This is a genomic window from Parapedobacter luteus (assembly GCF_900168055.1).
Classification (GTDB): Bacteria; Bacteroidota; Bacteroidia; order Sphingobacteriales; family Sphingobacteriaceae; genus Parapedobacter; species Parapedobacter luteus.
The window spans coordinates 1-48,365 of sequence record NZ_FUYS01000016.1; the positions used below are offsets into that span (position 1 = coordinate 1).

Here is a 48,365-nt window from a genome sequence, read left to right on the forward strand (position 1 = left end):
AACGAGACGGTGCTGAACGAGCTGATCGAGCAGTTGACCAATACCACCGTCGGCGGCAACGTGTACTACGACGGAAACCAGTTCACTTACGTTGACGGGAACGGTGATACACAGACCATCAACTTCGAGGAACTGGTGCAGGCCAACGAAACGGTTACCGCATTGGTGGACAACGGTGACGGCACTTACACCTATACGAGCGAAGACGGCACCGAAACCATCGTAGACGTGCCTGCAAGTGTTGTAAACCGGTTCGAGGAAGTGGTCAACGGCGGCCCGGTCACCATCAACGGGGAGACCTACAACACGGTAGAGGAATACATCCGGCATTTGGTTGAGGCCAACGAGACGGTAACGGCATTGGTGAATAACAACGACGGCACGTACACATATACCAACGAAGCGGGTGATGCGGTGACGATCGACGTACCGGCGGATGTGATCAGCAATTTCGAGGAGATCATCAGCAACGAGACGGTGCTGAACGAGCTGATCGAGCAGTTGACCAATACCACCGTCGGCGGCAATGTGTACTACGACGGAAACCAGTTCACCTACGTTGACGGCGACGGCAACACGCAGACCATCAACTTCGAGGAGCTGGTACAGGCGAACGAAACGGTAACGACATTGGTGAATAACAACGATGGCACATACACCTACACGAGTGAAGACGGCACCGAAACCATCGTAGACGTGCCTGCAAGTGTTGTAAACCAGTTCGAGGAAGTGGTCAACGGCGGCCCGGTCACCATCAACGGGGAGACTTACAACACGATAGAGGAATACATCCAGCATTTGGTTGAGGCCAACGAAACGGTAACGACATTGGTGAATAACAACGACGGCACGTACACATATACCAACGAAGCGGGTGATGCGGTGACGATCGACGTACCGGCGGACGTGATCAGCAATTTCGAGGAGATCATCAATAACGAGACGGTGCTGAACGAGCTGATCGAGCAGTTGACCAATACCACTGTCGGCGGCAACGTGTACTACGACGGAAACCAGTTCACTTACGTTGACGGGAACGGTGATACACAGACCATTGATCTGAGTGAAATCGCCATAGAGCCCTGGCTAAACCAGGCCGATGGCACGAAAGCAACCGAAAACACCCAGGATATTTATCAAATGGGCAAGGTCGCCATCAACACGGCCATCACAGACAAGCAATTGGAAGTGAAGGGCGATATGACAGCTACCTATAGTGGCGCCGGTATTTACAATATTATCGATAATAATTATACTCCTTTTGGAGGAGGTAATGTGGTATTGAGCGCTAATGCCGAAAATCCTGTCGATGCTTCACAGTATACTTCGTTTTATACACGTTTAGAAGCCGCAGGCCTTACGAGTCTGGATGGGGATAAAGTCGCCAGCGTAGTAGCGTATTCAGGGGAGATTGACCACAGGTTTAGACATCCGGGGGGAATGATGACGAATTATACCTTCCCGAGGGATAACGGTTCGGTTAATCACGTGTTGACGACAGATGGCCACCCGACTTCTGCCCAACTTTCCTGGAAAAGCATCAGCGACCTATTGGAAGTGACCGCCTCCAACGGGGTAAACATCGATGCCACCTCCGGTGATATAAAGCTGGGAGGTAATCTTACGGAGGCCACCACCATCACCAATGACGGATATCCGCTGACCATCGCTACCGGGGGAACGGCCACATCGATTACCGGGCTTCCGCAGACGGAACAGGCAGACTATAATGCCATCACCGGCGCTACAGGTGATCAATTGGTATCCGTGGATGCCGATGGCCTGCTTAAACAACTGAAAGCAGCCATGCCAAAGTTCTTTTATATGCCCTCGGTGATTATCCCCATAGCCAGCGACCAACTGGAAGATCCATTGACCGGGGAGAGTTTCAATGACGGTACAAGGCAGGGGACGATTGATCTATACGGCCGGTATGCAGCGCAGTTCGGCAGCCCCATGGCTTCCAATGCAGGTGCCACGACAATCCTGCCGGTACTGCCCGCAAATGAACTGGACTATCATATCGCCTGGTACAACAGCAGCGTTTTCGAAAATGTATCGGTGAGCGACGCAGGTATATTGACCTATACAGTCAAAGCTGATGCTGACGTCACCGTAGGTTCATTCATGAACGTCGTATTTGCCATTAAGCCATAATAAAGGAAGTTGAAATGCGGAATTTATCAAAATACTTTATTTCACTGGTAGGGTTATGGGCTCTCCTTTATGTGCAAAGCAGCGTCGCCCAGCCCTGTTACCCCGATCAGGTGGTGACCGCAGCATACGCAACCGGAGGAACCAGCCCATATAAAGATCAGGTGCTGTGGCTGACCTGGGGATCTTCCAACCAGACAACGGACCCTTACGGTAAACGTGATGTAACCTTGTCGGTAGGCGACAAATCATATGCATCCATTCCGTTGGGTGGCGACAAATATTTATGCGTTGAAGCGGAGATTATTGCTATAGCGGGAGATCCGGTCACCAGTTATGCTCCAGGAGACTATTTTGGAGATACGTTTGATGATTGGTACAACATAGGAGGGGAGAGCTATACGTATTGGGATGAGGCTATTAACGATTGGGTGGATGTTAACCCTAATCAATTGGTTGCCGGCATCATCAACCGAGACCAGGGAGGGAGTGCCGAATTGACGCTTCGGTGCAAGGCAACCATAGACGGTGAGCCAATCCGCATTGCGGGAATGGTCGTTGCAGACGCCGAATCTTTATCGTGGTTAGAGCATATTTACGCAACGGCTGATGGCAATTGGACTTTGGTGGAAGTACAGAAAAACCCGAATCCTTACGAGCCATCGCATACAAACTACCGGGTCAGAAAGGAAAATGTAACGGGGACAACCGAACAAGCAATGAAATTCCTGTATGGAAACGATGATAATACCGCTGCGGTAGCTTTTCTTTCCTTTAATGAATCGGCGTATAACACGGCCGGCCCCAATCCCGATTTTTCAGTCGAATTCACCGCGGAGCTTCAGGGGGGAGGCAAGACAGCTTTGGCATTGGGATTACTGACGCCGAATGCCGATCTGGGTGATGCCCCGGAGTCATATGGCAGCCCGGTTCACTTGTTGCAGAATCTTACGCTAACCGACGATGGGATCGCTCCGGTTCCCCAAGGGAATACATCCTATACGAATGTTAATACTCCCAGTTATGAGGCGGGCGCCTTGGTAAGTACCGACGGCAGTTACTTGGGGAGCACTGCTCCCGATGCGGATAACGGGCCGATGTTTTCAAAGGATGCCCTGGGCGATGACCTGTCCGGCGATGCGGGTCCGGATGAAGAGGACGCTTGGCCAGAAGCGTACAGGCGGTTTTCTTATAAGGCACATTACATGCCGGGGAATGCGATCGTTGCAGAGATTCCCTATCGTGGGGCAAAAGCAGGTGCGCGGATATCGGGATGGATTGACTTTGATCTTAATGGCGTATTTGACGAAGACGAAAGGCAAACTGCAACGATTCCCGCTGACGGGGATGGGAGTGTTTCCCTGACGTGGACGGTGCCTGCGTATAGAAGACCTTACAGTACCTACGTACGGCTGCGCTATTTCGATCCGATAGAGCCGGATGCGACAAGCCCGGATAGCAATGTAAATTTCGGAGAAGTGGAAGACCATAGAATACATATTCTTGGGCCAGCAATCACCAACCCCATGTTGCCGAGCAAAGCTAGGAACCGGGAATAATCCATTCAGGAATGAAGAAGAGAATACACTACATATTGTTTGCGGCCGGGTTGGTATTTTTTGTGGCGTTTGATGGCCACGCCCAGCGGGGCGCTGGCAGTTCCACGCTGGATAACTCGACAGTCCGCGTGGGGGCGGGAACGGCCGAACTGATTTTTTCCGAGAGCCTGTACCTCGGGCCGGATGCGGACTGGGAGGTGCACGGCACGCTGGAGGTGTGGAGCCGGAACATCTGGATCGCGCCCACCGCGCGCCTGCACGGTACGGGAAAACTGATCATCCATAACCCCGGAGACAACATTTATTACGAGGAATGGGCGGACTCACCCACGCGGATTGATGGCAACGGCGGATTGCCCATCGGGCTGGATATCGAGCTGCGCAATGCCCATAACCTGGTGTTTGACGATATCGCCGACCCGGGTTTCGGCACGGAAAACGGAACGGGTTCCCGCGCGGCGGCACTGCACATCGACGGGGGCTTCACGTTCGGCGTGGATGGGGGCGACGTACTGCTCAACGGGCATGACCTCATCCTGTCGGCCCGAGCCAGCTTCACCGGGTACAACAGCAGCCGGATGGTGGTGACGGGCAACAGCGTGACGGGCCATGTCATCAAAACATTCGCGAATACGCAGCCATTCGTGTTTCCGGTGGGTATCGACGAGGGCGATTACACCCCGGCCACGCTGGCTCCTGCGAGCATGACCACGCTATACGTGAGTGTGCAGGACTACGGTGCAGCGGGCATTGAACTGCCCGATGCGGAACGCGGCATGGACCGGATCTGGCACATCTTCGCGGACGCCGGGGTGCAGGCGGCCTACACCCTGCAGCACAACACCGTGACCAACGGCAATGCTTATGTGGATGCCCAGGCGCAGATCGTGCAGTATGCGGGCGGGACCAACTGGCTGGGCGATGTGACCGTGCTGGAAGCGGAGGGCATCCACACCCGGGCGGATATCCTGACGGCGACGGGTACCGCGGCCGACGGCAGCTGGTTCACCAAATACGCCTTTGCGGAAGACGTAGGGCCTACGGTAAGGAACGATGCCGCAGCGGTTGAGTCGGGCGCATCCGTGCAGATCGACGTGCTCCGCAACGACGAACCGGGCAGCAGCCCGATCCTGGTGGGCAGCATCCGCATCACGCAACAGCCACGCAACGGCACTGTAACGGTAAATCCGGATGGCAGCATTACCTACACACCCGATAAAGGCTTTGTTGGTGAAGATACGTTCGTGTACGAAGTGGCCGACGAGAACGGGCTGGTTAACCGGGCTACGGTGTCGGTGACAGTGGCGCCGCGCAAACTCCGGATACCCAACGTCTTCACACCGAATGGCGACGGCCGGAACGATGTGTTCGAAATCGAAGGATCGGAAGGCTTTGACCGCATCGAGGTGACCGTGGTGAACCGCTGGGGTAACGAGGTGTACCGCAACGTGGATTACCGCAATGACTGGAACGGCGGCGACCTGAATGAGGGCACGTACTATTACAGTATCGTCACGCATCAGGGTACTGTGCAGGAGCGTTACACGGGCTGGGTATTGATCAAAAGGCTATAGATAAATGAAAAGGACAATCATAAAGGCGATGATATGGGTAATGGCGCTGGGCGGGTGGACCTCCGCCCGCGGCCAGCAGAACATCCAGTTCACCCAATACATCTTCAACTCGATGAGCGTGAACCCGGCCTATGCCGGTTACAAGGAGGAATGGTTCCTGCAGTTGGGACTGCGGAGCCAATGGGTAGGCCTAGACGGGGCACCACAAACGGGCCTGCTGTCCGTCGATGGTATCGTTGACCCCGTCAATAAACGGCACGGGCTGGGGCTGCAGGTTACCGCGGACCGGCTCGGCCCGCAGTCGGCCACCTCGGCCTATGCCAACTATGCTTTCCGGCTGCGGCTAAATACGGAGGACACGCACCGGCTGAGCTTCGGCGTCGGTGCCGGCGTAACGCAGTACAGCCTGGACGGCACCAAGCTGGATCCCTACAGTTCGGGTGATCACATACTGCCACCCAGCAGGGTCAGCAATTACGTGCCCGATGTGCGCTTCGGCATCTATTATTACGCCCCGCGCTGGTATGCGGGGGCATCGGTGATGGACCTGCTGTCGGGCGACCAGAGCAATAACATCTTCCGGTGGGACAACACCACAACCGATAACATCCGCCGGAGACGGCACATCTATTTTATCGGCGGGGCACTGGTGGACTTTGACAGCGGACTGAAGCTGCGGCCGAGTGTGCTGGTGAAAGAGGATTTCAGGGGGCCGACGAGCCTGGACGTGAACATGATGTTCATTTTTGCCGACAGGTTCTGGATCGGAGGCGGCTGGCGCACGGGGGTGACGGTGTTCGAACGCGATTACCAACGAGTGACGGGAAATAGCCTGAGCAACCGGAATTCGTTTTCGGCGGTGGTGCAGCTTTATGCCACGGAACGGCTGCGGATCGGGTATTCCTACGACCACATCGTAAGCCGGCTGGGCAGCGTGCAGAACGGCTCGCACGAGGTGACGCTCGGCCTGACGTTCGGCCAGCGGTATAACCGGTTGCTCAGCCCGAGGTTTTTTTAATAATCAAGTGTTTCATCCAATCGTCATGCTATTGAAGAAAATCGCGGAATACCTGGATGATAAAAGGATTGATTTTTCCTACATCAAGGACGGCCCCCGTATGGAAATCTGGGTAGCTGGAAAGGAATGGTTGCCGATACTGGTTTTCAAAGGGAACAACGACGGGTATTTCATATCATGGTGTGGGATTGAATACCGAATTGCGGATGAGATAAAGGCCTATGTGTACGTGTTGCGGATTTTCACCGCCATCAATGAACTGAGAATCCAGGAAAAACAAACGAATAGAATCTCGTAGCCAAAAATAATATACCGATGAAAGAGAATTTACCAGCGAAGCCGTGCGGTTCCATTGCTTTCAAATTGCTTGGCGGCGTGGCGTGCCTGCTGTCGGCGATCTTGCCTGCCGTTGCTCAGGAACAACCAAGTCTTCGCGACCGTGCAGATGAATTATACCACCGATACGAGTATGCCAACGCTGCCGCGGTGTATGTAAAGCTTGCCGACAGCCGTAAGCCGCGGCTGCATGACCTGGAGCGGCTGGCCGAATGCTACCGGCTGATGAACGACTACGAATCGGCCGAAAACTGGTATGCGCGAGTCATCCAGCACGCGGAAAGCGGTGCCGGAAACCTGCTGGCATACGGAGAAGTGCTGAAGGCGAACGGGAAATACGCAGAAGCCAAGCACCAGCTGGAAATGTATGCCGACCGGACGGGTGACAAAGACGCCGTAGCCCTGCAACTGGCCGGGTGTGACTCGGCCATGCGCTGGATGGCGCACCCGACCTCACATAAACTCCGCAACGAGCGGAGCGTGAACACGCAATATGCGGAGTTTTCCGTGTTCCCAGTCGGAGATAAGGTCGCCTATGCGGGTGAACCGGACCCCTTGATGGACGGGCAGTCCCGCTCCGGCCGGACCGGCAACGCGTACCTGCGGGTGTATACGGCCGACCGCGGGTCGGACAACGGGTTGAAAAACGGCGTTGTCGCCGAAGGGCATATTAACAGTGGGGACTACCACGTGGGCCCGGTGGCTTCGCCCGATGGCGGACGGACACTGTATGTGACCCGCACCCATTCGGGCAAGCCGGGCGGAAACGAGAAAGAGGGGAAATACCGGTTCCGCACACACCGGCTGGAACTGTACATCCTTACGCACACAGACGGGGAATGGCAGTCCGAACCCTTTGCGTACAACAATGTCGAAGCGTATTCGGTCGGCCATGCCGCGTTCAGCCCAGGCGGGGATACGTTGTACTTCGCCAGTGACATGCCGGGCGGCCACGGCAAAACGGATATCTGGTACTGTGTGCAACAGGCCGATGGCAGCTGGGGGGCGCCCGCCAACTGCGGCCCGGTTATCAACAGCGCGGGCGACGAGCTGTTCCCGAACGTAGGACCGGACGGCAGCCTGTACTATTCGAGCGACGGTTTTGCGGGGATGGGCGGTCTGGACGTCTTCAAAGCCACGGGAAGCGGCCGGGCGTGGGACGTGCCGCGCAACATGCGTTATCCGGTCAATTCGGCGGGCGATGATTTCGCCTATGTGGTGAATTTCGATAGCGAAGCGGGCATCGCGGGTTACCTCTCGTCCAACCGCAAAGGCGGTGTGGGCAACGACGATATCTATTCCTTCACGTTCGAAAAGCCGAAAATCATCATCATCCTGAAAGGCACCACCTCTGACAAGGCTACGGGCGAGCGCCTGCCTGTTACCGCAGTGACCCTATATGACGGTAGCCGCGAGATTGTGGCGAAAAAATCCAGTGATGGGAGCGGCCGGTTTGAGTTTACACTGCATCCAGGCCAACGCTATACGGTACTGGGGCAGAAGGAGGGCTACCATGCCGACTCGGCTAAGGTAACTACCGAAGGCGTCACCAAATCCGACACCCTGGAAGTGGCCCTGTTGCTGGCACCGGTGTTCAAGCCGGGTGACACGTTTGAGCTGGAAGACATTTATTACGATTTCGATAAACACGACATCCGTCCGGATGCTGCGGTAATCCTTGATGAGCTGGTGCGTACGATGCGCGACAATCCGACGCTGAAGATCGAGCTTTCCAGCCATACGGACAGCCGTGGCAGCGCTGCATACAATATGGCGTTATCGCAGCGCCGGGCGCAGTCGGCCGTGGATTACCTCGTGGGGCGGGGCATCGCGCGCGACCGGATGGTGGCCAAGGGCTACGGCGAGACGCGGCTGGTAAACCGTTGCGCGGACGGCGTGCCCTGCTCGGTGGCCGAACATCAGGCCAACCGGCGTACGGAAGTGACGGTAATGGCTTATTAAACTGCTGGAGAGATGCACCGCTATGAAAATGAACTTGATTATTAAAGATGAATATCCGGTTATACGAGTTGGGTTGAGCCGTTTGATTAAAAATCATGGCTGTCGCAAAGTCTTGAGCTGCGCCAGCATTACTGAAACAAGGGATGCCGTGCTTGGGGCGCCAGCACCCGTTGATTTACTGATTTTCGGTATGCACCAAGACGAAGTGCGAGACATCGGAAAACTCATAACAACCGCCAACATACATTGGAAGGGCAATGGGTTGCGGGTGTTGGTTCTCTCTGAACTGTATGAGTTTCTATATGCCCCGCTTTGTATTTCAGCTGGCGCAAAAGGATTCGTATCGATGCATGAAAATCACAGAATGATTCTTTCTGCTGTGAAGGCAGTTTCCCTGAATGGCATATTTGTAAATCCCCTGCTGGAAAGTCATCCCATCATACAGTGTGCGGCAGGGAAAAGTGGATTGGACGGCTAAATTGGTTACGCGGGTTGGATGCGACATTAAAGCGTGGTTGCTCAAGCAGTGAATCGTAATATTTTCGTATTTTCGCAGCCATGGACAACCAATTGGTGCTGTATAACACGTTAACAAGGAAGAAAGAAAAATTTGAGCCCCTGCATTCGCCCTTTGTGGGCATGTATGTCTGCGGGCCGACTGTATATAGCGATGTGCACTTGGGCAACTGCCGCACATTCGTCTCATTTGACCTGATCTTTCGCTACTTGCAACACCTGGGGTATAAAGTCCGGTATGTGCGCAATATTACCGACGCAGGGCATCTTGAGGGCGACAACGATGAGGGGGAGGATAAGTTTGCCAAGAAGGCCAAGCTGGAAAAGCTGGAGCCTATGGAAATCGTGCAGAAATATACCTTGGGCTTCCATGAGGTGCTGCGGCTTTTCAATACCTTGCCGCCGAGCATCGAACCCACCGCCACCGGCCATATCTCGGAGCAGATAGCGATGGTCCAACGGATCATCGAACAGGGATATGCCTATGTGGTAAATGGTACGGTGTACTTTGATGTAGAAAAATACGTCAAGGAATACGATTACACCATCTTGACCAACCGCAAGTTGGAGGACATGCTCAACAATACGCGCGAGCTGAACGGGCAGGATGAAAAGCGTGGCCGGCTTGATTTTGCATTGTGGATCAAGGCAAAGCCCGAACACATCATGCGCTGGCCCTCGCCCTGGGGGGTGGGGTTTCCGGGGTGGCACATCGAATGTTCGGCCATGAGCAGCAAATACCTGGGCGATCAGTTTGATATCCACGGCGGCGGCATGGATCTGGCTGCCACGCACCATACCAATGAGATTGCCCAATCGCAGGCCTGCAACCATACCCAGCCTGCTAAATACTGGATGCATACCAATATGCTGACCGTCAATGGCGCGCGCATGTCGAAATCTGCCGGCAACGGCTTCCTCCCGCACGAATTGTTCAGCGGAAACCATCCGCTCCTCAGTCGCGGCTATTCGCCGATGGCGGTGCGGTTTTTCATGTTGCAGGCACACTACCGCAGTACGCTGGACTTTTCAAACGAGGCGCTTGATGCTGCCGACAAAGGGTTCAAGCGGCTTATGAACGCCATGGCGCTGTTGCCGAAGTTGAAGGCAACAGCCAAAAAGGCCGCATTCAAGGTCGATGAGTTGCGGCAACGCTGCTATGCAGCCATGAACGATGATTTCAATAGCCCGGTACTTATTGCCGAATTGTTTGAAGCTGTGCGTATCATAAATAGTATCCACGACGGTAAATTGGCTGTAGATGAACAATCGCTTGCCGATCTGAAAACATTGATGCAGCATTTCGTGCATGATATACTGGGGCTCATTGATGACAACACCGGTTCGGATGATTTTGAGAGACTGATGGAGATGATCATCGCGCTGCGGAACGAAGCCAAGCTGCAGAAAGATTACGCGACGTCGGATCGTATCCGGGAAGGGCTCAGTGCTATCGGTATCCAACTCAAGGATAGCAAAGAAGGCACACTTTGGAATAAGGTTTGATAGCAACCCACATTGATGAACTACACGATTCGATTAAGTATACTGTTTTTTTTCCTGGCCGTTTCCTCGAACACCTTTGCGCAAATTTTAGGCAAGGTGGGAAGCTTGTTGTCCGCAGACCGCACGGCGGCGCGGCTGTCAGCGACGGAGGGGCCGCATGCGGCGTTGCTGTCTATAGTAGACCGCAATTCCACCTTTTTTACGCCGGCACCGACACCGGCCCTGGAATACCTGAATAACCGCCCCAACATTCCGGACGTACTGACGTGGAAGCCTACCTTTGCTGCCGTAGCGAAGAGCATGGAGTGGGGCGTCACGGCGGGGTCACTGTCGTTTCAGCGGGTTGGGGCAATACAACGGTACGGCGAGTACTTAGCGGTATGGCGGCGCGATCGGAAGGGAGTCTGGAAGATTGATCTCCGCGCGCAGGTGGAGCATCATGGCGGAAGTAGCGAGCCGGAGCTGCAATACATCGAACCCGATGATAAGGATTACACCAAGTTCCGGACCAAGGAGCGGATACAGCAGCGGAAGGAGATTGTGAGCAGCAATGACCAATTGCTTTCTGCCGTGCTGAAATCAAATGCGGCTATTGCCTACGAAGAGTTTTTGGCAGAAGACGCTCGTTTTTATTTTCCCTGGAAGACTCCTATTGTTGGAAAAAAAGCCATCCTTGCCTTTGCGAAAGAGCAAGATTTGGCGATACAGGCCGAATCGTTGGTGTCTAACCGTTCGTACAGCGGCGAGTTGGCCTATTCGTATGGCACCGCTACGGTAGCAGCCGGTGAGGAGCGCCTTAAGTGCAACTACGTACGGATTTGGCAATTACAGCCCGACTTTCAATGGCGTGTCGTTATCGAGATGTTGTTTGAGCGGTGATTACCGCTGCGCTACGGCATCCTCCCCGCTGTCTTTCAGCCATATTTTCAGATCATCGCAGTCGTAATACGCGTCGTTGATATCGATAAACGTCACTTTCCGGCGGCCTTCAAACCACTCGCTGAGCTTGCGGTTGATTTTGTCTTCCAGGGCAGCTTCCTTGATTTTGGCAAAATCCTGTTCGAGGTTTGCCTGATGCGGTGGCGTCCGTGACTTGAGGTAAGTAAACCGGTATCCGGTTTTTCCCATTTGATCGGTAAAGGGGGCCGGCCGCGAATACTGGCCAGGTTGCAGCGTATCAATGGCTGTAAAAATGGATGCGTCAAGCTTGTCCGCAGGAATCAACGTGGTCCGGCTTTGCTGGTTTTCCAGGTTCAGCAACATGCCTCCGTTGTATTTGGTTTCTTTGTTGTCCGAATATAGGGTAGCGGCTGTATAAAAATCGACCTTTTTCGCCACCACGTTTTCATAGATGCTATCGATGTGTTTTTTCGCCCGTTCGAGGCTCGCTTGCGTCGGCTTTATCTGGATGAGGATGTGCCGTACCCGGGCTTCTTCGCCGCGCCGCTCGAGGACTTCCAGGAAGTGGAAGCCATGTTCAGACTCGAATACCTGTGAAAGTTCGCCCGGTTTAAGCCGGAAGGCAACGGCTGAAAATTCCTTGACATAGCGGTCGCGCGTGCTGAATCCCAAATCACCGCCGTACGGAGCCGAACCGCCGTCTTGCGAATAAAGACGCGCCACGGTGGCAAAGTCAGCACCATCAACAATCTGCTTGCGCAGTTCCTCGGCACGGTCGCGGTACTGTTGCTTCTCCTCCCGGGTAAGCTGGGGGTATACCACCAATTCACCTACCTCTACTTCGGTATTGAAATAGGGGAGGCTGTCCTTATCCAGCGACTCATAATAACGCCTTACCTCCAGTGGAGTCACGTCTATGCCCGAGACGATGTTCTGCTGCATTTTATTGGCCTTGAGTTGCTCATATACGCTGGGACGCATTTCCTCCTTGTATTGGAGCAGCGAACGGTTGAGGAAGCGTTCAAGCCGTTCCTGGCCTCCGGCTTGGCTTGACATGTACCGCAGGCGGGCGTTGATGTTGTCATCCACCTCGCCCTCGCCGACATCAATCGAGTCAATGGCTGCTTGCTGCGCCAGCAGCTTCTGCGTAAGCTGCTGTTGGAGGATATAGCACTTGAAGTCCTCATCGGCCTTATTGCCCTGGGCAAGGTATTGGGCGTATTGCATTTCGATTTCAGATTGCAGGATAATATTGGACCCTACCACTGCTGCGACCTTATCGATGACCTGGGCTTGCTGGGCTACGGATAAGTTGAAGGCGCCCGCTATAATCAAAACAAGAAAAATGCCGCTATGTCTACTCATTTAGTTATATATTTCGATGTTATTTTTTTTGTGCGCATCATCCAGGATACGCTTCTGCATTTGATCAATCAGATCAATTTTGCGTTTGTTCAAAATCAGGTTACGGATATTGGAGTGCACCAATGACAATGGCGAACGAGTATCCCTGAATTTAGAATCATGCAAAATTATCAGATATAATTCATTATTTTCAATTATTTCGAAAATTCGCCCGGTTTGGCTGTAATGGTCTTCGTTGATTTTCGAAATCGGGATTTTCCTGGCCAACTCATCGGCATAATACCACGCTGTATCGCGCAATGCATAGTGCAGCGCATACACGGCGCAGTATCTTTCAAGGAGATCCTGTTCTTCGAAATTTGTCGATCGGAACAGCCGCTTTACCCGTTCTATTTCGGGTGCATCCTGCTTCAACCGGATAAAGGACGCTTTGAGGATGGGCTGCTTAAGCAGGAACAGCTCCTCCCGCGAATCATAATACGCCTTGATTTCGTCATCGGTGACGACCGTGTCCAGCTTCCGGCTGACCAATGCTTGCTCATATTCGTACACAATAAGGCCGTTTTTATATTCCTCCACTTGTTTGGCGAGGTGTTCCGTATTGATATTGACGTTTCGCTGTGCATGATGCAGCAGGGCCTGTTGGCGCGTCCACTGTTCGATATAAGCACGCACAAGCTGGATGCTGTCATCACCGGAAACACCCGGAGGGACCACCCCTTGCAGATCGTCCGGATAAAGGTATTGGTCAAACGACCGCGCAACCGGCGTCGGCTTTCCCTGTTGACAAGACATAAATAACGACGTAAGGACGGCGATAGCCAGTATATATACCCTAATCATTAGTTTTTTTATGCTTACCCAATACCTACTCGGTTGTTTCAATGGGCTAAAATACGTATTTGGGGCCAATGAGGCATGGATTTAACCATTTTTAACACATTGGTGCCATGCCGGAAGCAGCCGGAAAACAACAACACTGTCCATAGGTTGGAATATTAAATTTAATGACTACCTTTGACATAACCAATTGTAAAACCATGTCGATGAAACCAGCGGAACTAAAGGCTTTGGTTGACGAAATGGCTGCGTCAAATTCAGAAAGTGCTTACAGGCAGGTGTTTGATCAGTTATTTCTTCCGATACGGAAATTCTCCTATAGCATTGTCAAATCATGGGAGGTGGCCGAAGAGGTAGCAAGTGATGTGCTTTTTATGCTCTGGCAACAGCGCAGGCGGCTTGCCGACGTGACAAATATCAGGTACTATGCCTTCGTGGCGGCCCGCAACCATGCGCTAAACGCGCTGAAGAAGCAGGCGGGCAAAGAAATCATCTCGCTGAATGACATCGAAGTGGATATACAGTTGGCAACCCTATCGCCGGAAGCGATTTTTTTGCAGGGCGAGCTGCAGGCCAAGCTGGAGCATGCCATAGCCTTGCTACCCAAGCAATGCAAGCTGGTGTTCAAACTGATAAAAGAAGACGGACTTTCCTATAAGGAAGTGGCCGACCTGCTGGGCCTTTCCCCGAAAACGGTGGATGCTCACCTGGTCAATGCCATGAAAAAACTGGCCGCCATTCTAAAGGCCGAGTTTAAGCTGGTGTAATCCCTGGCCGGTTGTGGCCTGTGCTGATGATTTGCGCAAAAATAATTGCGGCAATCCCATGAATTTTGTCACATTAATAATATTTTTGCGAAGCGGGCATCTTGCGGGTGCCAACGATAGCATTTCCATAGAAACTTATAAAATCAACTATTATGAGCAACAACAGCATCAATCGTAAACTCAGGATGGGTATGGTAGGCGGTGGGCACGGTGCCTTCATCGGCGAAGTACACCGGATAGCAGCGCAATTGGACAACCGGATTGAACTGGTCTGCGGAGCTTTCAGCTCGGATGCCACCAAATCGAAAGAGAGCGGGCGTTCCCTGTTCCTTCCTTCCGACCGGGTTTATGGGAGTTTTCAGGAGATGATCGAGCGGGAGCGGGCGCTTCCTGAAGGCGAGCGGATGGATTTTGTCAGCATCGTGACGCCCAACCACGTGCATTTCGCACCGGCCATGCTGGCCTTGGAAAATGGCTTTCACGTGGTGCTGGACAAGCCCATGACCTTTGATTTGGAGGAGGCCAAGCAGCTGAAACAAAAGGTGGATGAAACCGGCCTGCTGTTTTTGCTGACGCATACCTATGCGGGCTACCCGATGGTACGGCAGGCTCGGCAGCTGGTGCGCGACGGCGCATTGGGGGCCATCCGCAAGATTTATGTGGAGTACCCGCAGGGCTGGCTGAGTAAGTTTTCGGAGCAGGATGGCAACAAACAGGCTTCCTGGCGCACGGACCCGACGAAATCGGGCAAGGCCGGTTGCATGGGCGATATCGGCACGCACGCATTGCACCTGGCCGAGTTTATCTCGGGATTGCGTACGACGCACCTTTGTGCTTCGCTGCACACGTACGTGGAGGGCAGGAAGCTGGATGACGATGGCAATGTGCTGCTGCGTTTCGAAAACGGGGCGAGTGGCGTACTCATTGCGTCGCAGGTCGCCGCTGGGGAAGAAAACGCCCTGAAAATCCGTGTCTATGGAGAAAACGGCGGTTTGGAATGGCATCAGCAGGAACCCAACAGCCTGGTGGTAAAATGGCTTGACCAGCCCACGCAGATTTACCGGTCGAACAACGGCGGGTGGATCGCCGCGGAAGCCGCGTCGCTTTGCCGCACCCCGGCGGGGCATCCGGAAGGCTACCTGGAAGCGTTCGCCAATCTGTACAAGCTGTTTGCAGGCGCGCTGGCCGCCAAGGTTGCCGGCGTACCGCAGGATGCTGATGCGTACGATTACCCATCGGTGGATGACGGCGTGCGTGGCATGGCGTTCCTCGACAACGTTGTCCGCAGCAACGAAAGCAATGAAAAATGGACACCCTTCACGGTGTAACAATAGAAAACGATTGTTTTATTTTAAAAAAATAAATAACGATGCAAACCATAAAAGGGCCGGGTATCTTCCTGGCACAGTTTCTGGGCGAGCAACCGCCGTTTGACACGTTTGAGTCCATCTGCCGGTGGGCTAAGGAATTGGGATTCAAGGGTATCCAGATACCCACTTGGGCGACCTCCTATTTCGATTTGAAGCAGGCAGCGGAGAGCAAGACGTATGCCGACGAAATCAAGGGAAAAGTGAACGAACTGGGGCTCGAAATTACCGAATTGTCTACCCACCTCCAGGGGCAACTGGTGGCAGTACATCCGGCATATGACCAGCTATTCGACAGCTTCGCGCCTGCGGAATACCACAACAATCCCAAGGCCCGCACCGAGTGGGCCGTGCAGCAGCTGAAATATGCGGCACAGGCCTCGCGCAACCTCGGGCTGGATGCCCATGCCACGTTCAGTGGCGCCCTGTTGTGGCATACCGTCTATCCCTGGCCGCAGCGGCCGCAGGGCCTGGTCGACACCGGATTCACTGAATTGGCCAAGCGCTGGCGTCCGATACTGGATGTGTTTGATGAAAACGGTGTGGACGTGTGTTATGAAATCCATCCCGGCGAGGACCTGCACGACGGGGTTAGCTACGAGCGTTTCCTGGAAAAGGTAGATAACCACCCGAGGGCGTGTTTGCTGTACGACCCGTCGCACTTTGTGTTGCAATGCCTGGATTACCTGGCTTACATCGATCATTACCACGAGCGCATCCGGATGTTTCATGTGAAAGACGCCGAGTTCAACCCGACGGGCAAGCAAGGCGTATACGGCGGCTATTCCGGCTGGGTAGAGCGGGCTGGCCGTTTCCGTTCGCTGGGCGATGGCCAGGTCGACTTCGGGGCGGTATTCAGCAAGCTTACGGCCTACGATTTCAAGGGCTGGGCGGTGATGGAGTGGGAGTGCGCACTGAAGCACCCCGAAGACGGTGCCCGTGAAGGGGCCGCATTCATCAACGATCATATCATCCGCGTCACGGAAAAAACCTTTGACGACTTTGCCGGCGGGCAGGCAGACGAAGCCAGCAACCGGCGGCTGTTGGGGCTTGATTAACCACGATAATAAGCGGCAGTGGTACGAGCGAACCGAGCGTCGTACCACTGCCTTTCATTACCCACCAGCGACCACCAACCACCCACCATCCCCAAAAAATGTCACATTCCATTAGGGAGATCCGTTAAAACTGTTGTCTATTCTATCAAAGACTACAGTTATAAATCAATAAAGTCTTTACGGTTTTTATGGATGATAAGCGAATCATCGTGTTGTTGACACGTAGGGCAGCTGGTGAAATCAGTGCCAGTGAGTCAGAAGAATTGGATAATTTATTGGCAAATCATCCGGATGCCGTATATTATGAAGAGTTTGTCGGTGAGCTATGGAAAAGCTCGCCGGAGGAAAACCACGGCGCACACTTTTTCGATTGGCATAAACGCCGGCACGGCAAAGCCCTGGCCTTTGAGGGAGAGGCGACAGCAACGCCATTTTTGGATAGACCTACGCAAAAGCTGTGGGGGCGTCCGGGAAAAAAACGACTGGCCGTTTATGCATTGACGCTGGCCGTGTGCCTGACGGCGCTGTGGCTGATTTTCCCCCGTACGGCGGTGCAGCCCGATATGGTCGAAATCGTCGCCGAAAAAGGTGTGCGTAAGCAGTTTGTTTTACCGGATGGCACGAAGGTGTGGCTCAATGCAGACAGCAGGCTGTGGTACGATAGTAAGATGAAAACTCATGCCACGAGGGCCGTGGAGCTGCAAGGGGAAGCGTTTTTTGATGTGACGGAAGACAGCAAGCGGCCATTTACCATCGCTACGGACAAAATCTCCATACGCGTGTTGGGCACAGCGTTCAACGTACAGGCTTATCCGGATGATAGCAAGACAGAAACAACACTCATCAGGGGGTCGATCGAGCTGTCCGTCAATGACCGGCCAAATGAAAAAATCCTGATGAAGCCCAATGAAAAAGTCGCCATCACCAATCATCCTGCCGCGGCCCCGGACGAAGGGGATGGCAAAACAAATGCGCTTACATTGACCATCGGGAGCCTCTCCAAGGTACAGGTAGCCAATGAGGAGTACATCCAGGAAACTTCCTGGGTGGATGACAAGCTGGTATTCCGAAACGAAACGCTGAAAGAGCTGATACCCAAAATAGAAAGGTGGTACAATGTCAACATCAGGGTAACCAATCCAAAGGTCATGGCTTACCGGTATACGTCCACCATTACCGAGGAAGACGATATTCACCAATTATTGGAAGCCTTGCAATTTATTCATTCGTTTAACTATAAAATCGAAAACCATGACGTGACGATCTATTAAAAAAAATGAGAAGTGCGCCAACACTTCTTCATCCAAAACCTTTAGTGAGCAGCAGCCGCTGCCCGGGTCAAAATGATCTTTTCCATTAGGGAATCTGGCGTAAAATATTGTCTATTATTAGGAACGATCAGTATAAACCATCGGTGACTTTCATTTAGGTTGAACATATTAAACTGAAAACTATGACGTGACGATCTATAAAAAAAATGAGAAGTGCGCCAACACTTCTCATCCAAAACCTTTAGTGAGCAGCAGCCACTGCTCGGGTCAGATTTTTTAACGATAAAAGCCAAAATTATGAAAAAAAAGGAACTAAGCAAAAGAGTTCTTTATCATCATTTCTTTGTCCAATTAAAACCAATTTTCTTTCTCTTGAACTACACGGTCATTTTAACGCTGATTTTGACGTTGAACGTAACCGCCAGAACCTACTCCCAGGGCGAGAAGATCGATTTGGTCGTACAGGATGCCAGATTGAAGACCGTGTTCCCAATCTTGGAACAAAAGGGGAAAATCCGGTTGATGTACAGCGAAGATAACGGCGCATTGGACAAACTCGTGAGCATCAAAGTACGGAACACGCCCGTGCTGAAGGTGCTGGAAATGCTGCTTGCCAACACCAGTTTGGAGTATAAGGCGCTTGACAACAACTTGATTGTCGTCAGGAAAAAAGTGGTGCAGCAAGACATCACCGTCAGCGGTACTGTCACCAGCGCAGGTGGGCAGCCGTTGAGCGGCGTCAGTGTGTCTGTAAAAGGATCATCCACGGGCGGTACAACGGACGATGCGGGCAAGTTCGTCATTGAAGCACCGCCCAACGCCGTGCTGGTATTTTCTTATGTCGGATATCTGCCCCTGGAAATCCCTGTCAACTCGCGTAGTACGGTCAACGCCGAGTTGCAGGAAGATACCAAAGAACTGGGGGAGGTGATTGTAACCGCCCTGGGTATACGGCGCGAAAACCGGAAGCTGGGCTATTCGGCGTCCGCCGTGGATACGGATCAGCTGACCGAGAGCCGCACCACCAACGTGGGCAATAGCCTGGTGGGTAAGGTTGCCGGACTGAACGTCTCGGGCATCCCCAGCGGGCCCGGCGGGTCTTCCAAAATCAGGCTGCGCGGACAGTCATCCTTCGGCGGCAACAATTCGCCCCTGATTGTCGTCAACGGGATTCCCATCAACAACGCCCCCCAGGGTGGGGCAAATGCCTCGGGGCAGGGCAATACAGGCGAGATCAATACGGACCTGGGGGATGGCCTCCAGAGCATCAACCCCGACGATATCGAGTCCCTGACCGTGTTGAAGGGGGCCGCCGCAGCGGCGCTGTATGGGTTCCGGGCAAAGGACGGCGCCATCATCATCACAACCAAATCGGGGAGCAAGCAAGACCGGGGCATTGGCATCAGCTATGGGCTGAGCTACCAGGGCGACCAGCCCCTGGATTATACAGATTTCCAATATGAATATGGGCAGGGTGAGTACGGCATCCGCAACGAGACGCTGGCCGATGTGCGGCGCACGGGCGTCTGGAGCTTCGGCCCCCGGTTTGACGGCCAGCCCATTATGCAGCACGACGGCGTGGAGCGCCCTTACCTGCCCAACGAAGACCGCGTGAAAAACTTCTACCGCGTGGGCAACACGTTTACCCATATGTTGGCCGTATCAGGTGCCAACGAAAAAGGAAACTTCCGGGTATCGTTTGCCAATACCGATGCCAACAGCATCGTGCCCAATTCGGATTTTGATAAGAAAATCCTCAACATGGGCCTCAATTACATGCTCACCGAAGGGCTCTCTGTGCAGGTCAATGCCAACTATTCGAATGAGTTTAATGACAATCCCCCAGCGCTGAACCAACAGGCTTATAACGTTAATCAAACGGTATACACCATGGCCAACAGCGTAGACATCCGCTGGCTGGAAAACGCTTATAAAGATCCCGTGACGGGCAACGAAATCAATCCGGCCCGCTTTACCGACAGGACCAATCCGTACTGGACAATCAACGAGCGGTTTGAAACCCAGAAACGCGATCGCCTGTTCGGCAATGTCACCCTGCGGTATGATATCGCGCCCTGGTTGTGGGTACAGGGGCGCGTGGGCCAGGATTTCTTCACCAATGTGCGGCATGCCAACAGGCCTACCGGCACGGCTATGCTGCCCGTGGCGCCCAGCGGATTCAATGGCAATTATTTCCAAAATACGGGGACATTCCGCGAACGCAACGTCGATTTCCTGCTCGGGCTCAACCACACCTTTGGCGTTTGGGGCGTAGATGCCACCTTCGGTGCCAACTCCATGGATCAGAAGTCCGAACGCATGGGTACGTCGGTGACGAATTTCTTTATCCGCGACCTGTATACCGTGGACAATGGCCAGATCAAAAACCCCAACTATGCGTTTTGGCACAAACGTGTCAATTCGGTGTTCGGTACGGTTGATTTCTCCTTTGGCGAATACCTGTACTTGAACCTGACCGGCAGGAACGACTGGTTCTCCACGCTGAATCCGCAGTCCAACAGTGCGTTCTATCCGTCGGTGAGTACAAGCTTTGTGTTCAGCCAGCTCTTCCAGTCCCTGCCGGAGTGGTTCGGGTTTGGCAAGCTGCGGGCTTCGTACGCCGAAGTGGGGGGCGATACCGACCCATATACCAACACGCTGTACTACAATATTGAAAACAACCAATTCAACGGTGTGCCACTGGGTATCATCACGTCCTCCATCAGCCCGAATGCCAACCTGAGGCCACTGACGGTCAAGGAGACGGAAATAGGGATTGATTTCAAGCTGTTTGACAACCGGCTGTCGGTGGATGCAGCGGTGTACAACAAGTTGACGGAAGACGAAATACTCAATGTCGATATTTCCAACGCCTCCGGCTACAGCCAGACGCTCGTCAATGTGGGCAGGCTGCGCAACCGCGGGGTCGAAGTGCTGTTGAACATCGTCCCGGTACGCAATGAACATTTCCAATGGGAAACCGCCTTTAACTACGCACTGAACCAGAGCAAGGTGCTGCAGTTGGCCGACAATCAGCAGCGATTTGACGTGGGTACCGGCGAATACATCGGCATCGTATCACACGAAGTGGGGCAGCCGATGGCATCGCTTCGGGGAGTAGATTACCTGCGCAACGAACAAGGGCAGATCATCACGTCCAACGGCTTGTTCCTTCCGGGCAGTTTGGTCACTTATGGGAGTGCCATACCGCCCCATACCGGGGGGTGGCTCAATACGGTGACCTACAAGGGCATCAAGTTTTTTGCCCAGATCGATTTCAAGGCGGGACATAAGATGATTTCCAACTCCAACTTCAACTGGACAAGACACGGCCTGCACAAAAACAGCCTTGTAGGCAGGGAAAGCGGCGTGGTCTTCCCGGGCGTCAACACCGATGGTACGCCAAACAGCACGCCAGTGGAGGCCGAGCTGTTTTACAGCCAGTACCGTTCGGCGAACGTGGCCACCCCATTTGTGTATGATGCTGGTTTCATCCGGTGCCGGACACTCTCGGTGGGATACGACTTTTCGAGATTCTTCGGGCGGACGTTTGTCAAGGGAGTCAATGCCAACCTCTTTGTCAATAATCCATTCATCATCCGGAAATCCATCGACAACCTCGATCCCGAAGTGCAGTATTCCGCATCGGACCTCCGATCGGGCCTCGAAACACACGCCCTGCCAACGACCCGGACATATGGCTTGAACTTAAATGTTAATTTTTAGCAGCAAACCAGACATGAAACGAAATCTATTAATCGCCACAATGATGCTACTGGTGTTTGCAATGAGTAGTTGTGACAAAAACTTTGAGACCATAAACATCAACCCATCGTTGGCCAATGACCTGAATCCGGTGTATTTGTTTTCGAACGCCCAGCGGCTTTCGGCCATTCCGTCGTACCATTACCAGGGGGAGATTGTCCAGCAAATCAATACCCCGTACGGTGGCCAGCTCGCCGCCGGCAACCGCAATATCATCAATGACCAGCATGCCAATGCCGCGTTTAATTCGTTGTTTACCGAATCCATCCGGTACCTCATTGAGGTCATCAACAAGACGCAGGATGACCCCGACGCCAGCAACCTCCATAACATGGCGCGGATATGGAAAGCCTACTGCTTCCAGCTATTGGTCGACACATATGGTGATGTGCCATACAGCGAAGCCGGCCAGGGGTACTTAAGCGGTAATTTTCTGCCCAAGTATGACCCGTCTGAGGCCATATACGAATCCATCATCCAGGAGTATGTCCAGGCGACCGATGCATTGGATGCCAGCAAAGGCTCCATCGGTACCGGCGATCTTTTCTACGGCGGCGATATTGCCAAATGGAAGCGCCTGGGCAATGCCCTGCTGCTGCGTACCGGCATGCGCTACACCAAGATAGACGAGAGCAGGGCACGGTCGTTGGTCGCGCAGGCGGTCGATCCCGCCCGTGGCGGGGTGATGCTCTCCAATGACGACAATGCGCTCATCCAGTTCAACGCCACCTACACCAATGCCACATCGAATGCATTACTCGGTGGCGAGCGTGCAAACTATTACATCGGCGAAGCGTTCGTCGACTTCCTGAAGGCCCACAACGACCCGCGGCTACGGTACATCGCGGTTTTATATGAGAATCCTTCCAATCCGCTGGCCACGGCAGGCCATGCCAATACCGATCCGGACGACCAGCAGGGGATGCCCTATGGCTATGACGAAAGTTCCATCGAAGATGCACCCGGCTTCCCTGGCAAGATAGGCTCAGCCTTCCGCTACTCCCAGTTCAACCGGGCGACGGTGATGCGCATCGATGCCCCCGAATACCTGGTCAGCTATTCGCAGACCCAGCTGCTGCTGGCCGAAGCACGGTATCGGGGGTTCATTACCGCCGGTACTGCCGCGGAATATTACGAGCGTGCCATCATTGCGCACATGGAGCAGGCCAACCTCTACGGGAGCATGCCCGATATCTCCGCTGCGGAAAAGACCGCCTACCTGAGCAGTGCCGGAGTGGCATTTGATGAGGCGAATGCCCTGCAGCAGATCAATGAGCAATACTGGGTAAGTTCCTTCCGCAACTGGTCGGAGGGCTGGGCAAATTTCCGCCGGAGCGGTTATCCGCAGTTGTCGCCGATAAACTTTCCCTCGCAGGATCCGTCGGTCGTTGCCGGCGGTGGGTTTATCCGCCGGCTGGTCTATCCCCTGCGTGAGGTGTCGGTCAACAGCGCTAACGTGAGCGAGGCCGCCAACCGCATGGGGGGCGACAATCTGGGCGTGCCGGTATTTTGGGACCGGTGAGTGTACGTTGTTGATGCCACAAACGAACAGATAATAAAACCACTAATTTTTTGCTAATGAAAACGACTATCATTTATTTGCTGTTTCTCTTTTCAGCCGTCCGAGTTGCCGGCCAGGAGGTAGCGCCATCCCGCGAAACGATCATCGGCCTCACCCCATTGTGGAAGGGCGATCGGTTTCCCGACGGCCGCCCCAAAGTACCCGACGAACTGTTGGAACGACTCAAAAAAGTATCCATCGAAGAAGCATGGGGCGGGCTGCGTGCCAAAGGCTACCACAACCAGTTCGAGGCCGACTGGATGATCGTCAACCCCGATGAAGTCATGACCGGAAGGGCGGTGACGGCCCAATACATGCCATCGCGGCCCGATGTAGACAGTACCCTCCGGGCTATCGGCATCAAGGAAGGCCGGAACAGCGCCGGCGGTACCAATTCGTGGCCTATCGATGTGCTGCAAGACGGCGATATTTATGTAGCCGATGGTTATGGAAAAATTGTAGACGGCACCCTCATTGGCGATATCCTGGCCAACGCCATCTATACCAACTCCAAGCGTGGCGTGATATTCTACGGGAGCGTGCGCGATTTGAAGGGGATCCGTGAGGTCGAAGGCTTCAACGGCTGGGTCAAGGGGTATGACCCCTCGTTTATTCAGCAGATGATGCTCACATCCATCAATACCCCCATCCGCATCGGCCGGGCAACGGTCATGCCCGGAGATGCGGTGCTTGCCAACCAATATGGCACCGTTTTTATCCCCGCGCATTTGCTTCATGAGATTGTCCTGAACGCTGAGTTCATCATGCTGCGCGATGAGTTCGGCAAGCAGCGCATCAAGGAAAAGAAGTATACCGCCGGTGACGTCGACAGCCGGTGGACAGCCCCCATCCGTGAAGATTTCCTGGGCTGGCTGCGGGAGAAAAAAGACCTGCCCATGAGCCGGGAAGAACTGGACAATTACATGAAACAACGCAATTGGTAACGAACCTCATTATTAAACAGATTACTTGACAGCAATGAAAACCATCATACAACAACTGAAAGCACAAACCCGAAAAGCAGAACAACAACAGCGTGCCGCGATGCAGGCCGAGCTGGCCAATCCGGCCACGACCTCCGCGCGCCGTGAATTTTTGAAAAAGGCGGCATTTGGCGGTTTAGCCTTAGGCGGTTTCATGAATATGTCTATCGAAGACACCTTAGCGCACACCACTTCGAAGGTCAACCGGCGGTCTGCCCCGTCGGACCTCCGGATTACGGACATGCGCTATTGCGTGACCCGCGTCCTGGGGCGCACAGCCATCATCCGCATTGATACCAACCAAGGGATCTACGGTCTGGGGGAAGTACGCGATGGAGCCGATGAGCGCTATGCCCTCTTTTTGAAAAGCCGCATCATCGGTGAAAACCCCTGCAATGTCGAGAAAATATTCAAGATGATTCGGCAGTTCGGCGGCCCGGCCCGTCAGGCCGGTGGCGTATGCGCCGTAGAAATGGCCCTGTGGGATATCTGTGGCAAAGCGTACGGTGTGCCCGCCTGGCAACTGCTCGGGGGCTTGTACCGCGATAAGGTCAGGCTCTATGCCGACACGCCGGAAGGCGGCTCGCCCGAAGAGCAGAAGAAACGAATCGAATACCGGGTGAACGAACAGGGGTATACCTGGCTGAAGATGGACGTATCCATCGGCGAGGTGCTTGACGTGCCTGACGCGGTGGTGAATGCCGAGTTTTGGAAAAACGAACAAGGACGCCTGGCCCAGTGGGGCAACTACGGCTACATGTCTTACGCCAACCGGATGCACCCGTTTACCCAAATACAGATCACCGATAAGGGGCTGGATCACCTCGAGCAGGTTGTCGCCAACATCCGGAGCCTGACGGGGTATGAGATTCCGATTTCGACCGACCATTACGGCCATTTCGACCTGAATAACGGTATACGCCTGGGCAGGGCATTGGAAAAATACCGGCTGGCATGGCTCGAAGACATGGTGCCCTGGCAATATACCGAGCAGTGGAAAACCATCACCGAAGCACTCGAAACGCCTACCATCACCGGCGAAGATATTTACCTGCTGAAAGATTTCAAACCGCTTATCCATGAGCGGGCGGTAGATATCATCCATCCAGACTTAGCCTCATCCGGCGGATTGCTTGAAACCAAACGTATCGGCGATTACGCCGAGGAATTTGGCATTGCCATGGCCATGCACCAGGCAGGCACGCCCGTATCCTTCATGGCCAACGTACATTGCGCTGCAGCCACCGAAAACTTCCTTGCCCTGGAGCACCATTCGGTAGACCTGCCCTGGTGGGAAGATCTGGTCGTGACCACCGATGGACGCAAGCTTATCGAAAAAGGATACGCCAATGTGCCACTTACCGCGCCGGGACTGGGTATCGAACTGAATGACGAGGTGGTGAAGAAATACCTGATTGACAAAGACAAGAGCTATTTCGAGCCCACCCCGCAATGGGACGACAGGCGCTCACACGACCGTACATGGAGTTAATCACACAAAAAATTAGGATATCAGATGCGTAATCTATTCTTGCTTACTATAAGTATAATGATGATGACTGGATGCAATGAAAGCGAAAATGAATCAACGGCAGTGGCTGAAGTAGAAGCCGTTGTCGAATTATTCCGGCAGACAATGGTCGAGCCGGATGAATCGGTTTTCTACAAACTGACGTCGCCGAAGCTCACCTACGGGCATTCCAGCGGGCTGGTTGAAGACCGCGACGCCTGCGTGGCTGCCATTGTATCCGGCAAAAACAAATTCCTGAGCCTGGAGTTGTCTGACCAGACGGTAGACCTTTCCGGCAATACGGCGATTGTGCGGCACCGTTTTTTTGCCCACACGCATGACGAAGGAAAAGAACCCGGTACCGTCACCCTGCATGTGCTGCAGGTGTGGCAGAAAAGCAGCGAGGGCTGGCAATTGCTTGCCCGCCAAGCCGTAAGGATATAACAGGGAGCAATTATGGAAAGACAATTAGCAAGGTCGCGGTGGTACCGCATTATTCCCGTTGTTTTCATCACGTATAGCCTCGCTTACCTCGATCGGGCCAACTTCGGCTTTGCCGCCGCGGGCGGCATGGCCGAAGACTTGGGTATCACGCCCGGCATGTCGTCGCTATTGGGATCGCTTTTCTTTCTGGGGTATTTCTTTTTCCAGATTCCCGGTGCCCACTACGCTGCGCATAAAAGTGCCAAGCGGCTCATATTCTGGTCGCTGATTCTATGGGGTGCATTTGCCACGGCCACCGGTATGGTGAGCAATGCCGGGTGGCTCGTCGTCATCCGGTTCATGCTGGGCGTCGTGGAAAGCGCGGTGATGCCGGCCATGCTCATCCTGCTCAGCCAATGGTTTACCAAAGCAGAGCGCTCGCGGGCCAACACGTTTTTGATATTAGGCAATCCGGCCACGGTGCTCTGGATGTCCGTGCTTTCGGGATACCTCATCGATGCCCTGGGCTGGCGTTGGATGTTTATCATCCAGGGTGCGCCGGCCATCCTATGGGCCTTCGTGTGGTGGCGGATGGTGGATGAACGGCCCAGGGAAGCAAGCTGGCTGAGCGTGCCGGAGAAATCAGCCTTGGAGGCCACGCTGGAGGAGGAACAGCGGGAAATCAAGCCGGTGAAAAACTATGCGCAGGCCTTCCGCTCACGGGCCGTCATCCTGTTGTGCCTGCAATACCTCTTGTGGAGCCTCGGCCTGTACGGTTTTGTGATGTGGCTGCCATCCATCATCAACGCAGCACCCAATATGGATATCGTGACCACCGGATGGCTGGCCGCCGTACCGTACCTGCTGGCGATCATCGCCATGCTCGGCGCCTCCTATCTTTCAGACAAAACGCTCAACCGGAAGATCTTCATCTGGCCCTTCCTGCTGCTGGGGGCACTTGCACTGTATGGGTCGTATCTGGTGGGCTCCAGCAATTTCTGGCTGTCATTTATCCTGCTGGTATTGGCCGGCGGCGCCATGTATGCACCGTATGGGCCGTTTTTCGCGGTCATCACCGAGATCCTGCCCAAGAATGTAGCGGGGGGTGCCCTGGGCCTTATCAACAGCATGGGAGCGCTCGGTTCGTTCGTAGGCGCATATATCGTCGGCTACCTCAATGGTGCCACCGGAGGGTTCGGTGCTTCGTACCTGTTGATGGCCTTCGCGCTGTTGTCTTCCGCCATCCTGACGATCATCGTGGTGAAATCGCCCCGGCAGCGGAAAACCAGCCCGGTACTACCCTTATCGGCACCGTAATGAAGCATTCATTCCGTAGCAGGGCACTGGTTGTTGCGGCCGCAATAGTCCTTGGCTGTTCGTCTTCGCATGACGAGCGTAATGACCATACGGGAGACGACTGGCCGGTTTATGGTGGTAATAATGCGGGGAACCGGTATTCACCGTTGGATCAGATTAACGTAGCCAACGTGAGCCAGCTGAAGGTGGCATGGCAATACCACACCGGCGAAAACAGCGATCCCAATGAACGCGGTTATGAGATCCAATGCCAGCCCATTATCGTGGATGGCGTGCTGTATGCAACATCACCGAAGTTAAAGGTATTTGCTTTGGATGCCGCAACCGGCAAGGAAGTGTGGCGGTTCGATCCATTCGAGTACATCGAACCCCGGTATCACCAGAACCGGGGCGTGGTATATTGGCGTGAAAACGGCGATGAGCGTATTTTCTTTACCGCCGGTTCCAGCCTCTTTGCGTTGAACGCCAAAACGGGCGAGCTGAAAGCAGATTTTGGCGAGGGCGGTATCGTGAGCCTATATACCGGATTGGACGAAGGGCTGGATCATGACGTCAGTAAGCTGATGGTGATAGCCACTACCCCCGGCGTGGTGTATAAGGACATCCTCATTATGGGTTCCCGAGTCTCCGAGTTCGGTGACGCCGCACCCGGCCATATCCGCGGCTTCAACACGCGGACGGGCAAACTCGAATGGCTATTCCATACCATTCCCCGCCCCGGCGAATTTGGATACGACACCTGGCCGCCCGAGGCCTACAACTATATGGGCGGCGCCAATAACTGGGCCGGAATGACGCTGGATACCAAGCGGGGCGTTGTCTACCTGGGCACCGGCTCGCCGTCCACCGACTTTTACGGCGGTGGCAGGCATGGCCAAAACCTATTCGGCAACTGCATCCTCGCTCTGGATGCGCTCACCGGCAAGCGCAAGTGGCATTTCCAAACCATCCACCATGACCTGTGGGATCGCGATATCCCCAATCCGCCCAACCTCATCCAGGTGCGGCACGGAGGCAGGATGATCGACGCTGTAGCACAAGCCACCAAAGACGGGCTCATTTATGTGCTCGACCGCGATACCGGAGAGCCGCTTTTTCCCGTAGAGGAGCGCCCCGTACCGGTGGAAGGCGCCGTGCCGGGCGAAGCGCCCTGGCCTACGCAGCCCTATCCGCTGAAGCCTGAACCATTCGCCCGCCAGTACTTTACTGAAGCAGATATCAACGACCTCGACCCCGAATCCTACGAATTCGTGAAAAAAAGGTTCCTGCAAACGCGCTCGGGCAACAAGTTTATTCCCCCAAGCGTAGAAGGCACATTGGTCTTCCACATCGGTGGAGGTGCCGAATGGGGTGGTACGGCAGCCGATCCGGACGGCATTTTTTACGTCAATTCCAACGAGATGCCGTGGGATCTCCGGATGCTGGATCTCGAAACCAGTATGAAAGAACGCCGTAACGCACAATTGTCGCGAGGTGAAGCACTGTACGCGACCCATTGCGCGGTCTGCCACGGTGCGGATCTCCAAGGCGGCGGCAGCAACAACCCGTCGCTGGTGGATGTCGGAAAGCGCTTGCAGCGCAAGGATATCGCCGCCGTCATCCAGTCGGGCAAGGGGATGATGCCTTCGTTCCAGCATATGGATGAGTTCCGCAGGGAAGCCATCATCAACTTCCTGCTCAAAACTGACGAACCGGAAGATATGCACAACCGTTCAGCAGCCGGCGTTGAAGAAGACACCACAAGCCGGTTTCCTTATGTCGCGCCGTGGGTAAACAATGGGCAGGTGCAGTTCCGTACCCCAGCAGGGTATCCCGGGGTGAAGCCGCCCTGGGGCACCTTGAATGCGGTCGACCTGAATACGGGCGAATACCTCTGGAAGGTTCCTCTCGGCGAATTTCCCGCGCTCACAGCAAAAGGTATACCCCCCACAGGTACCGAAAACCATGGTGGACCTATCGTGACGGCCGGCGGGCTGCTGTTCATCGGTGCCACGCAAGACGAGCTGTTCAGGGCGTTTGACAAGAAAACCGGTGCGATCCTGTGGACGTATCAGCTTCCCGCGGGGGCGTTCGCCACGCCGGCGACCTATTCCGTCAATGGAAAGCAATACGTCGTCGTAGCGGCAGGAGGCACCAAGTATGGGCTCAAGCCAGGCGGATCATATATCGCATTTGCGCTTGAGTAAAAACGATAGTTATAAACTTACAAAACATGAAAGCCAACAGAAGAGCGTTTATCAAAAACACCGCCGCGCTGGCAGCCATGACGGTAGGAGGGAGCGGGGCGAGCGGCGGGTAGCCCTGGCCAAGCAAGGTGTGGTCAAATCCGCAGCACAAGGAGGTTAGGCAATCTCCTTAATTTTATTTATTATTGAACATTATTATAAACTACGTTGTTTTGATGAAGACATTAGCCACATTGTTAATCATATTGCCCGCCATGATTTTTGCCCAGCACCAACCGATTGATTTATTCATCGGTACGTACACAAACAATGGAAAGAGCAAAGGCATCTACGTCTACGCCTTTGATCCCGCCACCGGTAGCGCTACGCTGAGAAGTACGGCGGCCGCCAACAATCCGTCATTTCTCGCTATCAGTGCCGATAGGAAATATATCTATGCGGCCAATGAAAATGGAGACGGCGAAGGGGCGGTCAGCGCCTATGCATATGACGAGGCTACAGGGAGGCTGAGCCTGTTGAGCCAGCAGCTTACACAAGGAGATGCACCGTGCCATGTCGCCGTCGACCGGGGAGGTACGCACGTTGTTGTATCCAATTACGGTGGGGGCAGCATCAGTGTATTCCCCATCGAGCCCGACGGAAGCCTTGGCGCAATCAGCCAGCTTATCCAGCATACCGGCAGTGGCCCCGACCAAAGCAGGCAGCAAGCCCCGCATGTGCATTCCGCTTTTTTTACGCCCGATGAAAGACGCATCTATGTGCAGGACTTGGGGACAGATAATGTACACATTTACGACTTCCGGCCCGCCAGCGCAGACGGGCCGCTTATCCCTGCGGCGCAACCCGTTGCCAAGAGCTCACCGGGCGGTGGTCCCAGGCATTTGACCCAATCCGCCGACGGAAAATTTGTCTACCTCATTGAGGAAATGATTGCCAACGTGCTGGTCTACCGGCAGCAAAACGGCCGGTTGGAAGCCATCCAAGAAGTGGAGATAAACGAAGCGGGCTTCGCCGGCAAAAACGGTGCGGCAGACATCAAGCTGTCGCCCGACGGCCAATTCCTGTACGCATCAAACCGGGGCGATGCCAACACCTTGGCCATCTACCGGGTGAACGCAACGGACGGCACGCTCACCAAGGTCGGCAATCAGTCCGTGCTGGGCCGTGGTCCCCGCAATTTCAACATCTCGCCGGACGGCAAGTACCTCCTGGTGGCCAACCAGAATACCGATGAGGTGGTGGTCTTCAGCAGGGATGCAGCTACGGGGTTACTGCAAGATACCAGGCACCGCATCGCTGTGGGATCGCCGGTGTGTTTGGTTTTTTAATCCCCCAGTTTTACTTTCTTCTGGAATCCGGGTCCGGAAGATGTAACCTTATTTATTGCTTTTTTTGCCTATTAAATACGTATTTATCGAGTATGTACGGCGTTACCGGCTTTAGCCTTTTATTGGTATCCAATGGATAAAAGCCGGGAGCTGTATAAAACTCGATGCTGTCCACCGTAACCTTTACATACCAAACTTTTCCGAGGGCGTCTTTGGTCAATGTATCTGGCTGCATGATTTTGCGGAAGTTTTTGGCCAGTTGCTTATTCAGGGGGATAATTTTCGCGTCTTCGATTTTTGTATGGCAAGCGATCGGTACATAGCGGTCGGTGCGCCAATACATACATTCCCGATCAAAGCTGTCGGCGAGTCGGTACGCACCGATTGTCGCCAAAAATGCAACCATTCCATACAATGCCGGTTTTTTGATTGTCGACCAAACTCCGGATTTGGCCTGTCCTTTACCCGAGCCTTCCTTGCCCGCATTTTCCGATGCCGAAGTCGATACCTCATTTTTTTGCCCCTTGGGCACATCTTCGTTCTCTTTTATGGCCATATCCGCCTGGCATTCTTCCGCCTGATCAGCGGGCGGATCCGCGGCTGTTTCTTCTTGGTCTTCCTTTTGGTTTTCCTTTGAGTCGCTACGTTGTGCTTCCCGCCATTTATCAAAGGGGCGGGGCTGGAAGTCGATTAATATCGCCAGCAGCTTCACGATATTTTCACGAGGCTTGCTTGTCTTGCCGATTATAAAATTTTTTAGTGGTTTAAATCCATCCGTTCCAAACTTTCGAATAGCGGTCTCCAGATCGGCATGCTTATTATCAGCGTTAAAAATTTTTAATAGGGTGGGAATATCTTGCTTTATGTCGCCCCTACGTAAAAGTACCAGGCAATACCTCATGAGCTGCGCCGGAGAAGGGCGTTCCAGTTCACTGGGCAGGGCATGCTTTTCTTTCTTTTCCCGATAGGTGTTTATCACCTCTTCCTTAAATTTATCAAATTCTGACATTGCAACAAAATTAGCTCAACCGACCAATCGGAATTTACGGAATCCCGTAATCTTTTAACGGAATCCCGTATTCTTTTATAAGTAAAAACACCATCGCCCAACACCGGAATTTCAAGACGTCCATCCGGAAAATCAGGAATAAGATGTTGAATAACGGAATCATCAGAATTTGCTGATGGTTAGGTATTTGCGCTCCATATTTTTGCTTCAGAAATCAGTTCAAGCATTGATTCACAATGGAGGTAAATGTACGAAACAGGTTTCAAAATGAGAAGAAATCGCGGTGGCTTATAGCCGGTTTGGGAAGCAGTTATTAGCTCCCGCGATAGACGCTCGCACTTCCCAACAAATTCAGAAGGCCTTCTGAAAACCAACGTAGCAACCCCCGCGAACAGGTCGCGGGGACCTACCAAGTTTTCATGTTAAAATTTTTGAATTATGTTGTATTACATTTTTGCAATACTAATGGGTTTGGTGTGTCCTTCAGGCAGTAATTCCGGTCAGGGCCAGCCCACCGTACAGACTACGAACGGCGGTGGTGGAGACGGTGGCGGTTCAAGTAACGGAAACGGTGGAGAAACCGGACAGGTGCCTCCCAGGCCGCCCCAAAGTACGTAAATACATATCCAATCGTAAAAGGCAGCAAAGCGCTGCCTTTTTTTATTTGTATAAAATTTTATTCTGTTTTTTAGTTTTGCTAATTTCGAATAAAATTTGAATCCTATTGAAACACCTAAGCATTCCGTTGTCATTCCTTATTTTTCTTTCGTGTTCGCGGGAGGAAACTCACGAGCCCCAGCCCATTGACAATCCGTACTACGATCAGGCATTTACATACTTGGACAGCGGCCCGGTAGACAGTGCTTTTTTCTATCTCAACCTGGCTAAAGACGTTTTTCTGGAAGCCAATGACAGCCTCAATGCGGCGTACTGTCTCACGCAGATGGCTATCATTTTGACCAATCAAGGTGATCATTTCGGCGGTCAGGAGACCTCGCTCCAAGCTGTTGCATACTTAAACCAGCAGAACCGGGCACACCACCATTACCTGGGCTCCAATTACAACAACCTCGGAATAGCCTCACGTAACCTAAAAGATTATAAGCGGTCGTTGGATTTCTACGACTTGGCAATTAAATTTTCGGACGATTCGCTGGATACCCGTATTTACCTTAATAACAAAGCTGTCACCTACAAAGAGATGGAAAACTACAGCGAAGCCTACAACATATACCAGCAAGTTGTAGAAGAAACCAGTAAGGACCCTCGAGAATATGCCCGGGTCCTTTCAAATATGACCATCCTGAAATGGCTTCAAGATCCCACATACAACGCAATACCGGAATTTTTACGTGCACTCCGTATCCGGAAGGAAGAAAATGACCTTTGGGGCCTAAACGCCAGCTATGCACATCTTACCGATTATTATCAAAAAAAGCGGCTGGATTCGGCCTGGTATTACGCCCGTAAGAGGTATGAAGTGGCCAAGCAAATCGAAAGTGCCGACGACCAAATTCTGGCCCTGCGACGAATGATTAGGTTGGGGCCGTCCGATTCGACCAAATTGTACTTTGCGACGTATCAACGGCTTAGCGACAGCGTCCAATCAGCCCGCAATGCTGCCAAAAACCAATTTGCCGTTATCCGGTACGAGGCGGAGAAGAACAAAGCAGACAACCTAAGGCTACAGAAAGAAAATGCCGAAAACGCCTACCAGATCAGCCGGCAGCGAATATTGACTACGGTCATTGCCATCATCGCTATCCTGTTGTTAGCCGGCAGTGTGTATTGGCACCGGAAGCGAAAACAGCGGCTGGAGCTCGAAGCCCAAAACCGGATAAAAGCGCATCAGCTCAAAACGTCCAAAAAAGTGCACGATGTGGTGGCCAACGGACTTTATCGCGTGATGACCGAAATCGAAAACAAACCCGATATCGATAGGGAAGGGATCTTGGACCGGCTGGAAGTCATGTATGAGAAGTCGCGCGATATATCCTACGATACCGAGGTCGATGTGCCGTCGGCCGATCCGCCGGACTTCAACGATAAGCTGGCGGGCCTGCTCACCTCATTCGCTTCAGACGAAACGAAAGTAGTCATCGTGGGAAACGACTTCGACCTATGGGAAACCGTATCGTTGGCAGTGAAGCATGAGATCGAGCACATCCTGCAAGAACTCATGGTCAACATGAAGAAGCACAGCTGGGCGAGCCACGTTGCCGTGCGTTTTGAACGAATCGGCCATGAGCTCCATATCCACTACAGCGATAACGGTGTCGGCCTGCCTAAAACGTTTACTTATCGCAATGGCCTTACCAATACGGGAAACCGTATAAAAAATCTTCGCGGCCTCATTACCTTTGACACCGAGGTCGAAAAGGGATTAAAAATACACCTCTCTTTTCCCGTCTTTTAAACTGTTAGCGGATGTTCAAAAAAGTATTGATTGCCGAAGACCACGAGATAGCGAATATTTCTGTACAAAAGACATTGGACGAACTTGGCATAGCTGACGCCAGGTATGTCTATTATTGTGATGATGCGTTTGCCTGGATACGGAATGCGTTGAAGGCCGGCGAGCCCTATGACTTACTCATTACGGACCTATATTTTGAAGAAGACCATTGCAAGCAAACGCTCGTGGACGGGAAAGCGCTTATCCGGGCAGCGCGGGAAGCACAGCCAGACCTGAAGGTGATCGTCTTCTCGGCAGAAAACAGGGCACCCATCGTGGACAATCTGTTTAAATCGCTCTCGATTGACGGCTATGTCCGTAAAGCGCGGCGTGATGCCCAAAATCTCAAGCAAGCCATCCACGCCGTTTACCAGCACAGCACCTATCTATCGCCGGATTTGAAGCAAACCATCCAAGGGGAAAATTCCTATGAGTTTACCACTTTTGATGTGACCATCATCAAGCTCCTCTCGCAAGGCGTACTGCAAAAGGATATCCCGTATTACCTGCAGAAACAACATATCAAGCCTTCCGGGCTAAGCAGCGTGGAGAAACGGCTTAGCCTGATGAAGGAAGTGTTGGGGTTTTCCAACAACGCGCAGCTTATCGCTTACTGTAAGGATATTGAAATTATTTAGTGCCATGTCGTAATCTTCGTTAATTTTGGCACGATGCACGATTGCTTTAAGCAAATTCAATCCTATTTGATTAAGAAAGCTCCCATCTTCGTAGCCTTGCTCCTCGTTGTCTGCGCTGCGTTTGAAATCGCTGAACCGGCAGGCCAAAAACAAATATCGGCGCCGAAAGAAAAGTATGTCTATGTGACCAAGGTGATAGACGGGGATACCTTTTGGGTGAGGGACGGGGCGGACGAGGTTAAAGTTCGCTTCATCGGGATAGATGCGCCCGAAACGCGCAACGCAGGCCGGAAGAAGAAAGGGCACTTCGGCGAAGAGGCCAAGGCGTACGTGACAAAATTGACGCTGCACAAACGAGTCCGGCTGGAACTGGACGTGCAGGAAAAAGATCGGTATCAACGGCTATTGGCCTATGTCTACCTCGAAGACGGCACATTTCTAAACGCCCATCTGGTCGCCCAAGGCTACGCGGTGATGGCTACTTACCCTCCCAATATCAAATATGTAGACTTATTTGCTGACTTACAGCAGCAGGCCCGGCAGGCGGAGCGGGGGCTATGGGCTGAAATTTTTTGAAGTAATTGCGGCTTTACGGTTTCCCGTAAGGAGCGGACACCTATGCCTTGTATTTTTGACATCGTAAGCAAATGGCAGCATACATGAATAAGATTTGCAACACGATGAAAGCCTCCGTCACGATCTTGTTTCTTTTTTCAGCGTTGACGGCAATGCTGTTGCGTGGGTGGGAAGATTAATTCAAAACTAAAAACCTAAAGATGAACACCATGGATTTCAAAGAAGAAATTCGCCAATTCGGCAAACGTGTAGACCGGCTGTTGCCGCAGATAAACACAGAGGAGGCTACCAAGACATCCCTTATCATGCCATTCCTGAAAATCTTGGGCTACGATGTGTTTGATCCCTTCGAAGTACATCCTGAGTTTATTGCAGATATCGGCATTAAGAAAGGAGAGAAGGTGGATTATGCCATTCTGCGTGAAGAAAAACCTGTCATCCTTATCGAATGCAAGCACTATGCCGATGGGTTGGATCCGCACAATTCGCAACTCTTCCGGTACTTCCATACCACATCGGCCAAATTCAGTTTATTGACCAACGGGCTGGAATATCGGTTTTATACCGATTTGGTTACGCCCAATAAGATGGACGAAAAGCCTTTTTTTGAATTCAAGATTACCGATATCAAGGATAATGAAATTGCCGAGTTGCGGAAATTCCATAAATCAGTCTTCGACTTAGACAATATATCTTCAACGGCAAGCGAGTTGAAGTATTTCAATGAACTGAAGATATTGGTCACTAGTGAAATCCAGAATCCCTCTGAAGAGTTTGTCCGTTATTTCGCAAAGCAGGCCTATCCGAGTTTGGTTACCGTCAAGGTCCTGGAGCAGTTTACGCCCTTAGTTAAGCGGGTTTTCAGCCAGATTATAAACGACCAAATCAGTGAGCGGCTAAAGAGCGCGTTGAAGAAGGAAACCGAAGAAAGCGAATCCCCAGCACCGGCGCAAGAGCCAGAATCATTGGTAGTGACAACACAGGATGAAATTGACGGATATTTGATCGTCAAATCCATACTCCGTAAGGAGATTGAAGTCGGCCGTGTTTTCATGCGTGACAATCAATCCTATTGTGGTATCCTGCTTGATGATAATAACCGCAAACCGATATGCCGCTTCTATTTCACGCCCAATAGAATGCGGATTGGGCTGTTCGACAAGGAAAAGAAAGAAACCAAGCACGATATCGAACGGCTGGATGATATCTATAGCTATTCAGAGGCGATTTTGCAGACGGTGAATAACTATTTGTCCTGAACCAATTAAAGTGGCAAAGAATCCCATACTGCAGCTGCTTGATCAGGAGAACCATGGAGCCTACAGAGCAGCGTTATTTGATGAACGATGGAAGAAAAAACGGCAAGAGATTTTGGCGAGGGATCACCACCGTTGTGTTAACTGCAAATCCCAGGAAAATTTGCAGGTGCATCATCGCCAATATCATTTTCAGATAAAGCTCAGAAAATTCAAAGAGCCTTGGGATTACCCCAATACGTTGATGATTACATTATGTGAAAAATGCCATCAGCGTGGCCACCAGTTGTATAAAGTGCCTTCAATTGTTGTTTAATGGACCGAAATATGGCAAGTATATTTAAAAGTATTTTCAGTAAAAACGGAAGCGCAAACTCCACTTTGGCAGTTAAGCATACCGAAGAGGTTGATAGAAAAGACGTAACCGAAGAATTATTCGTCGAAAAAAAACCTGTAATGGAGGACGGCTTCATGTCCAGCAACAAGGGGATACTCGCTATCTATCATTACTTGGAAGGTGACTTTGAAAGTAAGGGTTTCAACGATGCTATGATCAGTCCGGATGAGAGTTATAAGCAAGAGAACATCCGCTTAATCAGGTATGATCTCGAAATAATTATTCAAAAAGTCCGCATTTATCATGATTCCCTGCTAAAGGAGATGGATTTCCATATAGCGTCCAGATCGCGTGCGGGCTTAGTAGATTTAGTTGAAGAGTTGAAAAGCCGGAAAACCGATCTGATGGAGCATATTCAGAAAGTCAACGCGATAGAAAGTTCGTTAATGTCGAATAGTGGCTATTGCGAGAGAGCCATGTTGTCTTATCAACGCGGGTTTATGAAAGGCATGGCTTCCATCACCCAAGCAAGCCTATTGTCTAAAGCACTTTGACCATGGACAAAAAGAGCGCATATCTCAGGTTTTGTTGTTTTCTGACAGGGTTAAGCTATCCCCTAATCAGGAATTCCAGCGAACAAAGTGTTAAGAATGCCAAGAAGTATACAGGAGCTTTGTTAATCATCATGCTGGTGTGGTTTTTTATTGGCTATTGTTTTGCGACAAGATACCTGCATATGGGGATTGGGGGAGGGGTAATAGGAGGTGTGCTCATGTCTTTTGTCATCCTGCAAATCGAGCGGATTATCATCCTTTCGCATCACATCAGTTGGGGAGGTAAGCTATTCCGAGTCATATTGGGTTTGGTGATGGCTATCCTTGGGGCTTTGATTATGGATCAATTTACTTTTCAGGATGATATCGAGCTTAGGAAAGTTCAGGTGTTGGACATTCGGGTTAAGGAAGCGATTAAGACCAGTGAGAATGACATACGCATGCAAGTAGAAGAACTTGATTCTGTTCTTGAAATTTCAAACACCCGTTTATTTGCATTAAGCGAAGAATTGCAGAAGCGCCCGGTTATTATAACCAACTACACCACAAGCAGCGTAACTAAAGACAGCTCAGGTAATAACGTCAATTCGACCACACAGCGAAACACTGCTATCGTAGATAACCCGCTGAAGGTTGAGTTTGATTTTTTGCAAGCGCAGATAACCGAGCTAAATGGCAAAAAATTTGAGCTTTTAAATTCCTTGACAGATTTAAAACGGAAAAAAGAGGAGGAGTTAAAGTCGGCGACCGGCTTCCTGGACGAACTGACCCTTTTAAAGGAAGTTATCGCATCAAACTGGGTGGGCATGTTTGTGTATGCATTGTTCCTTTTCTTCTTTCTTGCATTAGAATTATTTATCCTAATTATGAAACTAAGCGACAAGGAGTCCGATTATGACAAGCTAGTAGACCATCAAATGGATATCCGTATCGAAATGCTTCAACGGTTGAAAGCCTAAGACAAAACGATGTTAGGCTGGAAGGCGTTGGTTTCCAATTGAAGGCTCTGTGCGATTGTTTCAGGAGGTCCTTTGTTTTTTTTGACGCGATGTTGTATATTGCATATCCTAATACAATCGAAACACATGCATTAATGAACTGACCGTCAACCAAACTACTAATTTTATTATGGAAAGAGCTGCCACGTTAAAATTCCATGTCGAAATCCTTCCGTTTATTAACTATCCTCCACGCCAAACGCAGATAGAAGTGTCCATTAGCAAGAACTTACTATACAAGTATATAAGCGTATCAGGGGATGAAGTGGTTGGGAAGAAAAAAAGCCCCGAAGATAGTCGAGGCGCTAAATGTTTTCACAACGGAATAATCCTTATTGTGATTTGCTTTCAGAAACAAAGATATAGCATATTTTGAATTGAGCAATACGGGAAACCGTAAAACATAATTTTTCTTGCAGATTACCTTTAATTGCTAAAATAAACTGATATGAAGAAAAGGATATTAGGACTTGATTTGGGTACCACTTCCATAGGCTTTGCACAAGTCATCGAAGGCGACACCCCAGAACAATCTTTTATCAAAAGAATAGGTGTGCGCGTAAATCCACTGACGACGGATGAACAAACCAATTTTGAAAAGGGTAAGCCGGTGTCTGTAAATGCAGACCGGACACTGAAACGGGGGATGAGACGCAATCTCGATCGCTTTCAGGACAGAAGAAGAAATCTGATAGAAGTATTGATACAATCAGGTTTGATTACAACCGAAAGCGTATTAGCTGAGGACGGCAAACATACTACGCACGAAACATGGCGGTTGCGTGCAAAAGCGGTTACAGAAAAAATTGACAAAGAGCAATTCGCAAGAGTGCTGCTGGCCATCAACAAAAAGCGTGGCTACAAAAGCAGTCGAAAGACAAAAAATGAAGAAGAGGGACAGGCAATAGACGGCATGGCCACTGCGAAAAGGCTGTATGAGGAAAACATCACCCCTGGCCAACTTGCTTACCAACTATTAAAAGAGGGAAAGAAGACTCTTCCTGATTTTTACCGTTCGGATTTGAATGCTGAGCTGGATAAAGTATGGAAGCAGCAACAGCAACATTATCCTGATATTTTTACCGATGAGTTTAAGAAATATCTGGAAGGTAAAGGGCAAAGGGCCACATCGACAAGCTTCTGGGGCAGATACCAAATCAACACCTCAGAAAATAAGGGTTCGAGGGATGAAAAGAAACTACAAGCCTATAAATGGCGGGCCGAAGCGGTGTCGCAACGACTGGAAAAAGAAGAGGCTGCTTATGTAATTACCGAAATCAATAATGACCTGAATAAGTCTTCCGGTTATCTTGGTGCCATATCCGACCGGAGTAAGGAATTGTACTTCAATAAGGAAACAGTTGGCCAATATCTATACAAGCAACTTCTACACAATCCACATACCCTTCTTAAAAATCAGGTGTTTTACCGGCAAGATTATATGGATGAGTTTGAGGCCATATGGAGCGAACAATCTAAACACCATGCAGAACTGACGGAGGAGCTGAAAATAGAAATTCGGGATATCGTCATTTTTTATCAAAGGAAACTGAAGTCCCAGAAAGGATTGGTGAGCTTTTGTGAGTTTGAGAGCAAAGAAATCGAAATAGAGAGAAATGGGCAAATAGTCAAGAGAACCATTGGATTAAAAGTTGCCCCCAAATCTTCGCCCTTGTTTCAAGAGTTCAAGATTTGGCAGGTGCTCAACAATTTGCTAATTCGCAAAAAAGGGAGCAGAAAGCGCACTGTAAAAAAGTCAGATAATTCAGGGGGAGAAGAACAAGAAATCTTTGCTTTCGACATGAACGCCAAGCAACTTTTGTTTGATGAGCTGAACATCAAGGGTAATCTAAGTGCTTCAAAAGCATTGGGTTTGTTGGGGTATAAGCCGCAAGATTATGAACTCAATTACACCACAATAGAAGGTAACAGGACCAACAAAGCCCTCTATGATACCTACCTGAAAATATTGGAAATAGAAGGTTATGACGTGAAAGACTTACTGAAAGTCAAGAGCAACAAGGACGAAGTAGCCCTGGATGATATAGATGTGCCCGCTGTTGAAATCCAAAAAATGGTTCGGGATATTTTTGAAACATTAGGTATCAATACGCAGATTTTGGAATTTAATGCCGAACTGGATGGAAAAGCCTTTGAGCAACAAGCCTCGTGTCAGTTATGGCATTTGTTGTATTCGGCGGAAGACGATACCCGAAAATATAGCGAAGAGGATATTTTGGTTTTTGGTAATGAAAATATCGGTTTGAAGAAAAAGCTTTGCTCAAAATTCGGCTTCAAGCCCGAACACAGCAAGATATTGGTCAATGTCACCTTATCAGATGATTATGGCAATTTGAGTTCCAAAGCGATGCGTAGGATTTATCCGTATATCAAAGAACATCATTATTCAGATGCCTGCGAACATGCCGGTTATCGCCACTCCAAATCTTCGCTCACAAAGGATGAAATCGCCAATCGGCCGTTGAAGGGGAGGTTGGAACTGTTAAAGAAAAACAGTTTACGGAACCCGGTAGTAGAGAAAATCCTCAACCAGATGGTAAATGTCGTCAACACTTTGATAGATGCCGAAAATGCCGAACGAAAGGCCCAAGGATTACCCGAAGATTTTCACTTTGACGAAATACGGATTGAATTGGCCCGTGAGCTGAAGAAGAATGCTAAGGAAAGAGCTGAGATGACCGCCAATATCAACGCCGCTAAGCTCAAGCATGAAAGAATTGTGAGACTGTTGCAGACGGAGTTTGGCATAAAGAACCCAAGCCGTAATGATATTATCCGTTATAAATTGTATGAAGAGTTGAAAAACAACGGTTATAAAGACCTGTATACAAATACATATATACCGCGGGAGATTCTGTTCAGCAAGCTGATTGATATCGACCATATTATTCCACAGGCTAAGCAGTTTGACGATAGTTTTTCCAATAAGACGGTTGTGTTTAGGCAAGACAATTTAGACAAGGGCAATAAAACGGCATATGACTACATTGAAAGCAAATATGGAGAGGTAGCAGCGGTGGATTTTGTTTTACGTGCCCAACATCTTTTTGAATTGGGACAAAAAAATTCCGAAGAAGGCATCTCAAAGGCTAAGTTCCAAAAACTGCAAAAACGGGAAAGTGACATCGGTGACGGCTTTATAGAAAGAGACTTGCGCGACAGCCAATATATTGCCAAGAAAGCAAAGAATATGCTATATGACATCACCCGTTCTGTGGTCAGTACATCAGGAAGTATTACGGATCGGCTGCGTGAAGATTGGGATTTGGTAAATATCATGCAGGAGTTGAATCTCGAAAAATTCAGGAAGTTAGGCTTGACCGAGATGGTAGAAAAGAAAGACGGGACGTTTAAAGAACGTATTGTTGATTGGACCAAGCGCAACGATCACCGACACCATGCGATGGACGCTTTGACGGTAGCTTTTACCAAGCATAATCATATTCAATATCTTAACTACTTGAACGCCAGAAAAAATGAACGCCATCGATTGCATAGCAATATCATCGCAATTGAGGCAAAAGAAACAGAGTTGGTGATGGACAGCGATGGAAACAAAAAACGGGTACTCAAGTCCCCCATCCCCAACTTCCGCCAAGTGGCCAAAGCGCATTTGGAAAACGTATTGGTTTCGCATAAAGCAAAGAACAAAGTCGTCACCAAAAACAAAAATAGAACGAAGACCAAGTATGGCGAAAGGGTGAGAACTGAATTAACACCACGCGGTCAGTTGCATAAGGAAACCGTGTACAGAAAGTACCGTTATTATCAAAGCAAGGAAGAAAAGGTCGGAGCTAAATTTGATAAGGAAACCATCCAAAAGGTTTCTAGCCCATTATACCGAAAATTGCTTTTAGAGAGACTGGCTGAAAACAACAATGACCCTAAAAAGGCTTTTACAGGAAGGAACGCGCTGAATAAAAACCCGATTTACCTAGACAATGCGAAGCAGAAAGTTTTACCCGAAAAACTGAAATTGGTCTGGCTCGAAGAAGACTATTCCATTCGTAAGGATGTAACACCCGAAAATCTGAAAGACGTTAAAACTATAGAGAAAGTACTGGATGGCAAAGCCAGAAACATCCTTTTGGAACGGTTGAACGAATATGGAGGCGATCCCAAAAGAGCGTTTTCCGATTTGGACAAAAATCCCATTTGGCTGAACCGGGAAAAAGGCATCAGCATCAAACGGGTAACGATAAGTGGCGTGAAGAATGCAGAACCTTTGCATTACAAAAAAGACCATATGGGCAATGATATCCTAGATGACGAAGGCAAAAAAATTCCCGTAGATTTTGTCAGTACGGGTAACAATCATCACGTGGCGATATATCGGGATGAGAACGGCAATTTACAAGACCATGTTGTTTCATTTTTCGAAGCTGTCGAAAGAGTGAATCAGGGACTCACTGTCATTGATAAATCATACAACGCTCATTTGGGGTGGCAATTTTTGTTTACAATGAAGCAGAATGAGTATTTTGTCTTTTCCAATGATCAAATGGCATTTGATCCACGCGAAATTGATTTATTAGACCCTAAAAATAAAAAACTGATAAGCCCAAATTTGTATAGGGTACAGAAGTTATCTAAGGTCATTTACGGAAATTCCGCTGTAAGAGATTTTGTTTTTCGAAATCATTTGGAAACAACAGTAGAAGAAAAAAAGGAATTGAATGGCATCGCTTATAAGCAATTAAAGAGCTTACCGTTTATGGAAAACATCATCAAAGTTCGCATCAATCATATTGGTGATATTGTAGGCATTGGAGAGTATTAATAAGCGCAGTATGAACCGCACCGATTTCCTCAAATCCATTGGCCTTGGCGCAGGCGGGTTAATCCTGCCCGCTAAGGGTTTGATTAGCACGAAATCCGTAAAGATATACGACAACTATATTCGTGGGCTGATGCATTATGACTTTAATGAAATCGAGGACAATATCCAAGCTGGCGATGAAGTGCATCTGGTGCGCGAGCCCACGAATATCTATGACAGTTTTGCCATACAAGTGAATAGAGGTGACAAACGATTGGGGTATATCGCCGCCTATGAGAATATTGTGCTGGCCAATATGATGGATGCTGGCGTAGGTCTTAGCGCCTACATCAGTCATAAAGATCTAAAACGCCCTGCGCAGGAATGGTTGGCAATTGAGGTCTTTGCAGAGTTGGTTATCCCCAGTCAGCAACTGGTGGATAGCGTACTTGCCCAGCATCGCGCGGATGATGTTCCGGATGTGTATCGGCTAGGGGAGGTTTAAAAGCGGGCAGAACATGATCAAGCGCACCCTTATGTTTTCCAATCCGGCTTATCTGAGCCACAGGAATAGTCAATTGGTAATTTCCTTTCCTGACAAAGAGAAAGATGACCGGACGGTACCGATCGAAGATATTGGCGTGGTAGTACTGGAAAATCAGCAGATAACCATTTCCCACGGATGCATCGCCGCTCTCGTACAGAACAACGTTGCCCTCATTTCCTGTGACGCCAGCCACATGCCCACCGGACTGATTTTGCCTTTGGATGGCGGGAATACCCAAGCCGAACGATTCCGATACCAGATAGAAGCGTCGCTGCCCTTGAAAAAACAGCTTTGGCAACAAACCATCCAGCAGAAAATCTACAATCAGGCGCGTGTGCTGGAAAAGTTAGGGATAGCATCGGGCAACATGTACCGCTGGTCGAAGTCTGTCAAATCCGGTGATCCTGATAACTATGAAGGCCGTGCGGCTGCGTATTATTGGCAAAATATCTTTAGCGAATACCTCGAATTCAGCCGGAATAGGGGTGGAGAGCCACCCAATAATTTACTGAACTACGGTTATGCCATTTTACGGGCTATTGTCGCGCGCAGCCTGGTGTCTTCCGGGTTACTGCCGACATTGGGGATATTCCACAGGAATAAGTATAATGCCTATTGCCTGGCAGATGATATTATGGAGCCTTATCGTCCGTTTGTAGACTTAATCGTCTATGATATCGTCGCCAATGGAGGTGATTTTCAGGGGTTGGATACTGTGCTGAAAACCAAGCTACTGCAACTGCCACAGGTGGATGTGCGTTTTGACGATATGACCAGCCCGTTGCTGGTAGGTGCATCGCGGACGACTGCTTCATTGGCCAGGTGTTTCGAAGGCATATCCCGTAAAATCAATTATCCGTCTGTATAGAGTAAAGTGGACCGTTTAAATCAGTATCGTGTTTTGTGGATATTAGTCTTTTTTGATTTGCCTACGGAAACAAAAAAAGAACGGGCGGCCCATGCTCGGTTCCGCAAAGACATTATGCAGGATGGCTTCACGATGTTTCAGTTTTCCATTTACCTGAGGCATTGCAATAGTCGTGAAAACGCGGATGTACATATTAAACGGGTGAAACGCTTATTGCCTGAAAAAGGTCATGTCGGCATATTGACAATCACAGACAAGCAGTTTGGTGATATCGAATTGTTTGTGGGTAAGGAAATGGGAAAACGACCGGATACGCCGCAACAACTTGAGCTATTCTGAGAAAACCTTTTTAAAGTTCTCTTTTTGTGAACTTGTTTGCTATCTTTGTATATTATTACATGCGTGTACATTTAATAAAACGACAGACTATTGAGCAATTCGCTATCATGCATGCCAGAAGTAGTGTTTCATTAAGGGATTGGTTGGGAAAGATCAAATACGCGGATTGGGAGTCGCCGATGGATATAAAACATACGTTCAATAGTGCAGACCTGTTAGGTAACGGTAGTAATAGGGTGGTATTTGATGTTGGTGGTAATAATTATAGATTAATTTGTAAGTATGTTTTTGGTGCAACACAAATACACCTATTTATATGCTGGATAGGCACACACGCCGAATATGATAAGCTATGTGCATCAGGTACACAGTATATAGTAAACGATTATTAAGATTATGGCAACATTAAAATATAGCGTCATCAAAGACAAAGCACAATACGACACCTATTGTAAAGAATTGGAGACGTTGCTTGAGGGTGATCCTGTCAATTACGAGGAAGTGGAGTTGCTTACTTTATTGATTGAACATTACGATACCACAAATAATAGTTTCAAGGAAATGGATCCTATCGAACTATTGAAATCGCTCATGAAAGATCACGACATGCGACCCAAGGATTTGGTCAATTATTTGGGTATTAGCAAAGGATATATTTCAGATATCTTGAATTATAAAAAAGGGCTTTCTAAAGAAGTTATCCGTAAGTTGGCCAGCCGATTTAATCTGTCCCAAGAGGCATTCAACAGGCCCTACAAACTCCACGTTCCAGAGAATCGGCATTTTAGAAATGCTAGTATGATGAATTTTCCAAAAGAAATCCATCCGTCGTTGGTATAATAGAAAAAGTTTTCCACATATTCGTTTTGTAACAGAGCAGCAGCCAAGGGTTAGAAATAGGATAAGGAAAAATAACAAATCAATAAAAAATCCAAGCTATTTTGGCTTGGATTTTTTATTTCTAATTTTTGAGTTAATCCACTGATTCACATTGAAATACTTGATGGTACGCTGTGCCTAATATCAGTAAATCAAAGAATGAAAGCAAATCACAACCGAAATGTACAATGAAAAAAACATTGTCTCGCTGTGCCTAATATCAGTAAATCAAAGAATGAAAGCAAATCACAACAGGAAGCTACGGTGCTTGGCGCTCGGTCTGGCTGTGCCTAATATCAGTAAATCAAAGAATGAAAGCAAATCACAACTACCGATGCGCTTGGTTGCGCCAGTCGTCGCTGTGCCTAATATCAGTAAATCAAAGAATGAAAGCAAATCACAACGACCTACATAATTATCACCACTGAAATTAAGCTGTGCCTAATATCAGTAAATCAAAGAATGAAAGCAAATCACAACCGAAATGGACTACTACAAAAACATTGATAAGCTGTGCCTAATATCAGTAAATCAAAGAATGAAAGCAAATCACAACCAAGTCCGTGCGCTTCAAGGCACTTCGGGGGCTGTGCCTAATTGAATATTCCGGGGAAAGTACACCACCCGTTCCGGATGAAAGTACACCAGTGAAGAGGCCAATAATCTGCGCAGCTGCGCCACTGGGTTTTCAAAGTTAGTGATTTTTTTTCTTCCTCATAGACTTGCCCTGAAGGGGTAGCCTATGTGCCGATGCTGTCAATCTGTCCATTATCGCGTCGGCCAGTGTAGGTTCATCGATAAAGTTGTACCACGCCTCCACCGGTAACTGCGAAGTGATAATCACCGAACTGTTGCCATATCGGTCTTCCAGTATATCCAATAGTGCCAGCCTGGCGTCTGCATCGATCGCCTTCAGTCCGAAGTCATCGAGTATAAGTAATCTGTGGTTGGATATGGCTTTGATCCACTTAAGGTATGTACCGTCGAGCCTGGTCTGGGAGACCGTATCCATGAAACGGTTCATGCTGAAATACAATGTGCGGTATCCCAGCAGGCATGCCGATCGTCCCAGGGCACAGGCCAGGAAGCTTTTGCCGGATCCGGTAGCCCCGGTGATCAGTACATTGTCACCCCGCCCGATAAAGGCCCCATCCGATAAGCGGAGCACCTGTTCGCGCGTGATCCCTCTTTCCGGGTTGCAGACAATCTCTTCGGGCAGGGCGTTGTAGCGCAGCCGGCTTGCCTTCAGGTATTTCTGCGTCCTGGTGTGGTCGCGGTATTCCACCTCGGCCTGCACCATGGATGCCAATAGTTCATGTACGTTCTGTACTTCGTGCACGGGTAGTGCACTCACCGCTTCGTAACGTCTGGCCATCCCGGCCAGACGGAGCGTTCTTAGCTGTTCGATTGTCTGATCTGTATTCATTTCTGTCCAATGGTTTTATATTATTTGTATTCTCCGGCACCGCGGATATTATCATGCAGGGGTATGGTGTATTGTTTGGGTGCTTCCTTTTTTTCGAGCAGGTCCATATTGTTGTCCAGTATGTTTTTGATGGCCGTATAATTGAACCGCTGTCCTTTGAGCGCTCTCTTGCAGGCACCTTCAATGCGCTCGGGATAGCCGGTTGCCAGGCGCATGAGTCCCCGGCAGGCCTGGTAGGACTGGTCGATGATAAGCTTACTGTCCATGACCCGCTGGAAGTACTCCCGAGTAGCAGGGCCATATGTTTCCGCTTTGCTCAGGTAATAATCAGGGTTCCATGCCAGGCGCTCGCGCATGTGCCGGTGGTTTTCCGGGAGATGTTCCCTGTCGGTCGTATAACCGTGCTTCTTATAGCTGCGTCTGTGCAGGGCAATACG

Annotated in this window: 39 protein-coding genes, 1 pseudogene and 1 CRISPR repeat array; of the genes and pseudogenes, 35 read left to right on the forward strand and 5 right to left on the reverse strand. The window is 50.5% G+C overall.

Annotation, left to right across the window (positions count from 1 at the left end; genetic code table 11):
- From B5X72_RS20875 to B5X72_RS19490, 9 genes are all read left to right on the forward strand, one after another.
- A partial coding sequence (locus B5X72_RS20875; RefSeq protein WP_217698169.1) for a hypothetical protein occupies positions 1 to 2,157 on the forward strand: 2,157 nt, incomplete at its 5' end.
- Positions 2,158 to 2,171: 14 nt separating this feature from the next.
- Complete coding sequence (locus B5X72_RS19455) at positions 2,172 to 3,713, forward strand: CshA/CshB family fibrillar adhesin-related protein (RefSeq protein WP_139378792.1); 1,542 nt, start codon at positions 2,172 to 2,174, stop codon at positions 3,711 to 3,713.
- Positions 3,714 to 3,724: 11 nt separating this feature from the next.
- Positions 3,725 to 5,287: a T9SS type B sorting domain-containing protein gene (locus B5X72_RS19460; protein WP_079718594.1), complete on the forward strand. Its 1,563-nt coding sequence runs from the start codon at positions 3,725 to 3,727 to the stop codon at positions 5,285 to 5,287.
- A gap of 4 nt (positions 5,288 to 5,291) precedes the next feature.
- A complete protein-coding gene (locus B5X72_RS19465; RefSeq protein ID WP_079718595.1) occupies positions 5,292 to 6,305 on the forward strand; it encodes a PorP/SprF family type IX secretion system membrane protein in 1,014 nt (337 codons plus the stop codon).
- A 25-nt stretch (positions 6,306 to 6,330) separates the two neighbouring features.
- A complete protein-coding gene (locus B5X72_RS19470) occupies positions 6,331 to 6,603 on the forward strand; it encodes a hypothetical protein (protein WP_079718596.1) in 273 nt (90 codons plus the stop codon).
- A gap of 17 nt (positions 6,604 to 6,620) precedes the next feature.
- The gene (locus tag B5X72_RS19475) at positions 6,621 to 8,603 is read left to right on the forward strand and encodes an OmpA family protein (protein ID WP_079718597.1); all 1,983 of its coding nucleotides are present in this window, start codon (positions 6,621 to 6,623) and stop codon (positions 8,601 to 8,603) included.
- A gap of 22 nt (positions 8,604 to 8,625) precedes the next feature.
- Positions 8,626 to 9,081 carry a helix-turn-helix domain-containing protein gene (locus tag B5X72_RS19480; RefSeq protein ID WP_079718598.1) on the forward strand — a complete coding sequence of 152 codons (456 nt, stop codon included), beginning with the start codon at positions 8,626 to 8,628 and terminating at the stop codon, positions 9,079 to 9,081.
- An 80-nt stretch (positions 9,082 to 9,161) separates the two neighbouring features.
- On the forward strand, positions 9,162 to 10,625 hold the full coding sequence (gene cysS, locus B5X72_RS19485) for a cysteine--tRNA ligase (RefSeq protein ID WP_079718599.1): 1,464 nt from the start codon (positions 9,162 to 9,164) through the stop codon (positions 10,623 to 10,625).
- A 15-nt stretch (positions 10,626 to 10,640) separates the two neighbouring features.
- Positions 10,641 to 11,504, forward strand: a complete 864-nt coding sequence (locus tag B5X72_RS19490; protein ID WP_079718600.1) for a YybH family protein — start codon at positions 10,641 to 10,643, stop codon at positions 11,502 to 11,504.
- Here the strand turns inward: B5X72_RS19490 and B5X72_RS19495 are convergent, their stop codons facing one another.
- A complete protein-coding gene (locus B5X72_RS19495; protein WP_079718601.1) occupies positions 11,505 to 12,890 on the reverse strand; it encodes a peptidylprolyl isomerase in 1,386 nt (461 codons plus the stop codon). It lies immediately after the preceding gene.
- Positions 12,891 to 13,733: a peptidylprolyl isomerase gene (locus B5X72_RS19500; protein WP_079718602.1), complete on the reverse strand. Its 843-nt coding sequence runs from the start codon at positions 13,731 to 13,733 to the stop codon at positions 12,891 to 12,893.
- A gap of 203 nt (positions 13,734 to 13,936) precedes the next feature.
- Between B5X72_RS19500 and B5X72_RS19505 the strand changes: the two genes are divergently transcribed.
- The 13 genes from B5X72_RS19505 to B5X72_RS19560 all read left to right on the forward strand — a co-directional run bounded on the left by B5X72_RS19505 (position 13,937) and on the right by B5X72_RS19560 (position 31,266).
- On the forward strand, positions 13,937 to 14,497 hold the full coding sequence (locus tag B5X72_RS19505; RefSeq protein ID WP_176146271.1) for a sigma-70 family RNA polymerase sigma factor: 561 nt from the start codon (positions 13,937 to 13,939) through the stop codon (positions 14,495 to 14,497).
- A 152-nt stretch (positions 14,498 to 14,649) separates the two neighbouring features.
- The gene (locus B5X72_RS19510; protein ID WP_233632633.1) at positions 14,650 to 15,825 is read left to right on the forward strand and encodes a Gfo/Idh/MocA family protein; all 1,176 of its coding nucleotides are present in this window, start codon (positions 14,650 to 14,652) and stop codon (positions 15,823 to 15,825) included.
- Between the two features lie 41 nt (positions 15,826 to 15,866).
- On the forward strand, positions 15,867 to 16,922 hold the full coding sequence (locus tag B5X72_RS19515; protein ID WP_079718607.1) for a sugar phosphate isomerase/epimerase family protein: 1,056 nt from the start codon (positions 15,867 to 15,869) through the stop codon (positions 16,920 to 16,922).
- A gap of 188 nt (positions 16,923 to 17,110) precedes the next feature.
- Positions 17,111 to 18,193: a FecR family protein gene (locus B5X72_RS19520; RefSeq protein WP_079718608.1), complete on the forward strand. Its 1,083-nt coding sequence runs from the start codon at positions 17,111 to 17,113 to the stop codon at positions 18,191 to 18,193.
- A gap of 297 nt (positions 18,194 to 18,490) precedes the next feature.
- Positions 18,491 to 21,919 carry a SusC/RagA family TonB-linked outer membrane protein gene (locus B5X72_RS19525; RefSeq protein WP_079718610.1) on the forward strand — a complete coding sequence of 1,143 codons (3,429 nt, stop codon included), beginning with the start codon at positions 18,491 to 18,493 and terminating at the stop codon, positions 21,917 to 21,919.
- A 13-nt stretch (positions 21,920 to 21,932) separates the two neighbouring features.
- Positions 21,933 to 23,480: a SusD/RagB family nutrient-binding outer membrane lipoprotein gene (locus tag B5X72_RS19530; RefSeq protein ID WP_079718611.1), complete on the forward strand. Its 1,548-nt coding sequence runs from the start codon at positions 21,933 to 21,935 to the stop codon at positions 23,478 to 23,480.
- Positions 23,481 to 23,536: 56 nt separating this feature from the next.
- The gene (locus B5X72_RS19535; protein WP_079718613.1) at positions 23,537 to 24,463 is read left to right on the forward strand and encodes an RraA family protein; all 927 of its coding nucleotides are present in this window, start codon (positions 23,537 to 23,539) and stop codon (positions 24,461 to 24,463) included.
- Positions 24,464 to 24,497: 34 nt separating this feature from the next.
- Positions 24,498 to 25,994, forward strand: coding sequence for a mandelate racemase/muconate lactonizing enzyme family protein (locus tag B5X72_RS19540; RefSeq protein WP_079718615.1), 1,497 nt, complete (start codon positions 24,498 to 24,500; stop codon positions 25,992 to 25,994).
- 57 nt (positions 25,995 to 26,051) lie between these two features.
- The gene (locus tag B5X72_RS19545; RefSeq protein ID WP_176146272.1) at positions 26,052 to 26,456 is read left to right on the forward strand and encodes a nuclear transport factor 2 family protein; all 405 of its coding nucleotides are present in this window, start codon (positions 26,052 to 26,054) and stop codon (positions 26,454 to 26,456) included.
- Positions 26,457 to 26,468: 12 nt separating this feature from the next.
- Positions 26,469 to 27,752: an MFS transporter gene (locus B5X72_RS19550; protein ID WP_079718618.1), complete on the forward strand. Its 1,284-nt coding sequence runs from the start codon at positions 26,469 to 26,471 to the stop codon at positions 27,750 to 27,752.
- On the forward strand, positions 27,752 to 29,938 hold the full coding sequence (locus tag B5X72_RS19555) for an outer membrane protein assembly factor BamB family protein (RefSeq protein WP_079718619.1): 2,187 nt from the start codon (positions 27,752 to 27,754) through the stop codon (positions 29,936 to 29,938). Before B5X72_RS19550 ends, B5X72_RS19555 begins: the two co-directional genes overlap by 1 nt.
- Positions 29,939 to 29,964: 26 nt before the next feature.
- Positions 29,965 to 30,051 (forward strand): twin-arginine translocation signal domain-containing protein, encoded by an 87-nt coding sequence (locus B5X72_RS21215; protein ID WP_139378795.1) that lies wholly within the window; start codon positions 29,965 to 29,967, stop codon positions 30,049 to 30,051.
- A 102-nt stretch (positions 30,052 to 30,153) separates the two neighbouring features.
- Positions 30,154 to 31,266 (forward strand): lactonase family protein, encoded by a 1,113-nt coding sequence (locus tag B5X72_RS19560; protein WP_245827032.1) that lies wholly within the window; start codon positions 30,154 to 30,156, stop codon positions 31,264 to 31,266.
- Positions 31,267 to 31,318: 52 nt separating this feature from the next.
- Here the strand turns inward: B5X72_RS19560 and B5X72_RS19565 are convergent, their stop codons facing one another.
- Entirely contained in the window at positions 31,319 to 32,275 is a 957-nt protein-coding gene (locus tag B5X72_RS19565) for a hypothetical protein (protein WP_079718621.1), read from the reverse strand.
- A gap of 438 nt (positions 32,276 to 32,713) precedes the next feature.
- On the opposite strand from B5X72_RS19565, the gene B5X72_RS20685 reads away from it, so the two are divergent.
- From B5X72_RS20685 to B5X72_RS19635, 13 genes are all read left to right on the forward strand, one after another.
- Positions 32,714 to 32,893, forward strand: a complete 180-nt coding sequence (locus tag B5X72_RS20685) for a hypothetical protein (protein WP_139378793.1) — start codon at positions 32,714 to 32,716, stop codon at positions 32,891 to 32,893.
- A gap of 106 nt (positions 32,894 to 32,999) precedes the next feature.
- Positions 33,000 to 34,691: a tetratricopeptide repeat-containing sensor histidine kinase gene (locus B5X72_RS19570; protein WP_245827033.1), complete on the forward strand. Its 1,692-nt coding sequence runs from the start codon at positions 33,000 to 33,002 to the stop codon at positions 34,689 to 34,691.
- A gap of 11 nt (positions 34,692 to 34,702) precedes the next feature.
- Positions 34,703 to 35,368 carry a response regulator gene (locus tag B5X72_RS19575; protein ID WP_079718622.1) on the forward strand — a complete coding sequence of 222 codons (666 nt, stop codon included), beginning with the start codon at positions 34,703 to 34,705 and terminating at the stop codon, positions 35,366 to 35,368.
- A 66-nt stretch (positions 35,369 to 35,434) separates the two neighbouring features.
- Entirely contained in the window at positions 35,435 to 35,944 is a 510-nt protein-coding gene (locus B5X72_RS19580) for a thermonuclease family protein (RefSeq protein WP_217698170.1), read from the forward strand.
- A 200-nt stretch (positions 35,945 to 36,144) separates the two neighbouring features.
- Positions 36,145 to 37,203 (forward strand): type I restriction endonuclease, encoded by a 1,059-nt coding sequence (locus tag B5X72_RS19585; RefSeq protein ID WP_217698171.1) that lies wholly within the window; start codon positions 36,145 to 36,147, stop codon positions 37,201 to 37,203.
- 324 nt (positions 37,204 to 37,527) lie between these two features.
- A complete protein-coding gene (locus B5X72_RS19595; RefSeq protein WP_139378794.1) occupies positions 37,528 to 38,091 on the forward strand; it encodes a hypothetical protein in 564 nt (187 codons plus the stop codon).
- Positions 38,092 to 38,093: 2 nt separating this feature from the next.
- The gene (locus tag B5X72_RS19600; RefSeq protein WP_079718626.1) at positions 38,094 to 39,050 is read left to right on the forward strand and encodes a DUF4407 domain-containing protein; all 957 of its coding nucleotides are present in this window, start codon (positions 38,094 to 38,096) and stop codon (positions 39,048 to 39,050) included.
- 487 nt (positions 39,051 to 39,537) lie between these two features.
- Entirely contained in the window at positions 39,538 to 43,890 is a 4,353-nt protein-coding gene (gene cas9 / locus B5X72_RS19610) for a type II CRISPR RNA-guided endonuclease Cas9 (protein WP_079718628.1), read from the forward strand.
- Between the two features lie 10 nt (positions 43,891 to 43,900).
- Entirely contained in the window at positions 43,901 to 44,374 is a 474-nt protein-coding gene (locus B5X72_RS19615; protein WP_079718629.1) for an HIRAN domain-containing protein, read from the forward strand.
- A 13-nt stretch (positions 44,375 to 44,387) separates the two neighbouring features.
- Positions 44,388 to 45,284: a type II CRISPR-associated endonuclease Cas1 gene (gene cas1 / locus B5X72_RS19620; RefSeq protein ID WP_079718630.1), complete on the forward strand. Its 897-nt coding sequence runs from the start codon at positions 44,388 to 44,390 to the stop codon at positions 45,282 to 45,284.
- A gap of 6 nt (positions 45,285 to 45,290) precedes the next feature.
- Entirely contained in the window at positions 45,291 to 45,623 is a 333-nt protein-coding gene (gene cas2, locus B5X72_RS19625; protein WP_079718631.1) for a CRISPR-associated endonuclease Cas2, read from the forward strand.
- Between the two features lie 107 nt (positions 45,624 to 45,730).
- A complete protein-coding gene (locus B5X72_RS21095; RefSeq protein WP_262497499.1) occupies positions 45,731 to 46,015 on the forward strand; it encodes a type II toxin-antitoxin system HigB family toxin in 285 nt (94 codons plus the stop codon).
- Positions 46,016 to 46,019: 4 nt separating this feature from the next.
- Positions 46,020 to 46,463 carry a helix-turn-helix domain-containing protein gene (locus B5X72_RS19635; protein ID WP_079718633.1) on the forward strand — a complete coding sequence of 148 codons (444 nt, stop codon included), beginning with the start codon at positions 46,020 to 46,022 and terminating at the stop codon, positions 46,461 to 46,463.
- A gap of 170 nt (positions 46,464 to 46,633) precedes the next feature.
- Positions 46,634 to 47,058: direct repeats of the CRISPR family, unit length 46 nt; unit sequence GCTGTGCCTAATATCAGTAAATCAAAGAATGAAAGCAAATCACAAC.
- A gap of 138 nt (positions 47,059 to 47,196) precedes the next feature.
- Here the strand turns inward: B5X72_RS19635 and istB are convergent.
- Both istB and B5X72_RS20880 read right to left on the reverse strand, forming a co-directional pair.
- Positions 47,197 to 47,928, reverse strand: coding sequence for an IS21-like element helper ATPase IstB (istB, locus tag B5X72_RS19640; RefSeq protein WP_079718634.1), 732 nt, complete (start codon positions 47,926 to 47,928; stop codon positions 47,197 to 47,199).
- Between the two features lie 20 nt (positions 47,929 to 47,948).
- Positions 47,949 to 48,365: pseudogene (locus tag B5X72_RS20880) on the reverse strand (hypothetical protein); the annotation flags it as partial.

What these genes read in the sequence shown, in the direction of transcription:
- B5X72_RS19455 (WP_139378792.1), top strand. Translation starts at nt 2,172, where the DNA reads ATGCGGAATTTATCAAAATACTTTATTTCACTGGTAGGGTTATGGGCT.
- B5X72_RS19460 (WP_079718594.1), top strand. Translation starts at nt 3,725, where the DNA reads ATGAAGAAGAGAATACACTACATATTGTTTGCGGCCGGGTTGGTATTT.
- B5X72_RS19465 (WP_079718595.1), top strand. Translation starts at nt 5,292, where the DNA reads ATGAAAAGGACAATCATAAAGGCGATGATATGGGTAATGGCGCTGGGC.
- B5X72_RS19470 (WP_079718596.1), top strand. Translation starts at nt 6,331, where the DNA reads ATGCTATTGAAGAAAATCGCGGAATACCTGGATGATAAAAGGATTGAT.
- B5X72_RS19475 (WP_079718597.1), top strand. Translation starts at nt 6,621, where the DNA reads ATGAAAGAGAATTTACCAGCGAAGCCGTGCGGTTCCATTGCTTTCAAA.
- B5X72_RS19480 (WP_079718598.1), top strand. Translation starts at nt 8,626, where the DNA reads ATGAAAATGAACTTGATTATTAAAGATGAATATCCGGTTATACGAGTT.
- cysS (WP_079718599.1), top strand. Translation starts at nt 9,162, where the DNA reads ATGGACAACCAATTGGTGCTGTATAACACGTTAACAAGGAAGAAAGAA.
- B5X72_RS19490 (WP_079718600.1), top strand. Translation starts at nt 10,641, where the DNA reads ATGAACTACACGATTCGATTAAGTATACTGTTTTTTTTCCTGGCCGTT.
- B5X72_RS19495 (WP_079718601.1), bottom strand. Translation starts at nt 12,890, where the DNA reads ATGAGTAGACATAGCGGCATTTTTCTTGTTTTGATTATAGCGGGCGCC.
- B5X72_RS19500 (WP_079718602.1), bottom strand. Translation starts at nt 13,733, where the DNA reads ATGATTAGGGTATATATACTGGCTATCGCCGTCCTTACGTCGTTATTT.
- B5X72_RS19505 (WP_176146271.1), top strand. Translation starts at nt 13,937, where the DNA reads ATGAAACCAGCGGAACTAAAGGCTTTGGTTGACGAAATGGCTGCGTCA.
- B5X72_RS19510 (WP_233632633.1), top strand. Translation starts at nt 14,650, where the DNA reads ATGAGCAACAACAGCATCAATCGTAAACTCAGGATGGGTATGGTAGGC.
- B5X72_RS19515 (WP_079718607.1), top strand. Translation starts at nt 15,867, where the DNA reads ATGCAAACCATAAAAGGGCCGGGTATCTTCCTGGCACAGTTTCTGGGC.
- B5X72_RS19520 (WP_079718608.1), top strand. Translation starts at nt 17,111, where the DNA reads ATGGATGATAAGCGAATCATCGTGTTGTTGACACGTAGGGCAGCTGGT.
- B5X72_RS19525 (WP_079718610.1), top strand. Translation starts at nt 18,491, where the DNA reads ATGAAAAAAAAGGAACTAAGCAAAAGAGTTCTTTATCATCATTTCTTT.
- B5X72_RS19530 (WP_079718611.1), top strand. Translation starts at nt 21,933, where the DNA reads ATGAAACGAAATCTATTAATCGCCACAATGATGCTACTGGTGTTTGCA.
- B5X72_RS19535 (WP_079718613.1), top strand. Translation starts at nt 23,537, where the DNA reads ATGAAAACGACTATCATTTATTTGCTGTTTCTCTTTTCAGCCGTCCGA.
- B5X72_RS19540 (WP_079718615.1), top strand. Translation starts at nt 24,498, where the DNA reads ATGAAAACCATCATACAACAACTGAAAGCACAAACCCGAAAAGCAGAA.
- B5X72_RS19545 (WP_176146272.1), top strand. Translation starts at nt 26,052, where the DNA reads ATGATGATGACTGGATGCAATGAAAGCGAAAATGAATCAACGGCAGTG.
- B5X72_RS19550 (WP_079718618.1), top strand. Translation starts at nt 26,469, where the DNA reads ATGGAAAGACAATTAGCAAGGTCGCGGTGGTACCGCATTATTCCCGTT.
- B5X72_RS19555 (WP_079718619.1), top strand. Translation starts at nt 27,752, where the DNA reads ATGAAGCATTCATTCCGTAGCAGGGCACTGGTTGTTGCGGCCGCAATA.
- B5X72_RS21215 (WP_139378795.1), top strand. Translation starts at nt 29,965, where the DNA reads ATGAAAGCCAACAGAAGAGCGTTTATCAAAAACACCGCCGCGCTGGCA.
- B5X72_RS19560 (WP_245827032.1), top strand. Translation starts at nt 30,154, where the DNA reads ATGAAGACATTAGCCACATTGTTAATCATATTGCCCGCCATGATTTTT.
- B5X72_RS19565 (WP_079718621.1), bottom strand. Translation starts at nt 32,275, where the DNA reads ATGTCAGAATTTGATAAATTTAAGGAAGAGGTGATAAACACCTATCGG.
- B5X72_RS20685 (WP_139378793.1), top strand. Translation starts at nt 32,714, where the DNA reads ATGTTGTATTACATTTTTGCAATACTAATGGGTTTGGTGTGTCCTTCA.
- B5X72_RS19575 (WP_079718622.1), top strand. Translation starts at nt 34,703, where the DNA reads ATGTTCAAAAAAGTATTGATTGCCGAAGACCACGAGATAGCGAATATT.
- B5X72_RS19585 (WP_217698171.1), top strand. Translation starts at nt 36,145, where the DNA reads ATGAACACCATGGATTTCAAAGAAGAAATTCGCCAATTCGGCAAACGT.
- B5X72_RS19595 (WP_139378794.1), top strand. Translation starts at nt 37,528, where the DNA reads ATGGCAAGTATATTTAAAAGTATTTTCAGTAAAAACGGAAGCGCAAAC.
- B5X72_RS19600 (WP_079718626.1), top strand. Translation starts at nt 38,094, where the DNA reads ATGGACAAAAAGAGCGCATATCTCAGGTTTTGTTGTTTTCTGACAGGG.
- cas9 (WP_079718628.1), top strand. Translation starts at nt 39,538, where the DNA reads ATGAAGAAAAGGATATTAGGACTTGATTTGGGTACCACTTCCATAGGC.
- B5X72_RS19615 (WP_079718629.1), top strand. Translation starts at nt 43,901, where the DNA reads ATGAACCGCACCGATTTCCTCAAATCCATTGGCCTTGGCGCAGGCGGG.
- cas1 (WP_079718630.1), top strand. Translation starts at nt 44,388, where the DNA reads ATGATCAAGCGCACCCTTATGTTTTCCAATCCGGCTTATCTGAGCCAC.
- B5X72_RS21095 (WP_262497499.1), top strand. Translation starts at nt 45,731, where the DNA reads ATGCATGCCAGAAGTAGTGTTTCATTAAGGGATTGGTTGGGAAAGATC.
- B5X72_RS19635 (WP_079718633.1), top strand. Translation starts at nt 46,020, where the DNA reads ATGGCAACATTAAAATATAGCGTCATCAAAGACAAAGCACAATACGAC.
- istB (WP_079718634.1), bottom strand. Translation starts at nt 47,928, where the DNA reads ATGAATACAGATCAGACAATCGAACAGCTAAGAACGCTCCGTCTGGCC.